The sequence below is a fragment of the Bacteroidales bacterium genome (assembly GCA_031275285.1).
Taxonomy (GTDB): domain Bacteria; phylum Bacteroidota; class Bacteroidia; order Bacteroidales; family UBA4181; genus JAIRLS01.
Genome location: JAISOY010000074.1, coordinates 1 through 52,590 on the forward strand (window position 1 = coordinate 1; position 52,590 = coordinate 52,590).

Annotated in this window: 53 protein-coding genes and 1 pseudogene; 38 read left to right on the forward strand and 16 right to left on the reverse strand. The window is 39.8% G+C overall.

What is annotated here, in order from left to right; genetic code table 11:
• A partial coding sequence (locus LBQ60_07590; protein ID MDR2037769.1) for a hypothetical protein occupies positions 1 to 1,508 on the reverse strand: 1,508 nt, incomplete at its 3' end.
• 178 nt (positions 1,509 to 1,686) lie between these two features.
• Here LBQ60_07590 and LBQ60_07595 point away from each other — a divergent pair.
• The 6 genes from LBQ60_07595 (at position 1,687) to LBQ60_07620 (ending at position 6,120) form a co-directional block, all read left to right on the forward strand.
• Entirely contained in the window at positions 1,687 to 2,637 is a 951-nt protein-coding gene (locus LBQ60_07595; protein ID MDR2037770.1) for a hypothetical protein, read from the forward strand.
• A 15-nt stretch (positions 2,638 to 2,652) separates the two neighbouring features.
• A complete protein-coding gene (locus LBQ60_07600) occupies positions 2,653 to 3,192 on the forward strand; it encodes a hypothetical protein (GenBank protein ID MDR2037771.1) in 540 nt (179 codons plus the stop codon).
• A gap of 85 nt (positions 3,193 to 3,277) precedes the next feature.
• Positions 3,278 to 3,784 (forward strand): GNAT family N-acetyltransferase, encoded by a 507-nt coding sequence (locus LBQ60_07605; GenBank protein ID MDR2037772.1) that lies wholly within the window; start codon positions 3,278 to 3,280, stop codon positions 3,782 to 3,784.
• A gap of 3 nt (positions 3,785 to 3,787) precedes the next feature.
• Positions 3,788 to 4,651 carry a hypothetical protein gene (locus LBQ60_07610; protein MDR2037773.1) on the forward strand — a complete coding sequence of 288 codons (864 nt, stop codon included), beginning with the start codon at positions 3,788 to 3,790 and terminating at the stop codon, positions 4,649 to 4,651.
• 14 nt (positions 4,652 to 4,665) lie between these two features.
• The gene (locus LBQ60_07615; protein MDR2037774.1) at positions 4,666 to 5,322 is read left to right on the forward strand and encodes a hypothetical protein; all 657 of its coding nucleotides are present in this window, start codon (positions 4,666 to 4,668) and stop codon (positions 5,320 to 5,322) included.
• A 9-nt stretch (positions 5,323 to 5,331) separates the two neighbouring features.
• Positions 5,332 to 6,120 carry a YdcF family protein gene (locus tag LBQ60_07620; GenBank protein MDR2037775.1) on the forward strand — a complete coding sequence of 263 codons (789 nt, stop codon included), beginning with the start codon at positions 5,332 to 5,334 and terminating at the stop codon, positions 6,118 to 6,120.
• A 39-nt stretch (positions 6,121 to 6,159) separates the two neighbouring features.
• On the opposite strand, the gene LBQ60_07625 is transcribed toward LBQ60_07620, so the two are convergent.
• The 3 genes from LBQ60_07625 to LBQ60_07635 form a co-directional block, all read right to left on the reverse strand.
• Positions 6,160 to 6,663: a hypothetical protein gene (locus LBQ60_07625; GenBank protein ID MDR2037776.1), complete on the reverse strand. Its 504-nt coding sequence runs from the start codon at positions 6,661 to 6,663 to the stop codon at positions 6,160 to 6,162.
• Positions 6,664 to 6,840: 177 nt separating this feature from the next.
• Positions 6,841 to 7,509: a LytTR family DNA-binding domain-containing protein gene (locus tag LBQ60_07630; protein ID MDR2037777.1), complete on the reverse strand. Its 669-nt coding sequence runs from the start codon at positions 7,507 to 7,509 to the stop codon at positions 6,841 to 6,843.
• Complete coding sequence (locus LBQ60_07635) at positions 7,506 to 8,300, reverse strand: histidine kinase (protein ID MDR2037778.1); 795 nt, start codon at positions 8,298 to 8,300, stop codon at positions 7,506 to 7,508. Before LBQ60_07635 ends, LBQ60_07630 begins: the two co-directional genes overlap by 4 nt.
• 588 nt (positions 8,301 to 8,888) lie before the next feature.
• Here LBQ60_07635 and LBQ60_07640 point away from each other — a divergent pair.
• The 16 genes and pseudogenes from LBQ60_07640 (at position 8,889) to LBQ60_07715 (ending at position 19,523) form a co-directional block, all read left to right on the forward strand.
• Positions 8,889 to 9,299, forward strand: a complete 411-nt coding sequence (locus tag LBQ60_07640; protein ID MDR2037779.1) for a hypothetical protein — start codon at positions 8,889 to 8,891, stop codon at positions 9,297 to 9,299.
• A gap of 63 nt (positions 9,300 to 9,362) precedes the next feature.
• Positions 9,363 to 9,695: a hypothetical protein gene (locus LBQ60_07645; GenBank protein MDR2037780.1), complete on the forward strand. Its 333-nt coding sequence runs from the start codon at positions 9,363 to 9,365 to the stop codon at positions 9,693 to 9,695.
• 30 nt (positions 9,696 to 9,725) lie between these two features.
• A pseudogene (locus tag LBQ60_07650) lies at positions 9,726 to 9,911 on the forward strand (hypothetical protein).
• Positions 9,912 to 10,149: 238 nt separating this feature from the next.
• Complete coding sequence (locus tag LBQ60_07655) at positions 10,150 to 10,647, forward strand: DUF1648 domain-containing protein (protein ID MDR2037781.1); 498 nt, start codon at positions 10,150 to 10,152, stop codon at positions 10,645 to 10,647.
• 131 nt (positions 10,648 to 10,778) lie between these two features.
• On the forward strand, positions 10,779 to 11,180 hold the full coding sequence (locus tag LBQ60_07660; protein MDR2037782.1) for a VOC family protein: 402 nt from the start codon (positions 10,779 to 10,781) through the stop codon (positions 11,178 to 11,180).
• Between the two features lie 13 nt (positions 11,181 to 11,193).
• On the forward strand, positions 11,194 to 11,712 hold the full coding sequence (locus LBQ60_07665) for an AAA family ATPase (GenBank protein MDR2037783.1): 519 nt from the start codon (positions 11,194 to 11,196) through the stop codon (positions 11,710 to 11,712).
• A 301-nt stretch (positions 11,713 to 12,013) separates the two neighbouring features.
• Positions 12,014 to 12,406: a GNAT family N-acetyltransferase gene (locus LBQ60_07670; protein ID MDR2037784.1), complete on the forward strand. Its 393-nt coding sequence runs from the start codon at positions 12,014 to 12,016 to the stop codon at positions 12,404 to 12,406.
• 184 nt (positions 12,407 to 12,590) lie between these two features.
• Entirely contained in the window at positions 12,591 to 13,169 is a 579-nt protein-coding gene (locus tag LBQ60_07675) for a glutamine amidotransferase (GenBank protein ID MDR2037785.1), read from the forward strand.
• A gap of 17 nt (positions 13,170 to 13,186) precedes the next feature.
• On the forward strand, positions 13,187 to 13,561 hold the full coding sequence (locus LBQ60_07680; protein ID MDR2037786.1) for a DUF1801 domain-containing protein: 375 nt from the start codon (positions 13,187 to 13,189) through the stop codon (positions 13,559 to 13,561).
• Positions 13,562 to 13,806: 245 nt separating this feature from the next.
• Positions 13,807 to 14,343, forward strand: coding sequence for a hypothetical protein (locus LBQ60_07685; GenBank protein ID MDR2037787.1), 537 nt, complete (start codon positions 13,807 to 13,809; stop codon positions 14,341 to 14,343).
• Between the two features lie 11 nt (positions 14,344 to 14,354).
• Positions 14,355 to 14,888, forward strand: a complete 534-nt coding sequence (locus LBQ60_07690; protein ID MDR2037788.1) for a hypothetical protein — start codon at positions 14,355 to 14,357, stop codon at positions 14,886 to 14,888.
• Between the two features lie 5 nt (positions 14,889 to 14,893).
• A complete protein-coding gene (locus tag LBQ60_07695) occupies positions 14,894 to 15,925 on the forward strand; it encodes a hypothetical protein (GenBank protein ID MDR2037789.1) in 1,032 nt (343 codons plus the stop codon).
• 124 nt (positions 15,926 to 16,049) lie between these two features.
• Positions 16,050 to 16,280 (forward strand): hypothetical protein, encoded by a 231-nt coding sequence (locus LBQ60_07700; protein MDR2037790.1) that lies wholly within the window; start codon positions 16,050 to 16,052, stop codon positions 16,278 to 16,280.
• A 522-nt stretch (positions 16,281 to 16,802) separates the two neighbouring features.
• Entirely contained in the window at positions 16,803 to 17,489 is a 687-nt protein-coding gene (locus LBQ60_07705; protein ID MDR2037791.1) for a hypothetical protein, read from the forward strand.
• A 96-nt stretch (positions 17,490 to 17,585) separates the two neighbouring features.
• Positions 17,586 to 18,095 carry a ClbS/DfsB family four-helix bundle protein gene (locus LBQ60_07710; protein ID MDR2037792.1) on the forward strand — a complete coding sequence of 170 codons (510 nt, stop codon included), beginning with the start codon at positions 17,586 to 17,588 and terminating at the stop codon, positions 18,093 to 18,095.
• 210 nt (positions 18,096 to 18,305) lie between these two features.
• Positions 18,306 to 19,523: a hypothetical protein gene (locus LBQ60_07715; protein ID MDR2037793.1), complete on the forward strand. Its 1,218-nt coding sequence runs from the start codon at positions 18,306 to 18,308 to the stop codon at positions 19,521 to 19,523.
• A gap of 153 nt (positions 19,524 to 19,676) precedes the next feature.
• On the opposite strand, the gene groL is transcribed toward LBQ60_07715, so the two are convergent.
• The 5 genes from groL to recQ form a co-directional block, all read right to left on the reverse strand.
• Complete coding sequence (groL, locus tag LBQ60_07720) at positions 19,677 to 21,311, reverse strand: chaperonin GroEL (protein ID MDR2037794.1); 1,635 nt, start codon at positions 21,309 to 21,311, stop codon at positions 19,677 to 19,679.
• Positions 21,312 to 21,353: 42 nt separating this feature from the next.
• Positions 21,354 to 21,632, reverse strand: a complete 279-nt coding sequence (locus LBQ60_07725; GenBank protein ID MDR2037795.1) for a co-chaperone GroES — start codon at positions 21,630 to 21,632, stop codon at positions 21,354 to 21,356.
• Positions 21,633 to 21,865: 233 nt separating this feature from the next.
• Positions 21,866 to 22,228, reverse strand: coding sequence for a preprotein translocase subunit SecG (gene secG / locus LBQ60_07730; protein MDR2037796.1), 363 nt, complete (start codon positions 22,226 to 22,228; stop codon positions 21,866 to 21,868).
• 17 nt (positions 22,229 to 22,245) lie between these two features.
• Entirely contained in the window at positions 22,246 to 23,076 is an 831-nt protein-coding gene (locus LBQ60_07735; GenBank protein MDR2037797.1) for a hypothetical protein, read from the reverse strand.
• A 12-nt stretch (positions 23,077 to 23,088) separates the two neighbouring features.
• Positions 23,089 to 25,281 carry a DNA helicase RecQ gene (gene recQ, locus LBQ60_07740; protein MDR2037798.1) on the reverse strand — a complete coding sequence of 731 codons (2,193 nt, stop codon included), beginning with the start codon at positions 25,279 to 25,281 and terminating at the stop codon, positions 23,089 to 23,091.
• A gap of 373 nt (positions 25,282 to 25,654) precedes the next feature.
• Between recQ and tatC the strand changes: the two genes are divergently transcribed.
• Genes tatC through LBQ60_07755 form a run of 3 tightly spaced genes read left to right on the forward strand, consistent with a single transcriptional unit; the run spans position 25,655 to position 28,499 of the window.
• The gene (tatC, locus tag LBQ60_07745) at positions 25,655 to 26,491 is read left to right on the forward strand and encodes a twin-arginine translocase subunit TatC (GenBank protein ID MDR2037799.1); all 837 of its coding nucleotides are present in this window, start codon (positions 25,655 to 25,657) and stop codon (positions 26,489 to 26,491) included.
• 15 nt (positions 26,492 to 26,506) lie between these two features.
• Positions 26,507 to 27,247, forward strand: coding sequence for a methylenetetrahydrofolate reductase (locus LBQ60_07750; GenBank protein MDR2037800.1), 741 nt, complete (start codon positions 26,507 to 26,509; stop codon positions 27,245 to 27,247).
• A gap of 10 nt (positions 27,248 to 27,257) precedes the next feature.
• Positions 27,258 to 28,499, forward strand: a complete 1,242-nt coding sequence (locus LBQ60_07755) for a U32 family peptidase (GenBank protein MDR2037801.1) — start codon at positions 27,258 to 27,260, stop codon at positions 28,497 to 28,499.
• A 310-nt stretch (positions 28,500 to 28,809) separates the two neighbouring features.
• Here the strand turns inward: LBQ60_07755 and LBQ60_07760 are convergent, their stop codons facing one another.
• Positions 28,810 to 30,075 carry a retroviral-like aspartic protease family protein gene (locus LBQ60_07760; GenBank protein MDR2037802.1) on the reverse strand — a complete coding sequence of 422 codons (1,266 nt, stop codon included), beginning with the start codon at positions 30,073 to 30,075 and terminating at the stop codon, positions 28,810 to 28,812.
• A 241-nt stretch (positions 30,076 to 30,316) separates the two neighbouring features.
• Here LBQ60_07760 and LBQ60_07765 point away from each other — a divergent pair, with 241 nt between their 5' ends.
• Both LBQ60_07765 and LBQ60_07770 read left to right on the forward strand, forming a co-directional pair.
• Positions 30,317 to 30,769, forward strand: coding sequence for a DUF5606 domain-containing protein (locus LBQ60_07765; GenBank protein MDR2037803.1), 453 nt, complete (start codon positions 30,317 to 30,319; stop codon positions 30,767 to 30,769).
• Between the two features lie 46 nt (positions 30,770 to 30,815).
• Positions 30,816 to 32,048 (forward strand): 6-phosphofructokinase, encoded by a 1,233-nt coding sequence (locus LBQ60_07770; protein ID MDR2037804.1) that lies wholly within the window; start codon positions 30,816 to 30,818, stop codon positions 32,046 to 32,048.
• Between the two features lie 383 nt (positions 32,049 to 32,431).
• On the opposite strand, the gene LBQ60_07775 is transcribed toward LBQ60_07770, so the two are convergent.
• Positions 32,432 to 34,414 (reverse strand): hypothetical protein, encoded by a 1,983-nt coding sequence (locus tag LBQ60_07775; protein MDR2037805.1) that lies wholly within the window; start codon positions 34,412 to 34,414, stop codon positions 32,432 to 32,434.
• A gap of 360 nt (positions 34,415 to 34,774) precedes the next feature.
• Between LBQ60_07775 and LBQ60_07780 the strand changes: the two genes are divergently transcribed.
• The 4 genes from LBQ60_07780 to LBQ60_07795 all read left to right on the forward strand — a co-directional run bounded on the left by LBQ60_07780 (position 34,775) and on the right by LBQ60_07795 (position 41,107).
• Entirely contained in the window at positions 34,775 to 37,255 is a 2,481-nt protein-coding gene (locus tag LBQ60_07780) for a DUF4982 domain-containing protein (GenBank protein ID MDR2037806.1), read from the forward strand.
• A 40-nt stretch (positions 37,256 to 37,295) separates the two neighbouring features.
• Positions 37,296 to 37,475: a hypothetical protein gene (locus LBQ60_07785; GenBank protein ID MDR2037807.1), complete on the forward strand. Its 180-nt coding sequence runs from the start codon at positions 37,296 to 37,298 to the stop codon at positions 37,473 to 37,475.
• Positions 37,476 to 37,499: 24 nt separating this feature from the next.
• A complete protein-coding gene (locus LBQ60_07790; GenBank protein MDR2037808.1) occupies positions 37,500 to 39,347 on the forward strand; it encodes a heparinase II/III family protein in 1,848 nt (615 codons plus the stop codon).
• Positions 39,348 to 39,667: 320 nt separating this feature from the next.
• Complete coding sequence (locus LBQ60_07795; GenBank protein MDR2037809.1) at positions 39,668 to 41,107, forward strand: glycoside hydrolase family 140 protein; 1,440 nt, start codon at positions 39,668 to 39,670, stop codon at positions 41,105 to 41,107.
• 8 nt (positions 41,108 to 41,115) lie between these two features.
• Here LBQ60_07795 and LBQ60_07800 read toward each other — a convergent pair whose 3' ends face one another.
• From LBQ60_07800 to mltG, 3 genes are read right to left on the reverse strand one after another with little or no spacing between them, the layout of a single operon-like run.
• Positions 41,116 to 41,730 carry a DUF502 domain-containing protein gene (locus LBQ60_07800; protein ID MDR2037810.1) on the reverse strand — a complete coding sequence of 205 codons (615 nt, stop codon included), beginning with the start codon at positions 41,728 to 41,730 and terminating at the stop codon, positions 41,116 to 41,118.
• A gap of 28 nt (positions 41,731 to 41,758) precedes the next feature.
• The gene (lpxK, locus tag LBQ60_07805) at positions 41,759 to 42,838 is read right to left on the reverse strand and encodes a tetraacyldisaccharide 4'-kinase (protein MDR2037811.1); all 1,080 of its coding nucleotides are present in this window, start codon (positions 42,836 to 42,838) and stop codon (positions 41,759 to 41,761) included.
• 52 nt (positions 42,839 to 42,890) lie between these two features.
• Entirely contained in the window at positions 42,891 to 43,937 is a 1,047-nt protein-coding gene (mltG, locus tag LBQ60_07810; protein MDR2037812.1) for an endolytic transglycosylase MltG, read from the reverse strand.
• A 140-nt stretch (positions 43,938 to 44,077) separates the two neighbouring features.
• Here mltG and LBQ60_07815 point away from each other — a divergent pair, with 140 nt between their 5' ends.
• From LBQ60_07815 to LBQ60_07845, 7 genes are all read left to right on the forward strand, one after another.
• Entirely contained in the window at positions 44,078 to 44,545 is a 468-nt protein-coding gene (locus tag LBQ60_07815) for a methylglyoxal synthase (GenBank protein ID MDR2037813.1), read from the forward strand.
• A 2-nt stretch (positions 44,546 to 44,547) separates the two neighbouring features.
• Positions 44,548 to 45,093, forward strand: a complete 546-nt coding sequence (locus tag LBQ60_07820) for a hypothetical protein (protein MDR2037814.1) — start codon at positions 44,548 to 44,550, stop codon at positions 45,091 to 45,093.
• 2 nt (positions 45,094 to 45,095) lie between these two features.
• Positions 45,096 to 45,767, forward strand: coding sequence for an outer membrane lipoprotein carrier protein LolA (locus tag LBQ60_07825; GenBank protein ID MDR2037815.1), 672 nt, complete (start codon positions 45,096 to 45,098; stop codon positions 45,765 to 45,767).
• Positions 45,768 to 46,191: 424 nt separating this feature from the next.
• A complete protein-coding gene (locus LBQ60_07830; GenBank protein MDR2037816.1) occupies positions 46,192 to 47,394 on the forward strand; it encodes an insulinase family protein in 1,203 nt (400 codons plus the stop codon).
• 2 nt (positions 47,395 to 47,396) lie between these two features.
• A complete protein-coding gene (locus tag LBQ60_07835; GenBank protein ID MDR2037817.1) occupies positions 47,397 to 48,026 on the forward strand; it encodes an O-methyltransferase in 630 nt (209 codons plus the stop codon).
• 115 nt (positions 48,027 to 48,141) lie between these two features.
• Positions 48,142 to 49,020 (forward strand): MerR family transcriptional regulator, encoded by an 879-nt coding sequence (locus LBQ60_07840; protein ID MDR2037818.1) that lies wholly within the window; start codon positions 48,142 to 48,144, stop codon positions 49,018 to 49,020.
• A 4-nt stretch (positions 49,021 to 49,024) separates the two neighbouring features.
• On the forward strand, positions 49,025 to 50,266 hold the full coding sequence (locus tag LBQ60_07845; protein MDR2037819.1) for a SpoIID/LytB domain-containing protein: 1,242 nt from the start codon (positions 49,025 to 49,027) through the stop codon (positions 50,264 to 50,266).
• A 68-nt stretch (positions 50,267 to 50,334) separates the two neighbouring features.
• Here the strand turns inward: LBQ60_07845 and LBQ60_07850 are convergent, their stop codons facing one another.
• The gene (locus LBQ60_07850; protein ID MDR2037820.1) at positions 50,335 to 51,594 is read right to left on the reverse strand and encodes a phosphoglycerate kinase; all 1,260 of its coding nucleotides are present in this window, start codon (positions 51,592 to 51,594) and stop codon (positions 50,335 to 50,337) included.
• Between the two features lie 93 nt (positions 51,595 to 51,687).
• Positions 51,688 to 52,590, reverse strand: a 903-nt coding sequence (gene thiL, locus LBQ60_07855; GenBank protein ID MDR2037821.1) for a thiamine-phosphate kinase, incomplete at its 5' end; no start/stop codon positions are given.

The window sequence follows — 52,590 nt, forward strand, 5'->3', positions numbered from 1 at the left end:
GAGATGATCTTTTTCCCGGTTCCGTCACGGTATACGAAATTACCGAAACCCATCTGATGGTTAATAAAGCTGCGGATCTCCTGCAATAAAGAATCAGAATCTTTGGCAATGAAAGTGGCTTTGATCTCAAACGCCTTATGGGCTATTTCCCGGTTTGCAGATTGCACTACAATAGGCAGGTCGGATACCACTTCCCGGACTTCATCGGCCAGGAGAAACCCTGCTTCATGAACCAATACCCCGTCTTTGGGGAATTCCACATCGGTAATCAGACACATCAGATTGTCTCCGTACTTGTGCACCATTTTCATAGCCTCTTCATAATCAGAAACCAATATTACTTTAGGTCTCAGCCGCGCCCGCAATACTTTTATCATGTTATCGGCATGGACCTCTTCTACCAGTTTACGTGTCTGCTCCTGTACACTACTGTATAACAACGGCAGATATCTGGAATAATAGATTTCGGAATCTTCTACCAGTAAGATCACTTTGATCAAACCGACCTGTGTGTCATTGTCCACATTCATCCGGTCTTCAAGGTATTTCACCATGACATAAAATATCTTGGTATTCCCGCTCCATATAAAGATCTTGTCGATGGTAGGATATTTAACTATCCTTTCCTTATAATAGGCAAGATCTGCCGAATGGTTGGTCAATAGGAAAATTGGCAATACCGGATTTTTTTCACGGATGATTTTACTGATTTGGAAAGGCATCTCGCGATCGGATCCTCCCATGATGATCACCATGTCGAAACGGATCAGCTGGAGTTGCCGTTTGGCTTCTTCTATCGAAGTAACCCCGGTGATGCGGGGCATGGAAATGATGTTGTTCTGGTAATGTTCACCTAAAATATGTTCGATGAATTTACCTTCGTTTTCGATGGAGAAAGTATCATAGAGGGTGGCCACCATCAGGATTTCATTTACCTTGAACGGCATCAGTTCGTGTAAGGTATTGATGGTCGTATTCTGGTTGGCTAAAAAACGCTGTAGCAACTGTCGGCTATCTATATGGGAAAGAGGAGCTTCTTCTGGTTCCTGGTCTTCTCCGGACTGCTCGTTTTCATCCCGTTTTAAAGCCATTTCATCTAACTCGATGTTATTAAGCCGGTTCGATATAATCATAGTGATATTATCGATCAGGTTTCGTTTTTCCTTTAAAAAAGGACCTTCATCGATGACCGGAAATTCCTGTGTATAGAATACTTCTACACTTCCCTGCCCGCCTTTAATTGTAGTAAAAGATTGGGTTTGCCGCCACCCGGTTTCTATAAATCCGGAAGAAACAAATTCCAGTTCTCCATAGCGGATACGTGCTACCGTATGTTCATTATACTGCCATCCTGCGGGAAGGATATCACATATTTGCTGTAACATCACATCCACCGGATACGTCGTATTCAATATCCTGATCGTTTGGTTGATGCAGGTAAGTTCTTTAATACGTTCACGGTTCTCGAACAATAAATGATCCATCTGTGTGTGATCGGGTGAATCCATTTTATTAATGATTGAATCATGAATCCCATACAGGGGTAAAATCAATGTGCTAAATTAAGGTTTTTTGGTGATGATGCCAAAATGAAATCATACGGGGTAAGTTTGGTATCGGACAATTCTTTTTCAGTATATTTATTACCTTTGTCGGTTTAAATCTGTGTATTAATATGATAACCATATGGACAAGACCATTCTGAATTTATTGTTCGACTACCGGGGGAAAATCAGTTACCGGGAGTTTATTGCCGGGATTATCCTGTTGTTCATCACACTGGGGTGTCATTTCAGCATCTATGCCAATCATGCACTCAATATGGTTTTTACATCACGATTCGGTTATGAATGGCTGAGTTCTTTTACTGTATATAACCAGATAATGTCTGGTTTTTCTCCTCAGTTGATACCCACAGGATTTATTCTTTCATATTCATCATTTGTATTGGCATTGAAACGGATGCGTATGATAAACGGAAACTGTACTTTATCCATAATCACAGGAGTATTGAATTTTTTCTTTTTCGCATCATTACAGGGTTTATCCATATCTGCTTCTTTTATTGAAAACAGTACGATGTTGGATATGGTACCAAAAGCGCTGCTCATCACGCTGGCGGTATTTCTGGTTTTGGGCATTATTATTCTATTGCTTTTGTCCCGTCGCGGTAATCAGGAAGAAGTCGATAGGCCTGAATACAAGGAAGGGAACAAGTTGGGAATTATCAGTTATATTATCAGGTTGGGCAAACTAATGGGGTTTGTGGCTATAGTAGTATTAGTTGCAGGAGTGATCATAGTTATAGAGCCATTTATTGTGATGTCCTTGCACGGATCTTTTTTCCGGATATTTATCATCGCTGCATGTCTTATACCGGTGATTTTTTATATCAGGTATACTGCTTTTCGACTTAATGATGCGGGTGTTTCCATTGGCTGGCTTGCCGGAATATTAATCGCCTATGTACTGATGGTAGCCCTTAAAATATGGATGGGATTCACGGCATGTGGTGGATATCACCTATATGAAACTTTCTTCAGTATTGCATTGGGTTTTTATTTACTGGCTCAGTTTATACCTTTCCTGCTGCCGTCGAAGGATGAGCAACCTGTTGAAAATGAACAATCTTATTAAATTCTGAAATATCACATGAAAAAAATAGTATTTATCATTCTTTTATCCATGAGTATGGGGCATTTTCTTTTGGCCAAAGAAAACGGGTTCAAGATATATTTTTTTAACCGCGCTTATACCGGTGATTTTGAACTGGCCATGTATGATTATGACACTACCTGGAACGCATTTTTGCAGGATGCTGATCTGAGCAGGGCGACCTTACTGATAGATGATCAAGATATCAGAGAATACAGGTGGAAAGACCAGATACTGAGAATATCAGATACGAAGATCGGGAAAATATATGAGAAAAAAGCCGGGTTGTATCAATATATCTTTATTGTAACCCTCAATGGAAAAAGAATGTATGCCGGTAGGGTGATTTCGAAAAAGTCTGCCATGGCAGTAAAATTCCCGGTGATATATTATGATGACATTTATGAAAATAATTCATTACAGATATATCCGGTACATACTACGATACAGCTTGAGGATATTCCCGGAGAAACCCGTGATATAACGGTCATCCCTGCTGTTAAAGAGCATTTTCAATCGGTGAAAAAAATAAAATGAAATACTTCAATTTGAGCTATTGAAGACCTATTGTATGATTTTCAAAGGTTTAATAAGTAGGATGTCTGATAGGTAACAGGGTTATATGGATGTTTTGGAAACAGATCGGCTGATCATACAACCCTTTGATGTTGTACACGTTCATGATTTTCTGGAATTCTACAATCAAGCAGAAACCATGAAATGGGTCGGAAACGGAAAATCGACGTGGACGGAAAACGAATTACTGGAAAAGATGGCCAGGTTTTCAGGACAGTATCCTTTTGGTATTTATTCGGTATTCCTCAAATCCGAATGTAAAGTGATCGGGGAAATATCGCTCTTTGATACATTTCAATCGTCGGTTAAAGCGGAAATCGGATACATCATCCATCAGGGATATTGGAATAAGGGTTATGCTTCTGAACTGTTGCATACATTTGTTCCATTCTGTAAAGAAGGATGGAAATTTGAGCAGATTATCGCCCGGATGTACAGCGATAATATAGTTTCAGCAAAGATTTGTGAAAAAATGGGCATGAGCCCGGTAGCCAGGGATGAAATAGCTGATGGTGTGGTCAGGCTTACTTATGAACTGAAATTCAATCATTAAACGATGAAAGAGAGGCTTTTGGAGTTACAGGAGAAAATATTTCAACATTATCACCAACAGGAGAATGGATTTCACCTGGTATACTCACCCCGGATTTATTTTTTTGAATCGGGTGATTTGTATGAGATCATTTTCTACGGGGAAGGATACGATGACGATCCGTCTGTAAAAGCTGATGACCTTGGAGAAGGATACAATTACGGATACTGTGCCTTGCTTGATTTCCTAACGGTACAGGAGAATGCCGAAAAAGTATCTGTCCTGCGTTTCGGAGGGCCTGATTCAGGAGCGAACGGAACGCGGAGCTGGGATTTTTCCCGTCTGGTGCATTCGGATGTCCGGTTTACCAATCTGTTGGAGTTTGAAGTGGCATTGACCGATCCCGGAGATCATAACACCAGTATTATCGATGAACAGAGCAGTTATGAAGAGAATGGGACCATCGCCAGATTGGTTTCCCGGATGCCCCGGTTGGAAACACTTATCGTACCTTCGGCACCTGACCGGTCTTTTTTCGATCTGGAAGACCTGCCGATCATTGAATTAAAAGTGCAGGCCGGCTATGACCATCAGAATTTTATCGGGAATCTGGCAGACTCTTCCAACCTGAAAGAATTACGTGCGCTGGATTATTCGGAAAAATTCGATCGTTTCAACGATTTTACCGACAAGGACCTTACTTCTTTTGAAAGCTATAAAAATTTGTTCCGATCAGATGCTTTTCGTCATTCTCCCAACAGCTTTCATTTTAAACTTCGTTATGCGCGCCTTACAAAAGAACAATTGTTCGAATTGCAGGAAATCAATCCGATACAGTTTCTGTACATCGATGTCCAGCCCGGGCATTATGTCAGTCATATAAGATAAGGATTGCTGATCACATGAAACGATTGATACCTCTTTTGATTTTATCTCTTGTCCTGATTTCCTATAAGCTGATCACCGATGTCCGGTATGTGAAAAATGATCATTCTGTCCTGATAGAATGGATGGACAGCCTGTCCGGTGATTTCTCATTCAAAGATAAATGGAGCTATCCGGAAGGTATTTATGTCAACAAATTCGGACAACTGAGCTGTGATGGGTTATGTCCGGACGGAATTGAAAGAATGAAAGATCCGGATGGGCGGATTTTTGAAGATTCGCTGGAAGTATTTTACTCTATCTTGGATACCGCCCATCTGTACCATACGATATCCTGTGATGCGGGATGTTACGAATTCGCAGGGACCAATTTCATTACGGTTCGTAAAAAGGGAAGAAAAACGGTGGAATGCTATACCCATACCAATGCTGCGACTCATTGCCACCTTCAGATGGAGATTTTCAGGGGCAGGTGTATGCCGGTTGTCGTGCTGAATAGTATTTCCGGAAAAGGTGAAGTAAGGTATACCTGTAACGGTGGACAGATAATGGTAGATAAAAAAATGTGGGATAAAGGAGTGATGAAAGCGGATTTTCATTTTACTTTTGATCATGAACCATATGAAGAAACTCCTGTGTACTGGAAAGGGAGAATATATGCTTTTATAGAATAGATGATACGTATGAAAAATATAATTAAAAAAGCAGCCATAATAACCGGTCTTCTTTTGATAGTCGGGGCTACAATCTTATCTATAGCTTATGGATTTACCATCGGAAATGCAATTGCATACGCCGCAGGGATCATATTGATAGCTGTCGGGTTATGGTTTCACGAGTTGCCGTTACGATTGCAGAAAACATTACTGGTACTGGCGGGCATCGGTATCATTTTCTTTTTAACAGTAACTACTATGATTATCATTTATGGGAACCGTGATACCGTGACATTTGATGAAGATTGTGTCCTGGTGTTCGGTTGTGGGATCAGGGGGGAGACCGTTTTACCTACCCTACAGTCAAGGCTGGACAAGTGCCTGGAGTATCTGGAGAAAAATCCGGATGCTATTGTGATCCTTAGTGGCGGACGGGGCCGAAACGAAGAGATCGCGGAAGCTGAAGCCATGAGACGTTACCTGATGCAGAATGGAATATACGGCGGACAAATTTATGTGGAAGACCGTTCGAGGAGTACTACAGGAAATGTGATGTTTTCAAAGTTATTACTTCATGTATTATTTTCCGGGCGTGACTTTACTGTAGCCTGTATCACCAGTGATTATCATGCATACAGGGCTGAGAACACCATGCGCCGCGCTAAGATCGATACCCGGCGTTTCAGCGCTGGTGTGAAATGGTATTTGCGTCCGTCAGCCTATTGCAGGGAAGTACTTTCCATCTGTAAATTCTGGATCAAAAGAGATCGTTTTCTGGCAGAGATCCCTTATTCTTCCCAACCTTATTCCGAATAGTCCGTCGTGAAAATTAAGATACGCTTCGGGCGAACTCAATTATTGAGCCAGCCTTTTCGCAATTTCTGTTTCAAGTTTTCCTTTGGATTGAAGCTTGATGTATTTTTCTATATTCTTATCTTTTCCTATGACATTTTTGTTTTTGTTGTAAACAAGAATAGCATTTTCCAACCCAGCCAGATTACCTTTTAGTTGATCAGAAACATCTTTCGTTTCAAGCGAATATTTTGCCCAACCACCCAGGAATGCCATTAGGATATCCGGGTTCGACATGAAAGTGACGATTTCCTGCCGAAGTTCTATTTTTACACTGGGACTTCCGGTTATCCATTTCATCAGGAAAGTATTGGCCGCTTTTCTTTTTTCAATATTTTGGTCAACCGGATTTTTAGCAAGCCAGTTAACGCAGTTTATTATGTCCTGTTCATACGTTGCATAATCCTCAACTTTTACCAGATTGTAGTTTGTGGGGACTTGAAATTCTTGAGCAAAAAGTAAAATTCCCTGAAACACAATAATGCTAACAAAAAATATTTTTTTCATGATTAAACTATATTATTAAGATTTTCGTTGATATTTCATTGGCTTTTTTTGGGACTCACTTCATTTTCATCACGCTTTGCTAGCACTTATACGACAGTATCTGTTGTGCGTCCGTTTTTTCTATCCGTTATCATTATCGTTATGTGCCATATTCGCTTTTTTTAATACTGCCGGAATTCATAACCGCCGGTAGAACTTATTTTGATAATTCTTTCCGACCGGTATCCGTATCCCTGCTATCTGAATGACGTTTCGTTCAATAGATTCGATCTTGTCCATCGCCACAATATACGATTTATGCACCCGCACAAAGTTGTCCGATGGCAGGATTTCTTCCATACTCTGAAAATTTTGGATCGTCATGATCTTTGTCTGTTGGGTAACTATTCGTAGATACGCCCCCTGACCTTCCACAAAAAGAATATCCGAGAAATCAACCCTTTCCATACGGTATTCCGTCTTCACAAACATGTAATTTTTAGCAGTTTTTACCTGCATTTCCGCCTGTACCCTATCAACCGCCTTCAGGAAACGCTCGAACGAATATGGTTTGAGCAGGTAATCCGTCACATTATAGTCGAAACCCTGCACCGCATATTGGTTATATGCCGACACGATCACGATCTTCGGACGATACTGTAAGGCTTCGATAAATTGCAGCCCGGTAAACTGTTCCATTTGAATATCGAGGAAAACCAGATCAACAGAATTCGTTTTCATGTACATAACCGCCTCTAATCCATTACTGAACGATTGCAGATGGTGTAACAGCGGAACCTGCACAATAAAAGCCTCTAACTTTTCAATAGCCAGAGGCGTATCGTCTATTACAATACAACGGATCATCGGGTGTCAACACTTAAAGACACACAAAATAAATCATTTTTTTCGTCAATCTGCAATTTATGCCTGCCGGGATAAAGAAGTTCCAGCCGGCGTTTGACGGTCTCCAAACCTATACCTCCGGTACTGTCTTTTTCTATATGCTGTGCCGGATTGGCAATATTCACCGATTCGAAATATATCTTGTTATCTTCCATCCTGAATGAAAATCGTATGGCATGTTTCACCGTTTTATCCGTACAATGTTTGAATGCATTCTCAATGAATGGGATAAACAACATGGGCGCCACTTCAATGTTTTCATAATTGCCTTTTACGGAGTAGTCCACTAAATCGTGATTCGCATACTGCATTTCCTGTAAATCAATATAACTCCTGATTTGTTGTAATTCCTGTGAAAGCGGCGAGATATTTGAGTTGGTGTCGTAAATCATATAGCGCATCATTCCCGATAATCCCACCAACATACTTGATGCCTTATCCGGGTTCGATGTAATTAGACTGTCTATATTGTTGAGCGTATTGAACAGGAAATGAGGGTTTATCTGATTTTTGAGCAATTTCAATTCCGATTGAAGATTTTGTCGTTCAAGATCCTTTTTCTGTTTCTTTTTTTGGAACCAGTCAATTCCTAAATAAAATAATGCGCCCCAAATGGAAGTTCGTATAGTCGCTATCAAAAAGACAACGTTTAGACCTACTGAATGGGGCCAGGAAACTTTTGAATTCTTAAAGAAAAGATCAATAAGCGGAGCAAACAGGGACTTCAATTCAGGAACGAAAAAAGCAATCAAATAAAACAATATGACATATATAATGTTTTTCTTATCCTTTAAATATAAGTACATTAGGCCGTAAGACACATAGAATATAACAGGCATGAATAAAGCATGCAGTATATTAGCTTGCATCATTTCTGCTGTAGTAATATGTCGAGCTAAAAGTAAACTGCCCAAGTATAAGAGTATATACATGCAGCAGAATCCAACATGCATCAAAATAATGGTCGATTTTTTCATGAATATTTAATTTAAAAAATGAAACATGTCGCAAAAGTCATGCTTTCTGCAATGTAGCGCAAAAATACTTAACGAACATGCGATTTTTATGAACCAAATCCAATATCTCATTAATTAATATGTGATACTACTTACTTCTGTCTGTTATCATAGTTGATAGTCGGACGAATTGATTGTCCATTTGTTGCACCCAACTGTAAGTTGGCCGTTGTTAAAAATGTAAGCTATTTTAGCTGCTTTTAGTTTGTTTTAACACATGGATTTATCATTGTTAAATTAATCGAGACAAGTAATTTTTCCTCGTTTTCTAATATATTTGTTCGATAGTAAGAGATAATTTTAAAAGCAAGCAGAAAAATAATTATGGAACGAAAAGATTACATCCTGACAGAAATTGAAAAAATAGGAGCAATAATAAGTACTATCAGACAGAAATTATTTGGTGGAAAAGGCAACACAGCAATCACCCTTGAGAAGCAGTTCGAAAATGAAAAAGGAATGTTGTTGGATGAGGTGAATTTTGATGTCGATAAGTTATTGCATCTAAACTTTGAGGAATTAAATGAGTATATATCCGGTTTCGAAGGATTTAATATTGAAAACATTGAACTTTTGGCAGAATGTTTTTTTCAGATTGGTATCAATGATGAAAGTGACAATTCGAAAAAATATCTTGAAAAAGCGCTACAGCTCTATGAACTCTGTAACTTGAAAAGCAAAACATATTCATTAGAACGCGAAACACATATAAAGGCTATAAGAAACGCCTTGTAATATACTGTGAAAGGAAAATCCGGATTTTGGGGATTGAAATTAAAAGAATGAATGATGCTAAGAATGAATTTGATATTTTTTATTTTATTATCTTTTATCACAGGCTGTGATTCGAAAAACTCATGGTCTTGTAGGGGTGACTGTGAAAATGGAGAAGGGATGAGGGTCTGGAAAGATAATGGAATAGAAAAAAGGACTTGGATCAATGGTAAATTGAATGGGCAGGGATTTCAATATTTTGGCCGGACTTCTGATTTTGCAGGAGATACATATGAAGGTGAATTTAAGGATGACCTATACTATGGTTATGGAATTTATTATGATAAAAGCGAAGACGCAAAATATAAAGGACAATGGAAAAATGGGAAATCAGAAGGTAAAGGTATTGTAATATGAGGAGACAAATCGAAATTTCCTGGTAGGTACTATGATGGAGAATGGAAAGATGGGTTAATGCACGGTTTTGGAACAAAATTTTGGGGTAAAGCTGAAACAGATGAATATACAAACAATAAATATATTGGTGAATGGAAAAATAACGAAATGGATGGAATGGGTAAATATGAATGGGCAGACGGAAGCTATTACGAAGGACCATGGAAAAAGGGATAACATCATGGAGAAGGTATTTATGTCTTTTCAGATGGAGAAGTTTTTAAAGGGATATGGGAAAACGGATATTGTGAAGAACTTGCTAAAAAACTCGGACTAGAATAATGTAAAATCCATATGAAACTTATACTAAAGAAGAAGTTAGCAATTCGGTTGTATTTGATTGTTGTTCCTGTCAGACGAACAGATTGTCACCCTATTGTGCTATGTAAATATATCTACTCAATAAGAAACAAATATGAAAAAAAGACCCAAAATTAAGTTAGCACTTACTACACCTGATAAAATGTTTGAGGCCGCAGGTTGGATCAGCGTATGGCTTATTTGGGTTTTGATACTGATACACTATTCCGGCTTGCCGGATACCATACCAATTCATTATAATGCAGCCGGACAGCCTGACGGATTCGGAGGAAAGGTAAATATTCTGATTTTACCGGTTATTTCAACAGTTCTCTTTATCGGATTAACCATTCTGAACCGGTATCCTCACATTTTTAATTTTCCTGTAAACATTACTGAAAATAATGCGTTACAGCAGTACACTAATGCAACACGGATTATCAGGTATCTGAAGCTGATTCTTGTTTTGATCTTTGGTTTTATCACCTTCCGGACAATTCAATATGCAAATGGGCAGGCGGACGGACTTGGAACCGGATTTTTACCTTTAATGTTAGGATTCATTTTTATTCCGTTGGTCTATTTTATCGTGCAGTCGTTCTTAAAAAAATAAAAATATGACTGTTGATATCTGTATGAAATAATCGATTATCTTCGTAAAACGGATGATAGGGGGCGAAACGGATGGTGTTATCGAAAACACACGGTCTACGTATCAGAAAAATATAATAAAACCATAAAATGATGAAATTTGCTGGTGTAAGATTATTGGTGAAGGACTTTAAAAAATGTTTTAAGTTTTATACCGAGCAGCTTGGCCTGGAACCTGTGTGGGGAGACGAAAATAGTGTATATGCCAGTTTTAAGGTAGCGGATGGTATCGAAGGCTTGGCCCTGTTTGTTTCCGATTTTATGGCTCCTGCTGTTGGTAATGAAGACAAGCTTCAACCATCGGGATACCGGGAAAAATTAATGGTATCTTTTGAGGTGGCTGATGTTGATGAAGCTTATCAATCATTCCTGGCAAAAGGGATCAATTTTATCAATCAGCCAATAGATATGCCAGATTGGGGAATGCGTGTGGTTTATTTACGTGATCCGGAAGAAAACCTGATAGAATTGTATACTCCCCTGGCAGCAAAATAATATGGACATAAATGTGAAACCTGTATTATTCATATTGTCAGGATTACCGGCTTCCGGAAAATCAACCTTATCAAAACTCATTGCAAAGGCATATAATGCGGTATATTTGAGGATTGATACTGTGGAACAGGCGTTGCGGGATCTATGCAATGTTGACGTGCAGGGCGAAGGTTACAGGTTATCATACAGAATTGCAGGTGATAATCTGAAACTGGGCCATAACGTGGTGGCGGATTCGTGTAATCCGATAACGCTTACACGCAGGGAATGGGTAGACGTGGCTGATAAAAATGGAGCAGGGTATATCCATATAGAGATCAGGTGTTCGGATAAAGAAGAACATAAAGAGCGGGTCCGGACAAGGAAATCCGAATTGGAAGGTTTGAAACTGCCGACATGGGAAGAGGTGGAAAGCCGGGAATATCATCAGTGGGAAAATGAGAGAATTATTATTGATACCGCCCACCAATCCGTTGAAGAGAGTTTTAACGAATTAAACGATAAGATAAAACGGTATTTGACGAAAGGATAATTTCACCTGAAAGAGGAGGAAAGTTGTTCTTCAAAAAACAAGAGTCAGGATTGAAACAGATAATATTGAATTCCTTTGTATAGAGTTGAAAAAGTAAGCATATCGGCCTGATCGGAAAAATCAGGAATGAACCATATGGAAAATAACCGACATTTGAAGATCCGGACGGTCATGGAATTTGTCGGGAACAGGAAAATATAGTAGATTGAAGATGTTTGAAAAATTATCATATAGGCCGGTTGAGGAATCTGATTTCGAGGAAATATGTAGGTTCCCGAAAAATTCAGAGGAATTATTTTTTATGTTTCCAAAGGCAGAATTCCCGTTGACCGTAGATCAGTTAAAAGTTACGGTTGGGAGTAGATTTGATTCCACCGTGATTTTATACAATGAAGAAATAACCGGATTTGCGAATTTTTATGAAGTGAAAGAAAAAGAATTCTGTTCGATAGGGAATGTAATTGTTCATCCGGATTTTCGCCATAAAGGAATCGGTGAATTTTTGATCACTACCATGGAGCACATTGGAGCGGAAAAATATCAGGTGCATGAATCTCATCTTTCCTGTTTCAATACAAATACCAAAGGGATTTTGTTGTATTCGAAATTAGGATACCAACCTTACGAAATAGAAAAATGGTTGAATAAAGAGAACGGATTATTAGCATTGATCAAATTGAAAAGAAAGGTATAGATACCGGTCGATTTTTGAAGTAATTATATCTGATTCAAATTTATAGGTTACCTGTTCAACCCAATATTTTATAGGAATCAATGAAGACGTGAACAGTATTAACCATAAGGATAGATTTATCAGCCTTTACAAAAAGGCATCAATTTTGTTTATGAGTATATCGAAATAAGAATAAAAGATAAATATGAAGAAGAAAATAATGATATTTCTTTTTGACGGATTTTCCGATTGGGAGATCGCCTATCTCACACCTGAAATCAGAAAAAATAAGACTTTTGACCTGGTTTACTTTTCTTATGATGGAAATCCGGTCTTTTCTATGGGAGGATTACGTGTCATGCCGGACATTTCGTTGAAGGATATTCATCCGGAAGAAGTGGAAATGTTGATTCTCCCGGGAGGAACAGCATGGGAAGAAGGGGAGAATGATTTTATGGACGCTCTTGTGAAAGATCTGTTGGCAGAAGGAAAAACAGTAGCAGCTATATGCGCAGCTACTGCTTATCTTGGAAAAAAAGGCTATTTAAATGACCGGAAACATACCAGTAATGATTTATACTACCTGAAAGGAATAGCTCCGGAATATTCAGGAGAAAAAGATTATGTAAATGACCTGGCTGTTACCGGTAGGAATATCATAACTGCCAAAGGTATTGCCCCGATTGAGTTCGCCAGGGAAATATTCGCAAAGTTAGAACTGTATCAAGATAATGATCTTGAAAAATGGTTCCAGCTTTTTAAGAATGGAATCTGGAGCGAATAAAAATTAAGAAAGGGAAAATGCTGGATAATTACAGAAATGTTGATGAGTACATTGCGGGAGAACGGCTGGAAGTTCAGGAGATATTGAGGCAAATCCGTGCAGTCATCAAAGAAATTGTACCTGAAGCGGAGGAAAGTATTACATATGGAATGCCTGCATATAAACTGAATAAAAAACCGTTGGTGTATTTTGCATCATTCAGGAATCATATCGGTTTTTATGCTACACCTAGCGGTCATTCCGAGTTTTCCAGGGAACTCTCCCGATACAAGCAGGGAAAAGGATCGGTTCAATTTCCGTTAAACGAGCCGGTACCATTGGATCTGATAAAGCGGATGGTGAAGTTCAGGAAAGATGAAATAGCCATGAACATTACTGTTCACTCGCCGTAATGATTATCTATGGCGTATTTAGCTCCGCTGAGCCCTTCGGGGTTCATCTGACCTTAAAAATTAAATTATAAACAGATGAAATTAAAATACATAAATAAAGACAATTATTATGTGAGGTTTTGCTATCTGAAAGTAAAAAAGACTTATATTTGAGCGTTTTCAACTGTTCTCTATGTTTTCCGACACAAGTTACAATCTGGTAGCTTGTTTCAGTTTATGGGTAATTTATTTAAACGGCATTTAGTATGAAAAAAATTAAATGTATTTTACTGCTTTTGGCCATCTTATCTGTAAGATCATATGGTGATATTATTTTGACAGAGCCGCAATCATTTGAAATTTGCATCAATATCAAAGGTCTGGATGATTATCCGGATATCGCATTAATAGGATTTCGCGATTGTATGGCTCTTTGGTCTAATTCGAAAAAAGCCTATGTCGTTGATCCGAATACATGTTTAGGGCTCAGTAAATCATGCCCTCTCACACTTTATGCAGTGAAAAAAAGCTATCTTGAGAAAAAGAAGGATGTTAACGATATAGATTTGAAGAAGGATAAAAATGTGATAAAATCCAGTATAACCATCGATATGAACGATTTTAACATCGATAGATCGAGTGTTAAGAGTATGGATGTAAATTTTAATATTGCCGGATTTGACAAAACATCTATGGTACTGTATAAGGCATCACAGGTCATCCAATACAAAGATGGACGCCCTGACTCCGTTGAATCTTTTGAATATGAAGGTGATTTATCGAAACTGAGAAAGAAATTCTGACATTGTACGGTATGAAAAAGATAGAATGTACCTTATTGATCATTTTAGCATTTTTGACTGCTAATTCATATGGTGATATTATTTTTACTGAATATCCACAAGCAAAAATACGTGTGAGGATTACCAATCTGAGTGATTTTCCTGATATTGTTTTAGTCGGTTGTAGTGATTGTATGGCAGTTTCCAAGTCTAAGAGGGCTTACGTCGTTCAGCCGGACTCATGTCTGGAGGTTCATAAAGCATGTCCGCTCACAATTTATGCCGTGAAAAAAGATTACTTTGAAAAAAAGAACCTGAAAAAAATAAAATGGGAAAAAGACCAACACGTGATCAGTTCCAACCTGACCGTGAGCGCAAAGACTTTTGATACTACATCACTGCCGATTCATACAGTGGAACTGGATTTTAACATAGCAGGATTTAATGATTCCATTATGATATTGTATCAAACGAAGCGTGTGAATAAATTCAATGATGGGAGAAATACGGTCAGACATTTTGATTACGAGGGTGATCTGTCGAAATTACGGAAAAATTTTGATTGATGCATTTGGGTAGGAATTTTCGGATTGCGCCTTTTATCACGTTGTACTCTTTTACCCATCTGGTGGTAGATGCTGCTTGTGCATATTTATTATTAGGAGTGTTGACATTAAATGATCACATCATTTTGAGTTTGTTGCTTTATAATGCCATCGCATTTGTTTTACAGGCTCCGTTCGGCTTGATGATCGATAAAGTATTAAGCCCTAAACTGTCGGCGATTTTGGGCGTAGTATTGATCGCTGCCTCATATTTGTTTTGGAATACCATTTTTATTGCATTGATCATGGTGAGTATCGGAAACGCTTTATACCATGTTGGTGGAGGAAGCCTGGTGCTGTCGCTAAAAGATAAAAAAGCCACATTTTCCGGAATATATATAGCTCCTGGAGGTATAGGACTGGCATTAGGATCTTTTTTATCCATCTCTCAATTAAATGTAGGGCTTTTGTTCTTTCCATCAATACTGGTCGTTCTCGGTTTATTGTTATGTTTTGTTGCTACGCCTGGGTTCATCCGTGTCAATAAGACGAAGGGTATTTCCAATGGTGGAATTTTGATGATCCTCCTGATCATGATGATTATTGCCATACGTTCATTGATCGGCCTGTCTGTTGAATTTCCATGGAAAGAAAACCAGTTCCTGTATATATGGCTTATTTCAGCAATAGCACTGGGTAAGGTATTTGGTGGAATTCTGTCCGATAAATATGGGTTGATGAAGACCGGGGTTGGAGGTTTGCTGATCTCAATGCCGCTTCTTGCTTTTTTCCCATCAATACCTGTTCTCGGGATTCTGGGAGCTTTTTTATTCAATTTTACCATGCCCGTTACATTAATAGCGATTTGGAATATACTTCCCCAATACAAGGGCTTATCGTTCGGATTGACCACAGTCGCCCTTTTTATCGGTTCGATACCGGTAATTATAGGCCGGGATTCGTGGTTAAATAATAACTGGGTGGTTTTCTTTTTTATCTTCCTGGCCTCTGTGATATTATTTACAGTATTGCGTTTCGTAAAAACATTAAATAGGTAAAATGGAGTATGAATGGTTGTTTTTGAAGAGTCTGTTATTGACTATACTAATCGAAATATTGGTCATTTCTATATATTTTCGATGTATAATTCATCTGAAAGAAACTGGGATTTCCAGATTACTGATGACAGGATTCATTGCCAGTTTTGCCACACTGCCTTATTTATGGTTCGTACTTCCTAACTATATAGACCAGAAAATATGGTATGTGGTCATTGGGGAATCTTTTGCCGTTCTGATGGAGGCAGTGATCATCGGCGTGATATTGAGGGTTAAATTGATCCACTCATTTTTGTGTTCTATAATTTGTAATGCCGCATCATTTTTAACCGGTTTACTGATAAGTTGGCCATGAAAAACAGTCCGGCTTGCGGGAAGAAATACATCAATTAAACAATCTGGATTTTTGATGACAAAATCAATGAAAATAAGTATGCACAGAAGGGATATACTATTTCCGGGAAAAGCTATTTCCTTTGAGATGTGCTGGATCAGATGACATTTATTAATGCTATACAGTCCTATACAATAGGATAAAAGATTTCATCAAATATAGTGAAAGGTGAGAGCAATTGTAGAAAGTTTACTTTCGAAAAATTGCCGAACCGCATCCTGTATTCTACAAATATAGAGAAAACCGAGGGCAGAGTGTCGAACTTGTTCGTAAACTTTGCCGAGGCGCGTCCTATATTATTCAAATATTAAGGATAAATACCTTATTTTTACAGATAGTTTAACATCGTAAAATTAGTACTGCCTTTTTATTTCCCTGAACATCAGGGATAACATGATTTCCTCTTTCCGGATAGACCTGGTCTGAGAGTGTTTGTGGCAGATCTATTAAAAATAATCAGTAATTATAACAAGTCAGGTAAATATGAAGCAAGGAGAGTTTACAGAGTATTTCAATGATGGTAAGACGGTGAAGCATATATCCAACTATCATCAGGGAAATAAACACGGGATGCAAAAATCTTTTTACACCGATGGCGGACTGGAGAAAGAGAAAGAATATGACAACGGCGTAGAGCATGGCATAGAACGTGGTTATGAATATAAAACGGGCTTACTGCTCAAGGAGCATAACTATGTGAATGGTAAACAACATGGCCCCCAGATGTGTTATATGAACAGCAACGTCGGTAATTTTATTGAGCGTAGCCATTATGATAACGGGATACTTCATGGCGCATTTTCACAGGTATTTGTCAATGGCGATGTGTTGCGGCGTAAAGGCATGTATGTCCACGGGAAAAAAGATGGACTTTGGATAGAAAATAATAAAGAGGGCAGGACCCTGAATGAGATCATATACAGTGACCATGAAACCCGTAGGGAAGTAAAGGTATTTTTCAATAATGGCAAATCGGTGGAATCGATAGATAATTATGTTGATGATAAAAAACATGGGTTGAGCAGGATCTTTTATTTTTCTACAGGTAACCTGAAGACCGAATATACCTATGTGAGCAATAAACGTCACGGGGAGTACCGCCATTATAATGAGGATGGAAGCCTGCGGGAAGAAGGGTTGTATGAAAATGACTCGATCGTGAGAAAATAGATACAGGTTTTTGTCCCTGTCTGGTCCGGTTCATTGATTATGTTCCGGATTTCAGTCAGTTGACAGGAATTAGTATTCATCATTAAAAGTTATATTATGGCAAGACCAAGAACAAAAGAACAGTTGATATCAGCAAGTGAAGAAAATTTCAGTAAATTATTTTCTCTGATTGATTCTATGACTGAAGAGGAACAGGAAAAAATCTTTTCTTTTGAAGACCGGGATAAAAACATCCGTGATGTCCTGGTGCATCTTTATGAATGGCACCGGTTATTATTGAACTGGATCCGATCCAATCAGGCCGGAATTAAAGTTAATTTTTTACCGGATCCATACAATTGGAAAACATATCCCCAGATGAATGTTGAATTTTGGAAGAAACACCAGAAAACATCTTTAGCGGATGCTTTGGCGCTACTGAAAGAAAGCCATGCTGAGACAATGAAAATCCTAGGGTCTTTTTCCGATGAACAACTATTTACCAGCAAATATTACCCCTGGACAGGAACTACAAGCTTAGGTAGTTATGGCGTTTCGGCAACTTCAAGTCATTATGATTGGGCTATGAAGAAGATTAAAGCCCATAAGAAAAGCCTGGTTAAATAATCAGTAGGTATTTTTGTTGATTTATTAGCCTGCAATCATAACGATAAAAGATGAAAATCCGTGAGATCATGAATTTTCATCTTTTATCGTTATGACTTTACAAACAATTTTATGCTATATTTGCTAACGGGTGAGAGATAACTTCCGCAATTTTCACTGTAAATTACAATGACTTTTGATCAGAAAAAATATTGAGTGCGTATTATAAAAATGACGGGAATCCGATTTAGGAAAGAAAAAATATCTATTCAAAAAATAGGTAAACAGAGGTTTTGGATAGGGGTTATTGCCGGTTTTTTTTCTGCCGTTCTGATATCTTTGTTTTCCAGCTATGTCAGGGAAGCTTTTCGGGTAATGACAGGTACATCACCTGATTTATTGATATTAGAAGGACACGAGCTAAATTTTTTTAATTTCTTTTTTTCAGTATTATCTACAGTATTGGGGCTTTCCATTGCTATCTGGATATGGATGAGCCATCGGGCAAGTGGAAAGAAAACGAACCATATTTATCAGTTACTTTCACAAACAAATGCATTCGTAATTTTTTGGGTAATTATCATGTTGGTCGCCCGTGTAGGTTCCATTATATCATTACTTTTATTCAGTTCGGCAGGTTATGATGATCATTTAAATTTATATGAAGAATACCGGATCATTTTCATTCTTATTCCGGTGGTGGTTTTTATGCAGAACTGGCTATCTGTCAGGCATGTCTACCGTGCCGGGAAATGGATATTCCTTTCGTTCCTTTTCTGTGTTTTGACCGCATGTATACTTCGGTTAACTACAACAGTTGACCAGGAAATTGTTAATAAAGCTTACCATGGAAGATATAAATCCGATTATCAATATATTGAAGAAGTAATCAGTGATGCTGGAATCAATTACGGAATAAAGTTTGACACAAAAACAACGGAAACATTGAAAAAATGGAATTCTGAAAGTTCCGTTAAACAGGTGATGAACGTAAAATCGGCTTTTTCAAATAATAAACAGGTATCCCTGGATACAATCATCCTTCAGAAGATCATCATCAAGAATTATAAGCAAGGCCGTTATATTTTCAATAAAAGGAATTCAATGGAGAATTGGTATTATGCATTACCAACAGATATTTTAAAACAATTGGCCTTTTTTGATATTGAATCTGATCAAACAAAGGAACTTTTTGCCGTTTTAAAAGAACAGATCGATTTAGTGAATACACAAGTACCTAATTGGGAAGAGAAAAAATATACATATACGGAAGTGAGAAGATATTTCGGAGCAAGGCATGATATCCCGGAAATAGCGATAAGGCAATTAAGATCAGTAAGAGACAGCCTGGTGAAAAATGAGGAATATTTCCACTTCACGAAAGATTTACCTGAGATAAAAAATGAAAGAATAAGTGGGGATAAAAACATACTTGACGACGGACAATAAAGGTTTTATTTTATACCCATCTGGAAGATGATGATATTTTAGACTGATTGATCTCAGTCCCCGTTTTTCATGGCTTTGACAAGGAGTAAAATAATGAAAGGCCATCGGAACACCCGATGGCCTTTGTTATCTGTATTAGGAAAATTTTGAATGCTACATCATTCCACCCATTCCGCCCATTCCCGGGTTAGGCATGGCGGGTGCTTTTTCCTCTTCTTTTTCGGCCAGTACGCATTCGGTAGTCAGGAACATACCTGCAATAGATGCAGCATTTTCCAAAGCTACGCGTGCAACTTTAGTCGGGTCGATAACACCGGCAGCATGCATGTTTTCATAAACATCCGTGCGGGCATTATAACCGAAATCACCTTTGCCTTCACGTACTTTTTGTACGATAACAGCACCGTCCAGACCGGCATTTTCAACGATTTGACGCAACGGCTCTTCCAATGCACGACGTACAATAGCGATACCGGTTGTCTCATCATCATTATCGCCTTTCATTTTTTCTAAAGACTGGATGGCGCGGATATAAGCTACACCACCACCAGGGATGATACCTTCTTCAACTGCAGCGCGGGTAGCACTTAAAGCATCATTTACACGGTCTTTCTTTTCTTTCATTTCAACTTCGGTAGCAGCTCCGATATAAAGAACTGCAACACCACCGGCTAATTTTGCCAGACGTTCCTGAAGTTTTTCTTTATCATAGTCAGATGTGGTATTCTCCATCTGAGCTTTGATTTGTGCGATACGGGCATCGATCTGTGCTTTTTCACCAGCACCGTTTACAATAGTGGTATTGTCTTTGTTGATGCTGATTTTTTCTGCACTACCCAACATATCAATGGTCGCGTTTTCCAGCTTCAATCCTTTTTCTTCGGTAATTACGGTACCACCGGTAAGGATAGCGATGTCCTCAAGCATTTCTTTACGACGGTCGCCAAATCCAGGAGCTTTAACAGCAGCAATACGTAATGATCCCCTTAACTTGTTGACAACCAAAGTAGCGATGGCTTCTCCATCAACATCTTCAGCGATGATCAACAAAGGTTTACCTGTTTGTACGGCAGCTTCCAGAATAGGAAGGAACTCCTTCATAGTAGAGATCTTCTTATCATGGATCAATATCAGGGGATTTTCCAGCGTACATTCCATTTTTTCAGTATCGGTTACAAAATACGGGGAAATATATCCGCGATCGAATTGCATACCTTCTACTACGTCTACGTATGTATCTGATACTTTGGCTTCTTCAACAGTGATTACTCCTTCTTTTTTTACTTTACCCATTGCTTCGGCTATCAGTTTGCCGATTTCAGGATCGTTATTAGCAGAAATGCTGGCTACCTGTTCTACTTTTTTCAGGTCATCACCTACTTCCTGGGATTGTGATTTCAGGTTTTCAGTTACCTTGATAACGGCTTTATCGATACCGCGTTTCAGATCCATGGGATTAGCACCTGCAGTTACATTTTTTAATCCTACTGTAACCAGGGATTGAGCAAGCACTGTGGCTGTAGTGGTTCCATCTCCTGCATCATCATTGGTTTTGGAAGCAACTTCCTTTACCATTTGTGCACCGAGGTTTTCAATTTTGTTGGATAACTCGATTTCTTTGGCAACAGTAACACCGTCTTTAGTAACCTGCGGAGCACCGAATTTTTTATCGATAACAACATTACGGCCTTTAGGACCTAAGGTTACTTTTACAGCATTTGCCAATTGATCAACGCCTTTTTTTAAAGCGTCACGGGCTTCAATATTGAATTTAATTTCTTTTGCCATGTTATTATTTAATTATTAGTTGATTACGTTGATTAAATAAAATTAGATTACCGCTAAAATGTCCGATTGTCTCATCATAAGATAATCAACACCATCTACGTTTAATTCGCTTCCGGCGTATTTTCCATAGAGAACAACATCACCTACTTTTACTTGCATTTCTTCATCTTTTGTTCCGGGACCGACTGCAACTACAGTACCTTTTTGTGGTTTTTCTTTTGCAGTGTCGGGAATAATAAGTCCGCTTGCAGTTTTTGACTCAGCTTCCATCGGCTGTACAAGTACTCTGTCCGATAATGGTTTGATTTTAACACTTGTCATGTTTTTTATGGTTTTTTAAGTTAAACAATCGAATTTTTTGAACAAAATGTAACACATACTGTGCCAAATCCAATTTGACACTTATTCAGATTTTTTTTCTGCCATTTTTTCACCGGATAATGGCAATATGGCATAAGCAATGTGGATATAATCACCATTTGTAAAATCTTAATAGGACAAGATAAAAAAACCGGCAGATTACTATCTGCCGGTTTTTTATTTATATGTTAATCTTAAGGTTGATCTTGAGTCTCTGCTCCTTCTACAGGAGGTGTTGTCACCGGCATAGTAGTCGGAAAAGATGGTATGGTGGCAGGGTCTACTGCATTTTCAATTTGTGAATCCAAAATAGACCTTTCTACGTTTTCCTGATTAGAAGGAATTAAAAATGCTGCAAACAAGCATAAGACAACAAGCGCACTGGCCAGGGTCCATGTGGCTTTTTCCAGGAAATCAGCTGTTTTACGTACTCCCATGATTTGATTGGACGACGAAAAGTTGGCTGCAAGGCCACCTCCTTTCGAATTTTGAACCAATACGATCAATGACAGGAAAACACAAACAATTAAAATTAAAATGGAAATAAGGGTATACATAGAATATTTTTATAATATTAAGTTCTCGTTTTTAACCGATCAATTTGGGCTGCAAAGTAAATATGTTTTTCCGGATATTTCAAAATTAATTGCTCATAAATTTTAATAGCCTTCTGGATATGCCCTTGACTGACGTATATATCGGCCAGGGTTTCAGTGGCAATATCCGGAGTATCTTCTATGCTGTCAGACAGATTTACCTTATAATCCGTATCGGAAGGTATAATTTTAGGATTTTTTTTCAGGAATTGATCAATCAGGTCATTACTTTCATTATCCATACTACTTTCGCAGGATACCTCGGCAATAGTGTCTTTTTCTTTTTGCTCCTGTAGGTCTTTCAGGATTTTGTCGGCAAGGTTGATTTTCTCATTTGACTCTCCCACACCGGAAACATTAATAGTATCTTTTGTTTGTTTTTTTTGTTTATCTGTTCGTACCATACCGATTTCTTCCATCTGCTGTTGAATAATGGCCAGTAACTCGGCGTTACTCATGGTCACTTCTTCAGCCGGAGTAGGAATATGGTCATCCTTTTGTTCCTTAGTTTCAGGCAATGCGGAAGTTTCAGCCAGGTCTTTGGTGCCATTGTCGGATAATAATAATGTCGCCTGATCAGCTGATCCGTTGAGATAATAATACAATATTCTACGGTCACGGACATTCATAGATGACTGGTGCAACTGGCCGGAGAAACGGTCATCATTGCTCTTTTTCAATCCCTGTAAATACAACAGATGTACAGTGTGGAAGTAAGGATATTGATCCGTTAATTGACGGAGATCCTCAACTGATGATACAGTTTTGTCCGGATTACGAACCAGAAACATTAATTCATCTTTTGTCATCGGTCTTATCTGTTAGTTTCCTAATTCAGAAATAAATTTCACTCTCATCAACCGTATATCCTCTTCGGAATAATCATCTTCACCCAATGCTTTTAAAGCATCTTCGATTGATTCCGTTTCGGCCTCTTCTTTAAAATATTGGTATATTTCGTCTCTGCGGTCTTCATCCAATACCTGGTTGATGTAATAATCCAGGTTCAGTTTGGTGCCCGAATTAACAATAGCTTCTATTTCAGTCAACAATTCAGGTATATCCAGGTTTTTGGCTTCACAGATATCTTCAAGTGCAATTTTCCTGTCAATGGCTTGGATGATATATACTTTCAAGCCGGATTTATTGACAACGGATTTCACCACCATATCCTGGGGACGAATGATCTCTTTCTCTTCAACGTAAGCTTTGATGACATCCACGAATTCTTTTCCGTAGCGCTGGGCTTTTCCGGCACCTACGCCTGAAATGTTTTGCATTTCATTCATGTTGATCGGATACTGGATACACATATCTTCAAGTGAAGTATCCTGGAAAATCACAAAAGGAGGCAGATTTTTTTGCTTGGATATTTTCTTCCGGAGATCTTTTAATATTTTGAACAACTCATCGTCGACCGTACTGCTTTTCCCTGCCAAATTGACAGCGATATCGTCATCGTCTTCATTATATTCATGGTCCTGGGATAACATGATGGAATAGGGCTCCTCAAGAAAATCACGTCCTTTGGCTGTTAATTTCAGCAAACCATAATTTTCGATTTCCTTTTGTATCAGGCCTGCTACCAATGCCTGCCGCAATACCATATTCCAGAAACGGGCATCTTTTTCATCACCGGAGCCGAACATTTCCAGCTTATGGTGCTTATAACTCTTCATAGCACTGTCAGCATGTCCGCTCAGAAAATTAGCCACATGTTCCGCCTTGAATTTTTCCTGTAATTCGATAATTGCATTCAAGGCCATGACCACATATTGTTCTCCCTCGAACTGGGATTTCGGGTGGCGGCAATTATCACAGGTTTCACAGTTTTCTTCCATATAAGTTTCACCGAAATAATGTAACAACAATTTACGACGACATAAAGCAGATTCAGCATAAGCTACGGTTTCAAGCAGGAGTTGTTTGCCAATTTCCTGTTCGGCAACTGGTTTTCCCTGCATGAATTTTTCCAGCTTCTGGATGTCTTTGTAACTATAGAACGCCACACAATTCCCTTCTCCACCGTCTCTTCCGGCACGACCGGTTTCCTGGTAATATCCTTCAAGGCTTTTGGGAATATCATAGTGGATAACATAGCGGACATCCGGTTTGTCAATGCCCATTCCGAAAGCAATGGTAGCAACAATAACATCCACTTCTTCCATCAGGAATTTGTCTTGATTACCCGAACGGGTAGCTGCGTCCATGCCTGCATGATAAGGTAGTGCTTTGATGCCGTTGACCTGCAATTGCTCTGCCAATTCTTCCACTTTCTTCCGGCTCAGGCAATAAATAATTCCTGATTTACCCGAATTATTTTTAATGTATTTAATGATTTCTTTTTCCGTATTGACTTTCGGACGAACTTCATAATATAAATTAGGACGGTTAAATGATGCTTTAAATATTTGAGCATCCAACATTCCCAGATTCTTTTGGATATCATGCTGTACTTTGGGGGTTGCTGTAGCCGTAAGCGCCATAATCGGAGCTTCTCCTATTTCAGAAATAATAGGACGTATACGGCGGTATTCGGGACGAAAATCATGCCCCCATTCAGAGATGCAATGCGCTTCATCTATAGCATAGAAAGAGATGGTCAATTGCTTTAAAAATTGTATGTTCTCTTCTTTGGTAAGGGATTCGGGTGCTACATATAATAATTTGGTTTTACCACTTAATATATCTTCTTTTACCTTGGTAATCTGTGCTTTATTTAGCGATGAGTTCATGAAATGAGCTACACCGTCTTCCGACATGAAGTTCCGCATGGTATCCACCTGATTTTTCATCAGGGCGATGAGCGGAGATATAATGATGGCTGTCCCCTCCAACATCAATGCCGGCAATTGATAACAAAGTGATTTTCCTCCCCCCGTAGGCATTAAAACAAAAGTATTCTTACCGTCAAGTACATGACGGATAATTGCTTCCTGATTGCCCTTAAAAGTAGAGAATCCAAAATACTTTTTTAAATTTTCACTAATGGGGCTTTTTACTTCTTTTGCCATTTATAACCTTGATCTATTGGTATTAATTGTCTTTATTACTATGATTCGATAAACATTCCTTTCCAAAGATAGTACCACCATTACCCTGATGCAATTTTGTCCGTAGAATAAAAGCTGATACCACTTTGTTTCTATTCAATAAATTTGAATTACTTTTGCAAGCTAAAGTTACAAAAAAAATCAATGCCGCAAAAAAAAAAATAACTTGTTGTATTGCAACAAAATATTTATATTTCTATTTCGGGTCGCAAATCTAGAATATTTTAGTGATTCTTAATATGGGTTTTTGATAATCTGAGACATTTTTTTTCAAAAGTAACTTTTTATTGGAAGTAAAAAATAGGTAATTAACTGTAATTCTGCATTTTGATATATGGCGAAAAATTCATCCGGTGAAATGTCGTTTTTGGAGCATCTGGAAGAACTCCGTTGGCATATTGTCCGTTCCGCAATTGCAATTGTCGTATTTGCTATTATCGCATTCATTTTCAGTCGTTTTCTTTTTGATCACATTCTACTGGCACCAAAACACAGTGATTTTATCACTAATCGGTTAATGTGTCAATTGGGTGAATATATGAATATAGCGTCTTTATGTATCAATTCTAAAAACCTGATCATACAGAACATCAATATGGCCGGACAGTTTTCAGCCACCATTATGGTGTCATTGATTGCAGGTATTATTGTTTCCGTGCCTTACATTGTATGGGAGATGTGGCGGTTTATTTCCCCGGCATTGTATGACAAAGAACGTCAGCATGCTCAGGGATCGGTCTGGGCAGTATCATTCTTATTCTTGGTAGGGGCCGCTTTCGGTTATTTTATTATTGTCCCGCTTTCGGTTCATTTTCTGGGCGGATGGGAAACCAGTGAGGAAATCATCAATCAGATAGCGCTAAATTCTTATTTTTCTACGGTAGCGTATATTCCCTTATCTACAGGTGTGATATTCGAACTACCTATACTCATGATTTTTCTGACCAGAGTCGGAGTGATAACTCCCGATTTTTTAAAGAAATACCGGAGGCATGCCTATGTAGTGTTATTGATCATTTCAGCAGTAATTACTCCTCCGGATGTTTTCAGTCAGATATTAGTGGTACTTCCCTTAGTATTATTGTATGAGATGAGTATTGTCATGACCAAACGGACATACCGGAAACACCAGCAAACACTTAAAGATATAGAATCAGAATCTCAACAATAATTTGCTTGGATCTTTATGAAAATATCTTTGGAACTGGTTCCCCGGGATAAACAGTACATACAGGAGCATGCTGCATTTGTGGAAAAAGAAATCCCGCAAGTTTCAGCCGTTAACTTTCCCGATTTATTGCGTTTTGATATCCGTTCATGGGATGCTTGTTGCATGTTGGCTGATTCTTCACTGGAGAAGATCGCGCATATCCGGGCCATCGATTTTAACAAGCATCATCCTTTTCCGTTGGCCGATTTTCTTAATGAAAATCAGATTCAGAAAGTATTAGTGATAGAAGGTGATAAACCTCAGGATATGAAGCACAAAATACATCCGACTTCCAGCCTTGAACTAATCAGGAAGTTGCGTAAAGAAACCAACGGAATAAAAATATATGCTGCCTTCGATCCATACAGGAACAATATCCGTTACGAAATGGAATACTTAATGCAAAAGGCAGATGCCGGTGCAGAGGGTTTTTTTTCACAACCTTTCTTTGATTTGCGCTTACTGGAGATCTATTCCGAATACATGACCGGAATGGATGTGTTCTGGGGGATCAGTCCGGTAGTTACCGAAAAGTCAAGGTTGTACTGGGAAACGCGTAACAGTGCCGTATTTCCGAAGTCTTTTGAACCAACCATGGAATGGAATGTCGGCTTTGGAAAAAAAGTGATTGAATTCTGTAAGAAACATGATTTCAATTTATATTTAATGCCCATTAAGATAGATTTGATCGATTATCTGAAACGTTTGTTTGATTAATTTCACGGAAATGGACAGGAAAGACTTGGAGCTGATGTTACCAGTGGGTTCTTGGGAGTCCCTGGCTGCAGCATTGCAAACCGGTTGCGACGCGATATATTTCGGTGTAGCCGGATTGAATATGCGCGCTCAGTCATCAGCCAATTTTTCACTGGAGGATCTGGCAAAGATTGTGGAAACCTGTCGTACTCATTCCATAAAAACATACCTGACACTTAATACGGTTGTTTACGATGAAGATATTCCGGCGATGCAGGATACTATTCATGCTGCTAAACTCCACGGAATCGATGCCGTCATAGCATCCGACTTGTCGGTGATTTTGTATGCCAGGCAAGTAGGAGTGGAGGTACATGCTTCGACACAGCTGAATATCAGTAACCGGCAGGCATTACGATTTTTTGCACAATATTGTGATGTAATGGTGTTGGCCCGAGAATTAAACCTGGAACAGGTATCTGAAATCAGTAGGTATATCGAAAAAGAAAAAATAACAGGACCTTCCGGAAAGCTTGTGGAGATTGAGATGTTTTGTCATGGCGCATTGTGTATGGCCGTATCCGGAAAATGTTACCTGAGCCTTCATGAATACAATCGTTCGGCCAACCGTGGTAGTTGCGTGCAGGTATGCCGACGTTCCTATTCGGCATTGGATAATGAAACCGGGCATCAACTGGCGGTGGATAATCCTTATATTATGTCCCCCAAAGACCTGTGTACGATTTCTTTCCTTGATCAAATGATCGAGGCCGGAGTCCGGGTTTTTAAAGTGGAGGGGCGTGCACGTGGACCGGAATATGTGAAAATTGTCGGACAATGTTATAGTGAAGCATTGAAAGCATATACCGAAGGGAATTTTCAGGATGTCGATAAAAAACAATGGCTGGAAAAGCTTGGGACAGTGTTCAACCGCGGTTTCTGGGATGGTTATTATCTGGGAAAGAGTATGGGCGAACTGACCGATGCGCATGGATCTAAAGCCACCAGAAGAAAGGAGTATATCGCATTATGCAACAATTACTTTTCAAAAATCGGTGTAGGTGAATTCCTGATGCAATCAGGGACACTTTCCGTGGGAGATCATATTCTGATCATTGGCAATACTACCGGGGTGGTTGAGATGGAAGTGCAGGAGATCAGGGTAGATATGAAACCGGTGAAGCAAACAGTAAAAGGTGAGGTATTCTCAATGCCGGTAACACAGCCCATCCGACGTTCAGACAAAATTTATATCTGGAAAGAAGAAAGATAGCCTGTTCATATAGCTTAATTATGAATCAAGGGGTAAAATACTTGTTTTTATTTTTACTAATTGTCCCGAAGGGACTGAATGTAAATAACCGTGAGTAAAACTCACGGAAAACGCAGAACTCAACCGACCTGTCCCTAAAAGGGGCGAATTTTGTGTTCATATTATTCGCCCCTTTTAGGGACGCCGTAACATATTGTCCGTTTTTCCACGGGTTGCACCCGTGGTTATTCATATTGAAGTCTTTCAGACCTCCTTGATTCATATTAATTACATAACAGAATCATCATAGGAAAAATATCTGATCCGGGACTCATTCGGCCTCTACAAACATATCTTCAAAGTTGATCGTTATTTTTTTAAATTTGGAAATGAAGATCATTCCTAATGCTCCATCTTCATCTTGTTGTACACTATGTGCACTTTCCGTAGCCACAAAGATATCCGGCCAGTCAAATGCCGTATTCCCTATTTTCAGGGATATAGAGGGTATCCGGTATCCGGAAATATTTCTGTAGCCGCAGAATCCGCCTCTCCGGACTTCTTCTTTGGTTCCTTTCCCTTCTACCTCTTCCTGGTGTTTCAGGAAATAAGGCTGGTATAATTCTCCGTCAGCATCTCCTGTATCAAAATGGAACATAAGTCTTTCATCGCCCGAAAAGGCTTTGAGGTAGGGCTGGTTGTTTTCGATCAACAAATTTCTTCCTGTTTTGGGCAGAGGAGTCCGGCTCTTCGGAAACAGTATTTTTCCCTGATCAGGAAAAATCTGCACTTCTCCCACTCTTTTAATAAAGTCAAGCCCTAATATGGCATCTATTTGATAAATGGAATCTATATCAGGAGTATTATCTGATACGAATATCATCGGATTTTTGAAAATGATGTCCCCGACCATCAGGCTGTCAATGGTGCCGGTTTTCCCGGTACAGACCTCTACGCCTGTAATGGGAATAGAATCACGGACGATACGTACTCCTGCTTCCCGGGCAAAGCGTTCTGAAATAAAAGTGCTGCTGGCGCCGGTATCGAAGATGAATGAGCGTGTTTTTCCGTTGATGGTAACAGGTACAAACATCAACCGCCCTTTGCCTGCTTCTTTAATTGTAAGAGGTATTTCCGTGTCTTTATCGGGCCGGACAATTTCAGGTTTTTGTTCATTACGCAATTCTCCATACATCTCGGCCAAGGCAATATGATTCGAAAATATAGGAACCGTTTTAAGAAAATGATTGATATAATCCGCACTTTGGGAATAATATCCGGAATCCCCTATTATTTTTCCTTTCATTAACACCAGATTGGAAATATTCTCGAAACTAAGGTCGTGCTGATAATACATAAGTAATGAATCCAGCAATTGTGAAGCTCTTTCCTGTTGATTAAAGGATAGGCTCAACAGTGTCTCTGCCAGTAAACTGAGCGTTAGGGACTGGATATTGTTTTTTTCTTTCACAAATATTTCTTCCAGAGTAAACCAGTCATTTTTGTTGATCAAATCACCTATTTTTTGGTCTGCTTCCTGTGCGGTTAGACAGTCAACAGCCAATAACAGGGATATTCCTAAAAAAAGTTGTTTCAATTCCATGTTGTTTGATACGGTTAATGGATCAAAAATAAACAAAATATCTTTTTCGATGATGATTGTTATTTGGATTCAGTCATGCGTTTATTGAGGTTTTCTGAGTATTCGGATAATATTAGGATTGAGATGCATTGGAAAAATAGGCTTCCGGATAAATGATTAAAACCTGTAATAAGCATCTTCCTGCTTTTTTATTTTCTGCAAAAAATGTACTTTTACGGCTTCAAAAATTTAAATTATGGCTTTAAAAGACATTTTGGTTATTTCCGGGCAAGGCGGCTTGTTCAAATATATTTCGCAAAGCAGGAATAATGTAATCGTAGAAAATATAGCAGATAAGAAACGTTCAAATGTTCCGTCAACAGCTAAGATCAGCATGTTGGACGATATTGCCGTTTTTACCGAATCCGAAGATTTACCTTTACGTACCGTATTCGGAAAAATTCAGGCAAAAGAGAGTGGAGGTACTGCCATTTCCCATAAATCGACCGATCAGGAATTAAAAAAGTATTTTGGAGAGATACTCCCTGATTATGATAGGGATAGGGTTTATCTATCGGATATCCGGAAAATATTGATGTGGTACAATATTTTACAGGAAAACGGGTATACTGATTTTGAAAAAGCCGAAGAGACACAGGAAACCGATCTACCCGTAAATGAAGATAATGCCGTTGAAGAAAACGGTTGATCCATCTATAAGAGTTTAAATAAAACCATAATACCTAATCAATAAAATGAAAGAGTCAATAGCCATATTAACAGGAGGCGGCCCGGCACCAGGGATGAATACAGTTGTCGGTAGCGTGGCCAAAGTATTTTTGCAAAAAGGATACCGTGTTATCGGTCTTCATGGGGGATACAGCGGGTTATTCAATCCTCAGCCGCGTACTGTTGAAATCGATTTTACCTATGCGGATAATATTTTTAACCGTGGAGGTTCATCAGTGATCATGAGCCGTTTCAAACCAACGGACAAAAATTTTGCCGAAGATTTTAACCTGAAATTCTTTAAGGATAACAATATCAAACTTCTGGTAACTGTAGGCGGAGACGATACCGCATCCACGGCTAATCGTGTAGCCAAGTTCCTGGAAGAAAAGAACTATCCGATTTCCAATATCCATGTTCCCAAGACCATTGATAATGATCTTCCGTTGCCTGACTGCAGGCCTACTTTCGGATACCATTCTGCCAAAGCACAGGGTACTGTTACCGGATCTATCATTTATGAAGATGCCCGTACCAGTGAAAACTGGTTTGTCGTTTCTGCCATGGGACGTTCGGCCGGACACCTCGCTTTCGGTATCGGGGCTGCCTGTCATTATCCGATGATCATTATCCCGGAAATGTTCAATAAAGCTGAGATCACGGTTGAAAAGATATGTAACCTGATCATTTCTTCTATCGTTAAACGTAAGATCATGGGTATAAAATACGGATGTGCCATGGTTTCGGAAGGAGTATTCCATGCATTGAGTGATGAAGAAATAAAAAATTCAGGGATCAATTTCACCTATGATGACCATGGGCATCCTGAATTAGGGAAGATCTCCAAAGCTGCTATTTTCAGCCAGTTGGTCGATGCTAAATTAGCTAAATTAGGCATCAAGGTAAAAACCCGTCCGGTGGAAATCGGATACGATGTCCGGTGTTTCGATCCGATCGCATACGACCGTATGTATTGTTCTTTATTGGGATTTGGCGTACATAAATTGTTTAGCGAAAATGTTACCGGATGTATGGTATATGTAGACGGTGCTGGTGATGTATATCCTTTGTTCCTGAAAGATCTTCAGGATCCGACTACCGGAAAAATCCCGCCACGGCTGGTAGATATTGAAAGTCAGCGGGTACATTCTGTAATTGAGAATGTATTGCATTATATCACCCCGGAAGATTATGAAGCAGCTAAAGCTTACCTGAAAAAACCGGAGGACTACGATTTTTATAAAATCCTGAACTGGTAAATCCCGGTGATTGAAATAAATGCTTATGAGTGGTCGGAAGAAATTCTGATCACTCTTTTTTGTTTTGGAAAAGACTTTCCGGTCACGGACTGTTTACGGTAATCTACAGGAATAGTTCAAATGAAGTGTCGGCAGAAGATGGCCGGATCATAGGCCTGTCCAAAAAGCTATTTTTAGAGCGGAACGGCGAAGCCCTCACAGAAGTAATTACAAATTACTTTCAGTGAACTCGTAAACTCGGTTCCGCTTAATGCTATCTAATTATATTACAGATATTAGCGTTCGGCTTAATTTGCAATTAACTTCGTTGAGAAGGGCTGCGCTAAGTTGACTTCGTCGAGCTAAAGGTTAAGCCGTTGTTTTGTACTTTTAAGCCCTATCTATCATAATTTTACCGTCAAAATTTCTCCCTGTTTGATCGTTTTTTTCAGGATATTCCCTTTGGTGTTGGTCACCAATACTTCCAATTTATTTCCTTTACGGTTGATCTGGATATCAAAAACACTTCCAAAAGCCTGTACGGATTTTAAATTCATATATTCCCATTGGTCAGGCATGTGTGGTGTCATTTCAAAGGAACGAAGTCCGGTAGGACGTATCCCGAACAGGCCTTCAGTATAAATACGGCAGTATAATCCGCTTTCGGCTGATAAATGCCGCTGTGAACCCTCCGGCCAGGCTTCGATGGCGTAAGGGACATGCTCACCCAGTAAGCGTCGGTTAGAGTATTTGTCCAGATAGTCAAGGCCTTTTTCCGTAGCTCCGGCGGCGAAAACACCCCGTAAGGCATATAATGTTGACCTGTCCCAGAATGTTTCGGTTCCGGCCTGCGTCAATAGCCCGTCATCAGTCCAGAGGCGCGGGGAAAAAAGCGCATCGATGGTGCCTTTTGAACGGTCGTAAATGCCGACGGTCAGCGGGATGCATATCCATGAACGAAGAATATCGTTTCCGTCATAATAACGGTAAGTCTGGAACCCTTCCACCTCGTATCCGAAATACTTTTCAATAGCTTTCCGCATGGCAGCAGCTTCAGCTTTGTACTGATTCAGTTGCTTGGCCGGTTTTCCGATGTCTTTTCCAAGGCAGGCGGCAGAGACCAGGGCATCATAATACAAACTCGATGTACATAAATTAGCCTTTCCGGAAGGAAACCGGTTTTCCAGTTCATCGGAATCGGAAGCCACTACTCCTTCAGGGGTCAGTTTTCTTTTACAAAACTCCAGGCACCATTCGATCAGCGGCCATAATTCCTCGGCTTCGGTTTTGCTTCCACGTGCCAGCGCATAACGGGCGGCTCCGTATGCAATCATAGCCCCGTCACCACGGTCTCCGGCACCGTGCCAGGTACCAACTCCCTCAGAAATGATCGAACTGGGAATCGGCTTGTATGCATCATTCATAAAACGGGCGAAATGCTTGAAAGAATTCAACGCCGATTCATTGCCTGTGGTATAACCTAAAAATGGGAAAAACGGATTGATATATTCCGCCTGGTCATTGGCCCATAGCGCAGCATAATAGGATTCACCGCCGGGCCCATGCATCAATCCTCCTTTGGTGGCATAGATGCTTTCCGATCCGCGAAGTTTAGCAAAAGCAAACATCCTGTTCAGCACCGGATCAGGAGTTTCCAGAACCAGCTTGGACCAGAGTTCGTTTACAAGGGACTTACGGCTGGCAAGTTCCCGGTCAAAATTGAATGAAGGCAACGGCTCATTTGACTTTCTCGCAGAAAAAGAGACCGTAAATTCCAATTCTTTCCCCGGGCCCAATATCTGGAATCCTTTATGCGAACTACTGACCTCTATGGTATACTCACCATAAATACCGGTTGCTTTGTTGGTAGAATATGCAATGTCCACATCGGGAAGTTCGAAATTCAGATCCCTGTTTCCGGTATTCCGGAAAATATACTTTTCAAAATACGCGGCTTGGGAGGTCGATGGATAAAGTATCCGGGTCAGTTGCAATTGATTATTCAACCGGCTTTCGACCGTCATTACTCCATCCAGGGATATCTTTTCTACCTTTTCATTACGGAGAGTTGTGTTATTCACCAGAATCAGGTCCAGCATATCTACCGCGAACCTACGGTTCAGATGGCTTCTTGTCTCATTGGGTTCAAATCTCAACATAGGCCAGAGAATGCTGCGATTCAGTGTGAATGCCCCTTGCTCATCCACACCATACCTTAGTACCACCGAGAGTTGTTTTCCACTCATTTCAATATGGTCACTGTGGGGTATACGCTGGTCGATGATCCATGTAATGCTCCCGTAATCGGTAAGTTTCCAACGATTTTGTTCCTGGGCATGGACACCCAGGCTCATGATGATCCCTAAAGCAAATAATAATTTTTTCATATCACAATCAATTAGTCAATATTGAATATAGTATCATATTTCAGTTTCTGTAAGTAAGAAACCCTGTTGTTGCACAAATGTTCAAAATATAAAAACGAAGGGTAAAGATATGATATTTATTGAATCGTTATAAAATTCGATTAGTGTTTTCTTCTATTGCTTTACAGGGTTATTGTAATAATTACGAATTAATTGAGGATCTATTCTTTGTTTTATGAATTGATATTTTAATGGTTTATTTATTCGTGCTATATGTATGCTTAATAAATATATTCATTGGAAGATTCTATGGGAATACGTTAATTTTCCGCAATGAAAATAAAATGTTATTTTTACCTCATACTTATTAATACAAATTAGATGAATCGGCTAAATACTTTTTTTATTATTTTTCTACTATTGGGTTGTATAACCATAGATGCCAAGGTACCGGCCACCCGGAAAATACAGTTGAATGAAGATTGGTGGTTTCTGCGTGGTGATATCGGTAATATTTGGGAAGCTGTACGACCGGCAGCGGCAGGTTCGCCTGAAAAGGTGCCTTTGTGGACCAAAGTAACTTTACCACACTGCTTTAACGCAGAAGATGCTGTTGATCCGGATGTGAATTATTATCAGGGGCCGGGTTGGTATAAGACCCATCTTGAGATCAGTAATCCATATCCTAAAGGAAGGATACTGCTAGAATTTGAAGGGGCCGGACAAAAAACTGAAGTGTACGTCTATATGACCAAAGTCGGGAGCCATGTCGGAGGATATGACGAATGGAGTGTGGATATTACCGAAGCGGTAGAGAAATTCATGCAGGATGAAGCTGCTGTAAAACGCTTCAAGGGAAAAATCCCTCTTTCTATACGTTGCGACAATTCCCGTGATGCCGAGATGATCCCTTCCGACTTATCGGATTTTAATTTATACGGGGGGATTTATCGTTACCTGAATCTGGTTTATCTGCCTGCCATCTCCTTTGAAGATGTGTTCATTGATGCATCTGTCGATAATAAAGGAAAACAGGGGACAGTGGCAGTGAATATCAAGCTTTATGATCCTACCGGGATCAGGAATGCCACGGCCGATGTAAGTATCCTTGATCCTAAAAACCGGGAAATCGCCAGGGCTACCGTTACTGTTGACGGGAAGGAAGATATGATTAATTTATTGAATAAATCCGTAAAGAAACCGGATGTCTGGTCTCCGGAAGTTCCTGATTTATATACCTGCCATTTGACATTAAAGTCGGATGCAGGAGAGGTAACAGTCATTGAAAAATTCGGTTTCCGGCATTTTGAGTTTATTGAACACGGACCTTTTATGCTGAACGGAAAAAGGTGCTTGTTGCGTGGAACCCATCGTCATGAAGATCATGCCGGGGTAGCAGCTGCTATGACAGCTCCGATGATCCGTCAGGAGATGAAAATGATGAAAGATATGGGGGTAAATTTTATCCGCCTGGGACATTACCAGCAGTCACGGATCGTATTGGAACAATGTGATAGCCTGGGCATACTCGTATGGGAAGAAATACCCTGGTGTCGCGGAGGGTTGGGTGGTCCGGAATACCAGGCACAGGCCAAAAGGATGTTGACCAATATGATCCTGCAACACCGGAATCATCCGTCAGTGCTTATCTGGGGGATAGGGAATGAAAACGACTGGCCCAATGATTTTCCGGAATTCAGCAAGGAAAAAATACGTGTTTTCATGAAAGAATTGCATGATCTTTCCCATCAGTTGGATGATACACGATTCACAGCTATCCGTCGTTGTGATTTCTGCAAGGATATTGTCGATGTATATTCGCCTTCTATCTGGGCCGGATGGTACCGGGGGCAGATCACGGATTATAAACGGGTATCATATAGTGAAATGCAAAATGTCAAACATTTCCTACATGTTGAATGGGGTGGTGACAGCCATGCCAGGCGTCATGCTGAGGATCCGTACCGTAACCTCGATGCAATACAGACAGGTGAAGGAGCCGATGAACGTGCCGGGGATGCTTCCTTATACGGGGGGAGTGCCCGAGCTTCAAAAGACGGCGAATGGAGCGAATCCTATATATGCAATATGATCGACTGGCATTTGAAAGAACAGGAGAATATGCCCTGGCTCACAGGTGCGGCTTATTGGCCGTTCAAGGATTTTTCCACGCCGGTACGCCCTGAGAACCCTGTGCCCTACATGAACCAGAAAGGAGTTGTGGAACGGGATCTCACACCTAAGGAAAGCTATTATGTGTTTCAGTCTTATTGGACAAGCAAGCCTATGATCCATATTTATGGGCATACATGGCCGGTTCGCTGGGGTAGTAGCGGTGATACTAAAGATATCAAGGTATATTCTAACTGTCAGGAAGTTGAGTTGTTTGTGAATGGAAAAAGCTACGGCAGGAAAAAACGTAATAGCCAGGATTTTCCGGCAGCCGGTCTTTGCTGGGATATCCCGTTTGTTGCAGGAGAAAATCAAATACGTGCGGTCGGCCATAAAGGTAAGGAAACTGTAACGGATGAGATCAGTTTCGTCTATCAGACAGAGAAATGGGGCACTCCTTCCCAATTGAAGGTCTCTACTACCCCGGCGGATAACGACGATATTTGGGTAGAAGCAGAACTGATCGATGAACAAGGGGTATTATGTCTCGATAATCGCAATTATATTGAGTTTCAATTGGCCGGTGACGGAAAATTGATAGATAATATGGGAACTTCGACAGGATCCCGAAAAGTGCAGGCATATAACGGACGTGCAAAGATCCGGGTGAAACAAAATGGCAGCAAGGAAAATGTAGTTGCAATTAAGTCAGAAGGGGTTCAAACACAACTGGTCCGTTTGGGTAAGTAATGGGATACATTTGGTGGATCTTTTTGAAATATTGGTGAAGATGAAAACAAAAGTCTTGATTTTTTGGATATTTTTTCTTTTTCCGGGGCTTATTCAGGCACAGGTTGACTGGCGATCCATCACTACCGTGAATGATGTCTGTACAGCGTTCCCCGAACAGGTCAAATCACTTTTTGAAGCCATTGACCTGGACCATTCCGGACTGAAAGATGTGAAATAGGCATATCATTCCGGAAATCTGGTACTGGCCTCTGACCGGTTGATGATGTACTATTCAAAATCTGACCGTGTGATTCCCGGAAAGGATTTGCCGCCGGCTTCTGATCAACCCCATCCTGTTGCTGATACAATTTTACAGGATATCTATTCATTTCAGGGGGTAAAAGGAAAGGTTCCCCGGCTTCCGGACGGACATCTGGATTGGGATCATCGTGGACCTCAAAATGATGTAGAGTGGGCATGGGCAATGAACCGTCATTATCCCGTTCAGGATCTTGTTGACGCCTATTTTAAAACGGGGTATGTGAAATATATCCCATATATCGATGAATTTGTCAGAAGCTGGATCATCAAGAGCTGGCCTTACCCTGCAAAATCAAGTCGAACAGCCATGTGGCGGGGACTGGAAGTCAGTTTTCGTGTAAAAACATGGGCGAAAGTATTTTATGATCTGTGGAATACGGAAATGATCACTCCGGCTACCCGTTTGCTCATACTTATCAGTTTGCCCCAGCATGCCCATTATGCGCGTAATTTTCATGCCGGAGGAAACTGGTTGACGATGGAGATCTCCGGATTGGCGACAGTAGCCAGTGCCTGGCCTGAGTTCAGGGATGCACCCGGATGGATGGAATATTCGATGAACACCATGGTTGCCAGTATGAAAGAACAGGTTTATCCGGATGGCGTCCAGAACGAATTATCATCTTCATACCATAATGTGGCATTATCGAATTTCAGCCAGTTTGCTGATATCTGTAAAAGAGCAGGTGTTCCTATGCCTGAATATTATACCCGTACACTGGTGGATATGTGGAACTACCTGGGATGGACCATTCGTCCCAATGGGACCGGATTGTTAAATAATGATTCGGATCTGAACTTCAACCGAGAAAAAGTACTTCGTGCAGCCGAGAAATATAATAGTCTGGAGTGGAAGTATATTGCATCAAACGGAAAAGAGGGTACAATGCCGCTCAGTGGCGCTTCCTGCGTTTTTCCATGGGCAGGCCACCTGATTTCCCGAAGTGGCTTCGATCCTGATGCACATTGGCTGTTCTTTGATATGGGGCCATGGGGTACCGGGCACCAGCATAATGATAAATTACATATTTCCGTATCGGCCTACGGTCGCGATTTATTGGTAGACGCAGGACGATTTGCCTATAATGGCACTGTTGCGGATAAATTCAGAAAGTATGCATTAGGCTCACAGGGACATAATGTAGTTCTGGTGGATGGTAAAGGGCAAGCTCCGGGGCCTAGGAAAACAGAAACGCCGCTCAATGAAGATCATTATTTTACCGGGCCGGATTTTGACTATGGTAGCGAATCCATGAATACTTTTGCAGGACTGGAAGGCAGATTTTCCCACACCCGTTCGGTACTTTATGTCAAAGGAAAATTCTGGGTGGTAGCTGATTATCTGAAAACAAACCGCCCGAGAGATATTGATGTACTTTGGCATTGGCACCCGGAATGTAAGGTCGGCACAGGAAAAGACGGTTCTGTATATACCATGAATGGATATGGAAACCTGAAAATAATACCAGTAGGTGTGGAAAACTGGAACCCGGAACAGGTGAAAGGGCAGGAAATACCGGATATACAAGGATGGTACAGTCGTACTTACAATACCTATGAACCTAATTTTACAACGGTTTATTCGAAAGAAATCGATAGGGATGCTGTCTTTGTATGGATCTTATGGCCGTTTGAGAAAGAAATACCCGAACTGAAAACATCCGTCTTTTCAAAAAATGCTGATGGGGTTACAGTTAAGATAGCAAATCCTGCAGAAAAAGATGCTTGGGATGTGTATATCCCATTTCTGAACAAACGAGGAGTAAAAATTACTCATGCAAAAAAGTAAGAGAAAATTATAGCGTTATAAAAAAGAGTTTAATCTATAAGTATATGTCGGAAACTCGTTTGTATTATTTCACTCTTCTTTGCCTTGATGCAAAGAAGCAAAAATCAAGGCTTACGGCAGTCTTGGCTAAAAATCCTCTGTTCCGGGCAAAACAAAATAATTATCTGCGATGAGATCGCTGACGCTAAGTTCGCTGTCGCTCAAACAGATTTTGTTTTTGATGCCCTTCACTTCGGATTTTCTTAACGCCGACTGCCGTGGGCCAATCCCGGTATACTTGAGATATCATTTTAATATAGACTAATTTATATCTAGTACTCATGAGGAATATTCTATCTTTATCTTTGGTGATATGTCTGATATGCCTGGTTCCTTGCCGGGCACAATGGAAGGGAAAACCGGTTGATTTCATCAATGGGAAATTACAGGTATCTCCCAATAAACGTTTTATACAGCATAAAAACGGAGTCCCTTTCTTTTACCTTGGCGATACAGCGTGGGAGTTATTCCACAGGCTGGACAGGGAAGAAGTTGATATATATATGACAGACAGGGCAAATAAAGGATATACTGTGATACAGGCGGTTGCCATAGCGGAACTGGACGGTCATAAAGTGCCTAATGCTTATGGGCATCTGCCGTTTGAACAGGATCCGGCGAAACCACTTGTCAAGGAAGGGCCGGACAATGATTACTGGGATCATGTAGATTATGTCGTTGATAAAGCCAATCAAATGGGAATGTACATTGGTTTACTTCCCACCTGGGGGCGTTACTGGCATGATGAAAAACCTTTGTTCCGGCCGGAAAATGCCTTTGTATATGGTGAATTTTTAGGGAAAAGGTATAAAGACAAACAAGTGATCTGGATATTGGGAGGTGACCGTACTGTGGACAATGACCGTCATCGTGAAACGATCAGATCCATGGCTCGTGGTATCAAAAAAGGAGACGGGGGGACACACCTGGTTACTTTTCATCCCCGGGGAAGCCGGGGATCTGCAGAATCTTTCCACAATGAAGAATGGCTTGATTTTAACATGCGGCAGAATGGCCACAATACCGAATATTCCAATAACTACAGTAAAACATTGGATGATTATAACAGGAAGCCGGAAAAACCAGTGTTGGATGGAGAACCTCTGTACGAAGACCATCCGTTGTCTTTCAATGCACCCCGTTTAGGTCATTCTGTAGCTGTAGATGTCCGGAGGGCCCTTTATTGGAATTTATTCGACGGTACTTTCGGACATACTTACGGCCATCATTCCGTTTGGCAGATGTATGACCCCGGGAAAAAACGAGCTCCTGTGAACCAGCCGTTGATGCCATGGAAAGAAGCCATACAGCAACCCGGTGCGGAACAGATGATGTATGGCCGGTTATTGATGGAATCAAGGCCGTTTTTGACAAGGATACCTGATCCTTCTATCATTGTTACCGGTGAAGTAGCTACTTCTATCCCCGGAGAAGGACGTTATCGTTTCGTCGCTACCAGGGATGTTTCGGGAACCTATGCGATGGTATATGTTCCGGTAGGCCGTGAATTTAAAGTCCGAACAGATGTAATCAAAGGTAAGGAAATAAAGGCCTGGTGGTTTAATCCCCGTAACGGAAAGTCTACTAAAATTGCAACTTTCAATAATGATGGCCGGCCACGTACCTTTATTTCTCCTGATAAAGGAGAATTAACAGACTGGGTGCTGGTACTGGATGATACTGCTTATAAATATCCGGCACCAGGGAGTCCGAAGAAATAAAAGGGATGTTATTCCTTATTCGGGGTAATCTTGGCAATACCTCCTGTTACAATAAATTTCATGGCATCTTTTGGAGGAATATCCAGCGGGGTGATATTTTCGGCGGGAACGATGAATAGTTCTCCTGAAAAGTTGTATGAATGAGGGAAATATACCGCGACTTTTCCTTTCAGGTTCAGTTCGGAAAGATCATCCTGGGTAATAAAGCCCATTTTTTCCATATCGGCAGATCTGTTAACCTTCACGAGAACCGGATGGGTGAATTTTCTTTCTTTTCCTACGAAGGCAGAGAAAAAATCCTTGATACTAGTATAAATCGTCTGTAAAAGAGGAGCCTGGTTCAGCAAACGTGTCATCTGTTTTTTGATAGGCTGGGCAATTACAGTTTGTCCGACAAACCCCAATAGGGTAATGATCAATAAAATGGCTACCAATCCAAGTCCCGGGATATAGATGCCAAAAAGGTTTTGTATGGTGGTATGTAATAACCCGTCAATAAAACCAAATAAAGTATAAATAATAAACAGGGTAATCCCTAATGGAGCAATGTACAGCAAACCCTGGAGAAAATAGTTGATCAACTGGCGTAGTACTTTGCGTTGTTTTGTTTTTGTCTCTGTCATTTTTGTAAATTTAAAGTTGATGGGTTGGTCAATCTGTTTTTTGATCGGAGGAGTGCAACAAATGTTTTTTTATTCTTTGCATTACATCTCCTTCAAATATTTCTTTCGAATTTCTCGGAAAACCAATGGTTATCGGAATATAATACATATGTGCTTTTATCGGTTCCGGAATATCCATGGTACGCAAACGCACAGCATCTTTTTCTGTGGTCAGCAATAATTTTTCCGGAACATTTAAACCCTGCCATTTTTCAGTAATATCCCGGATATCTTTTTCTGTATAGGAGTGATGGTCCGGATATGTCATCACATGCATATTTCCCGTATAAGAACTGATGTGGATTTCCAAAGGTTTTGGCGCTGCGATACCGGTAACCAATAATACAGCATATTTTCCGGAAGTAGTAATTCGATTACCGGGATATATTGGTTGAGGAAGTCCGTATGTGATATTTGTGAAATAAATTTCTTTGGGGCTTATTTGAGAATAATGATGCTTGATGACAAATTGTTCTTCCTCCGAAATTTTCGGCGGGGATTTGGTAACGATCATTATATCCGCCCTCTTGGCAGAACTAGCCCATTCCCGCATTCGTCCTCCGGGAAGCATGTCGTCCCGGTATAACGGACGGTGATAATCGGTCAATAAAAAAGACAGTGTAGGGATTATTTTCCTGTATTGAAAAGCGTCATCCAACAGGATGATCTGTAATCCGGGGTGTATTTCCTTCAATTTTTTTATTCCTTCAACCCTGTTTGCGTCAACAGCTACAGGTATATGAGGATATTTTCGCTTTATCTGGCAAGGTTCGTCCCCTATATCAAGAGAAGTAGAGTTGATGTCGGCCAGAACAAATCCTTTTGTTTTTCGCTTATACCCGCGACTAAGTACAGCTACCTTATATTCTTCCGATAACAGTTGGATCAGGTATTCTACATGTGGAGTTTTCCCGGTTCCGCCGACAGTAATATTTCCGACACTGATCACACAAATATCCGTGTAACATGTTGCCGGTATCAGTTTCCAGTCATATAGCTTATTACGCAAATAAGTAATTCCCCCATAGAGCAAGGAAAACGGAAAAAGTAATATACGTAGAAATATCATTGTTATCTGGTATAATAAAGGATCACATTAACAACCATTATTCGCTTTTCGCCTATTTATAAATTTTTAATTTATTCAAAGCCCGTTGATATGCCTGGGCATTACGGTTGTGTTGTTCAAGAGTTCGGGCAAAACTATGGTAACCGGATAAGTCATCTTTGGCACAGAAATACAGGTAATCGCTTTTTTGATAATCCAGTACGGCATCCAGTGATGCGATAGACGGGATGCAAATCGGTCCCGGGGGCAATCCTTTATACTTATAAGTATTATAAGGAGAATCGATTTCTTTATGCTTGTTCAATACCCGTTTGATCATGAAATCTCCGGCGGCAAACTTTACAGTAGGGTCGGCTTGTAGTAACATCCCCTTTTGTATACGGTTGATATATACTCCTGCCATGGTCGGTTTTTCACTGTTCATCTGTGTTTCCTCCTCGATGATGGAGGCAAGGATACTCACTTCTGTCGGGGTCATGTTTATCTCACGCGCTTTTTTCTTCCGGCTGTCATTCCAGAAACGGGTATGTTCTTTTTCCATGCGTTCCATAAAACCCTGTGCAGAAGTATTCCAAAAGAATTCGTATGTATTCGGAATAAAGAGACTCAATACCGTTTGAGGGTTGAGTTTGTACTTAAGCAGGTAAACACTGTCGGAAAGCAATGTAACAATATCCGTTGAATCAGCTTCGATATTTTCAGATACCACTCCCGCTAACTGAGTTCCTAGACGGATATTATTGAATGTCACTTTTACGGGAATTTGCCTTCCTGAGCGAAGCATCCTTACCAGGTTGATGTTATTCATACCATCCGTTAACCGGTAACGACCGGCTTTTAACGTGTTCGGGTAATTCATTTTTTCTGCGACGCAGCGAAATGACCTCATATCCTGGAGACCGGTCTCAGAAAGCAGGATACATACATCATCATAAGTGGATCCGGTAGGGATAAAGAAAAAAGGTGAGTCTTCATTAACGGTCAGGTTCGGTTTATAGACACGCTGGTATACGGTATATCCGAAAATTCCTACAGTGATCAGTAAAACTAATAATGCAGTAAAAAGTATTTTTGAAGAACGTTTTTTTAAAAAAGCCATATTCTTAACAATTATTTTATGACAAAATTATACAGAATTACCAAAAAAAACAGATTTTTGCATGAGTTTTGTTCTATATAATAAAATAGGATGAGGCTGGAGCTATAATATGTGTAATAAAAAATGATAATCATTGTTAAATGGATAAAATAAAAAGGATTGCTTTGGTAGCTCATGATAACAGAAAATTGGATCTGATAGAGTGGGTGAATTGGAATTGGGAGATATTGGTGAAGCACCGGCTGATTTGTACCGGAACAACGGGAAGATTAGTTGAAGAGGCCTTGTCTGAGAAAAAACAACAAAATAACAATACGCGTACTACTCACATCGTTAAACTAAAATCTGGTCCCTTAGGAGGCGATCAGCAAATGGGGGCGATGATTTCCGACGGCGATATTGATATTCTCATTTTTTTCTGGGATCCGATGCAACCTCAACCGCATGATGTAGATGTAAAGGCGTTGTCGCGTATTGCCGTATTATATAATGTGGTTACGGCGGATAACCGTGCTACAGCGGATTTTGTCATATCTTCACCTTTGTTTGAAGGCCATTATAAGCCCATTATCAAAGATTATGGCAGTTACATTAACCGGGAGCTGTAAATATGATCTTACCATCCAGGATATATGTTTTATGTGCGCTCGTATTCTTTTCCTGTGCGGGGGTATCAAACAGTGAGTTGACCCGTGCTAAGACCATTGCGCAGAGTAAAGAACAATTCGCGGCGAATCCGTTCGGTTTTGAAATAACAGTCGATAATTTTCAACATCACTATGGAAATATACTTAAACAGGAATATTATCTGATTACTAATCAGGAAAATGAACTTGCTGTTAAAATATACTGGTTCCATAAAGGAAAGACAGAAATACGTATTACTCAAACAGACAGATTGATGTCTGCAGATATTTATGATACTAAAATAAAACTTAAAAATGACATACATGTCGGATTGAGCAGGAAAGAATTTTTCTGGAAATTTACAGACTGGATGTATGACAGCGCTGATTCTTTGACCTTATTTTCCGCAGATGCCGGTTGCACTTTTACCTTTGTTTTTTCGAAAGATAAGCTTAAATCAATACATATTGAGAACAGGCAATCGCAATTGGACCGGCTTCGGCGAAACCTTATTTCAACAATTATATAAACATGGTACATTTTATTCAGGTCGGTTTTCTTTTGATTTGTTCTGTCTTTTCCTTATACGGACAAACAGATGCTCGTTCACAAAAAATTATGGATGAGGTGGTTGACAAATTTAAATCTTATGCTGGCGTACAAGTCGATTTTTCTTTAACCATAACAAATTTACAGGACAATTCCGAAGAGGAACAAAAAGGTAAAATTTGGCTTAAAAATGAAAAATATAAACTGGAGCTTCCTGACAATATCTTGTTTTTTGACGGAACAAAGCTTTATCAATATTATCCGGATGTTAATGAAGTAAATATTAACCAGCCTGACCTGGAAGAGGTTAATGATGACGAAGATATTCAGTTGCTTCATCCCCAAACGATTTTTAACTTGTCTTCAAAAAAGTTTAAAAGTAATTTGGTAAAAGAAAGTACACAATACAACCGGCCCGTTTATGAAATTGACCTGTATCCGGTACAGCTGAAAACTACCAAATATTCCCGCATCCGTTTATACATCGAAAGAAATAAATTACAAATTGTTTATTTAAAGGCATTTTTGAAGGATGGTACACAGTATACAATCACTTTTTCTCCATATAATGTGACGAATGCCTTACCCGATACTTTTTTTACTTTTGATAAATCAAAACATCCGGGGGTGGAAATCATAGATCTGACCCTTTAATCAGCTTGTTTGTGGAATGAGATGCCTTTTTGCCGAAACAAATATTTATTTAAGAAACGAATAGAAGTTGACTAAAAAAGATAAACAAAAATATATTTTATTTATTTTGTAATGAGAATGATTGAAATATATCGTTAATATCGAATAAAACATATAACTTTGCAGCGAAGAAATAAAAAAGTTCATCTGGAAATATACTGATTTGTATCGTATTTGTTGTTTTTTGAAATTAGACGTCAGTTTTTTTGTTTTATATTTGAAAAAAACGCTTTTACACCAGTTGGCATATAAAATGGTTTTTGTAGTTGGATGATAAACGAAGATCATATTTTGATGGTCAGTAAAAAGAAAATGCTAGATGTGCCTTGAAACAAAACTTTCAAAATTATCGAATCGAATTCTTTTTTCGGAAGTCTTATTTGAAATGCATGAGCTAAAGAATGGTATCCGTTTGATACATCAGCATACAGATTCGCCGGTAGCATATAGTGCATTAATGATCAATGCGGGGTCACGCGATGAATTGAATCATGAAATCGGAGCAGCTCATCTGGCGGAGCATTTAATTTTTAAGGAGACGCATAAGCGTAAAGCATATCATATCCTCAATCGACTTGAAAATGTGGGTGGGGATCTGAATGCTTATACGACCAAGGAAGATACATGTATTCATGCTGCTTTTCTCAATGAACATTATGCCCGGGCCCTTGAGTTATTCAGCGATATTGTGTTCGGCCATAAAATAACGAAAGATGCTTTCGACATAGAAAAGAAAGTAGTCTCGGATGAAATCAAGTCATATATGGATAACCCTTCCGAGATGATTTTTGATCATTTTGACGAACTTTTATTTTCCGGACATCCATTGGGTAATAGTACGTTAGGAACTATTCAGCAAATCAAAAAGATAAATATCCCATCAGTTGAACAATTCATATCCAGAAATTATATTCCCGGACAAATTGTTATATCATCGGTGGGTAATATACCTTTTAAACGGCTGGTGTATTTTGTTGAGAAATATATGTCTCATTATCCACCCGGTACAAAGGAGGTATCCCGTCAAGTTCCGGCCGTTGCACCTTCTTTTTCCGTATCCTGTAACAAGAAAAATCACCAGGTACATTGTATAATGGGAAGGACATGTGAAAGTTCCGACCGGAAGTTCCGGATAGCTATGACCATGTTGACCAACCTGTTGGGTGGCCCGGGAATGAATACCCGATTAAATATGTCGATGAGAGAGCGTAATGGCTGGGTTTATCATGTAGAGGCTTCCTACACACCTTATTCGGATGTGGGGGTATTCAACATTTATTTTGGAACCGACAAGATCTATCTGGATCAATGCTTATCGCAGGTCAAACGGGAGTTGGCCAAACTTAAGAATACATTGTTAAAGGATAGTCAGTTAAAAAAGTTGCAGCAACAGATCATCGGACAACTGGCGATCGGTTCGGATAACAGCGACGCTAGGATGTTGTCCAATGGGAAAAGCCTGCTCATGTATCATCATGTAGATAACCTGCAGGATATATGCAAGCAGATTATCGATATTGATGCCCGCTATCTGAATGATGTGGCTAACAGGGTATTCGATCACCTAAATATCTTGGTATATCAATAATTATGAAAGAAGCATTACAGGAATATATATATCACCATTTAGGGCCGGAAAGTGAATTATTGTCTGAACTTTATCGCCAAACGCACCTTCGTGTACTGTATCCGGAAATGGTATCCGGTCATGAGCAAGGACGTTTACTTAGTATGATCAGTCATATGGTACGACCTGAACGAATACTGGAAATCGGTACATTTACCGGTTATTCGGCCATTTGTTTGGCGGAAGGATTGCCACCTCAGGGACGTTTGTATACCATAGATAAGAATGACGAATTAAAAGAAATGTCGGATACTTTTTTTAGAAAAGCCGGGTTACAAGAGAAAATTGTTTCTTATATCGGAGATGCCCTTGAGATCATTCCCAGGATAGATGATTTATTTGACCTTGTTTTCATCGATGCTGCAAAAAAAGAATATCTGGAATATTATCATGCTGTATTCGATAAGGTCAAACAGGGTGGATATATCCTTGTAGATAATATATTGTGGTATAATAAAATATATGACCATCAGATTCAGGATGCCACTACGGAAAAACTGAGAATATTCAATGATTTTGTGCGTAAAGACGAGCGGGTAGAAAAAGCAATCATTGAAAACAGGGATGGGCTATTTATTTTACGTAAAAAATGAACAATTTACCTGTAATTATTGTTTTATGATAAATCTACCACATTAAACATCAATGATATAATATAGTGTAATCTTAGAATAAACCTAATCAATAACCTCTAAATAAATTAAGATCATGCCTAATTATTCCATTAAAGACCTTGAAAACCTTACGGGAATTCAAGCACATACAATAAGGATCTGGGAACAGAGATATAAACTTCTTTCTCCGGAACGGACGCCTACAAACATCCGGATATATTCTGATAAAGATTTACGGAAGTTACTCAGTGTGGCTTTATTGAACAATAATGGTTTGAAAATTTCCAAAATCGCTAAATTATCTGATACAGACGTCGCGGAAGCAGTGCTTCGGCTGGCTGAAAGTACCGATAGCAATCTCGAAAATCATATCAATACATTAAAGTTGATTATGATTGAAATGAATGAAGCCAAATTCGAAAAATTATTCAGCCATTTGGTGTTACAGATGGGCTTTGAAGAAACCATCATGCGGGTTTTTGTCCCATTTTTCAAAAGATTGGCCTATTTATGGCAAACCGAATCCGTATCCCTTATACAGATATATTTTATTTCTTCGTTGTTCAAGCAAAAACTATATGTTGCCATCGACGGGTTAACTACGGCAGAAGCTGTCGATAAAAAGACATTTATATTGTTTCTCCCTAAGACGGAATTTCTGGATAATAATTTGATTTTCTGTAATTATCTTTCGAGGAAAGCAGGTCACAAAGTATATTATTTTGGAGTCTCTTCTCCAGCAGATGAAATCATAGACTTGTTACAGAAAAATCCGGGATGTTACCTGATTTCAGTAGTCAGTATGGCACAGATCGATGTAACGGCCTATTATAATAAAATACTGGCAGCTTGTAACGATGGTCAGCAATTAGTTGTTTCAGGAAACCAGGCTAATATTATCAAAATTTCTGATCCCCGGTTCACTTATTTCGAAGATTTAGCCGATTACAAGAAAATGTTGGATAACCTGTAATTTGGTGATCTGGTATCGTTCTGGTATATTTGTAAAAAATCAGGATGAGGAATTGTTGATGTTTATGGGCTGGAAAAAATATATTTGGATCACAGCACTACTAGGTATGCTTACTGTCTGTGGCTATGTTTCAGCTCGTCCGATCAGTGTCAGTTTATATAACAATTCACAAATCCAGACAGTAGTAATAAGCGCCTATAACACTCCTCTGACGGTTTCCCAGAATAATGTCGATCAATATATCATTGCTGGTGGACAGGCTGTTTATGCTGCTTTATACGGGCAGAAAATAATCCTCAGTAATGAAAAAGGGGTCATTGGTTCTTATGATCGTTTAACTATCCGGGGAGATGATTCGTTATCTGTAGTTCGGCTGAAACCGGTGTCTCCTATGTCGGAATCACGTAATTTTGAGGATGTTATATGTCTTTATCCGGATAACGGGCGGCTCAGGTTGATCAACAGGGTGGAGGAGAACAGGTATATTTCCGGGGTAATTGAAGCAGAAACAGGTGCAGGACGTACGGAAGAGTTTTATAAAGCCAAAGCTGTTATTTGCCGTACATATCTGTATGGCCATATCCAGCGCCACGGATCTGAGAATTTCCACTTATGCGACGAAACACATTGCCAGGCCTATAAAGGGCAATGCCGTCATAGCGACCTGATACGTTCGGCAGTAAATGCAACCGGGGATATTATCCTTACAGATAAGGAAAATGCGAAACCCATACTGGCCACTTATCATTCCAATTGCGGGGGAGAAACGGAGTCTGCAAAGAATGCATGGCAAACCAATATGCCCTATTTGATCCCTGTTACTGATCCGCATTGTACGGAACTACCCAATGCCCGATGGCAAAAGACGATCTCCCTGGATGATTGGATCGCTTACTTAATAAAAAACGGTTTCAACCCGGATCCAAATGTAGTAACCGATTTTAGTTTTCAACAGGTACACCGGGTTCCGGACTATTCGGTAAATAATTTTTCATTGCCTGTAAAGCAGATACGGAATGATTGGCAGTTACGTTCTACTTTTTTTAATGTGTCGTTGCTGGATGGACAGGTTGTGCTTGACGGAAGAGGTTACGGGCACGGAGTGGGATTATGTCAGGAAGGGGCTATGGAGATGGGTAAAAAAGGGTATAAATATGACGAGATCATCAGTTTTTACTATAAGTATGTAAATCTGGTCCCGGTTTCAACCATACAGATTGAAATTCCCGATTTCTCTATGAGATAAACAGGATATTGTCATAAAACAATAAAAGCTGCCGATCGGCAGCTTTTATTGTTTTATTTATGGAGAGATTATCCGCGTATCGCTTTAATACCCGGTAATTCCTTTCCTTCCATATATTCAAGCATGGCACCACCACCGGTAGATACATAACTCACTTTATCAGCCAGTTTGTTTTTATTAATGGCTGCAACAGAATCCCCGCCGCCGATCAAAGAGAACGCACCGTTGGCAGTTGCTTTAGCGACAGCCTGTGCAATGGCGGATGTTCCTTTTGAGAATTTCTCAAATTCGAAAACACCCATCGGACCATTCCAGAGAACTGTTTTGGAATTGGCGATCACATCACTGAATGTTTTGATGGTTTCTTCTCCGATGTCTAATCCCATCCATCCGTCAGGTGTTTCATTTACCTTCGAAATTTTCGTATTGGCATTAGCATCAAAAGCATCAGCATTTAAAGCATCGGTAGGCAAATAAACATTGACACCTTTTTCCTTTGCTTTTTTCAGGATATCCAACGCCAGATCCAGCTTATCTTCTTCACACAATGACTTACCGATCTTTCCGCCTTGCGCCTTGATAAAGGTATAAGTCATACCTCCGCCAATGATCAGGTTTTGAACACGGTTCAACAGGTTTTCAATGATCAGTATTTTGTCGGAAACTTTAGCGCCACCCATAATAGCGGTAAATGGTTCTTCGCTGGAATTCAATACCGTATCCATAGCCTTTAATTCGCTATTGATCAAATATCCGAACATTTTATTTTCCGTAGAAAAACTATCGGCAATAATGGCTGTTGAAGCATGGGCGCGATGTGCAGTACCGAATGCATCATTCACATATACATCGGCATAACCGGCAAGCTGTTTCGCAAAAGCTTTCTGTTTTTCTTTCAATTCAGCCTTTGCCGCCTTCTTTTCTTCATCGGTGGCTGTATCAGGGAGACGTGGCTTCCCTTCTTCTTCAGCGTAAAAACGAAGGTTTTCGAGCAATAATACTTCACCCGGTTTTAAAGCCGCAGCTTTTGTTTTGGCACTTTCTCCCATACAATCGTCGGCGAATTCGACATTTTTGCCCAACAATTCAGACAAGCGTCCGATCACATGTTTAAGGGAATATTTTTCTTCCACACCTTTAGGACGTCCCAGGTGTGACATTAAGATCACAGAACCGCCATCGGATAAAATTTTATTGATGGTAGGTAATGCTCCACGGATACGGGTATCGTCGGTTACCACAAATGTCTGTTTGTCTAACGGTACATTGAAATCAACCCTGACAATGGCCTTTTTACCTTTGAAATTGTATTTGTCAATTGTTTGCATGATATGTATTGTTTTTAGAAATGCAAATTTAGATTTTTTTCAGGATAATCAGAAATAATCCCTTTTCCTGGTCTAAAATATTTCCGGCAAGCTTTATTTCCAACCTTGCGCCTGGATCGTTATCTTGTTGCCGGTTTCTGTTATCAGGTTACATCCATCCTCTTCATCGACAATGTATCCGATAATAGATATGTCATCTTGCCCGATCACTTTTTCATAATCGGAGACAGCTACTGTAAATAATAATTCATAATCTTCACCGCCATTCAAGGCGACAATCAGTGGTTCCAGGTAAAATTCCTCTGCAGCTCCAACGGTTTCATCTGCAATAGGAATTTTATGGTGATGGATTTCACAACCAACACCTGATGCGGAACAGATATGCAATAGATCGGAGGATAAGCCGTCGGTGATGTCGATCATGGCTGTAGGTGTGATCTTTGAAGCGGCCATGAATTCTATGATGTCTTTGCGGGCATGTGGTCTTAACTGGCGTCCCACCAAATATTCATATTCATCCAGGTTTGGTTGTATTGAGGGATCATCTGAAAATATCTTCTTTTCCCGTTCCAGTATCTGCAGACCCATATAGGCAGCTCCCAGGTTTCCGGATACACAGATCAGGTCTCCTTTTCCGGCGGTATTTCGGTAAGTTATTTTCGGAAGTTCGGCTTTTCCTATAGCCGTTATATTAATTGAAAGCCCGGTAAGGGAAGGGTTGGTATCGCCACCAACCAGATCTACCTGATAATGTTCGCATGCGTGCTGTAATCCGGAATAAAAAAGTTCAAGCGATTCAACGGAGAATTTGGAAGAAATGCCTATAGACACCAACAATTGTTGTGGAATAGCATTCATGGCATAGATGTCGGATATTCCGGCCACTGCAGCTTTGTATCCCAGATGTTGCATCGGAGTATATGTGAGGTCGAAGTCCGTGCCTTCCAGTAACATATCGGTGCTTACGGCCAAAGCCGTTTCCTGATAACGGAGAAT

Excerpts from the sequence above, each read along its gene's own strand:
- LBQ60_07595 (MDR2037770.1), top strand. The coding sequence starts at position 1,687 with ATGGACAAGACCATTCTGAATTTATTGTTCGACTACCGGGGGAAAATC.
- LBQ60_07600 (MDR2037771.1), top strand. The coding sequence starts at position 2,653 with ATGAAAAAAATAGTATTTATCATTCTTTTATCCATGAGTATGGGGCAT.
- LBQ60_07605 (MDR2037772.1), top strand. The coding sequence starts at position 3,278 with ATGGATGTTTTGGAAACAGATCGGCTGATCATACAACCCTTTGATGTT.
- LBQ60_07610 (MDR2037773.1), top strand. The coding sequence starts at position 3,788 with ATGAAAGAGAGGCTTTTGGAGTTACAGGAGAAAATATTTCAACATTAT.
- LBQ60_07615 (MDR2037774.1), top strand. The coding sequence starts at position 4,666 with ATGAAACGATTGATACCTCTTTTGATTTTATCTCTTGTCCTGATTTCC.
- LBQ60_07620 (MDR2037775.1), top strand. The coding sequence starts at position 5,332 with ATGAAAAATATAATTAAAAAAGCAGCCATAATAACCGGTCTTCTTTTG.
- LBQ60_07625 (MDR2037776.1), bottom strand. The coding sequence starts at position 6,663 with ATGAAAAAAATATTTTTTGTTAGCATTATTGTGTTTCAGGGAATTTTA.
- LBQ60_07630 (MDR2037777.1), bottom strand. The coding sequence starts at position 7,509 with ATGATCCGTTGTATTGTAATAGACGATACGCCTCTGGCTATTGAAAAG.
- LBQ60_07640 (MDR2037779.1), top strand. The coding sequence starts at position 8,889 with ATGGAACGAAAAGATTACATCCTGACAGAAATTGAAAAAATAGGAGCA.
- LBQ60_07645 (MDR2037780.1), top strand. The coding sequence starts at position 9,363 with ATGAATTTGATATTTTTTATTTTATTATCTTTTATCACAGGCTGTGAT.
- LBQ60_07655 (MDR2037781.1), top strand. The coding sequence starts at position 10,150 with ATGAAAAAAAGACCCAAAATTAAGTTAGCACTTACTACACCTGATAAA.
- LBQ60_07660 (MDR2037782.1), top strand. The coding sequence starts at position 10,779 with ATGAAATTTGCTGGTGTAAGATTATTGGTGAAGGACTTTAAAAAATGT.
- LBQ60_07670 (MDR2037784.1), top strand. The coding sequence starts at position 12,014 with ATGTTTCCAAAGGCAGAATTCCCGTTGACCGTAGATCAGTTAAAAGTT.
- LBQ60_07675 (MDR2037785.1), top strand. The coding sequence starts at position 12,591 with ATGAAGAAGAAAATAATGATATTTCTTTTTGACGGATTTTCCGATTGG.
- LBQ60_07680 (MDR2037786.1), top strand. The coding sequence starts at position 13,187 with ATGCTGGATAATTACAGAAATGTTGATGAGTACATTGCGGGAGAACGG.
- LBQ60_07685 (MDR2037787.1), top strand. The coding sequence starts at position 13,807 with ATGAAAAAAATTAAATGTATTTTACTGCTTTTGGCCATCTTATCTGTA.
- LBQ60_07690 (MDR2037788.1), top strand. The coding sequence starts at position 14,355 with ATGAAAAAGATAGAATGTACCTTATTGATCATTTTAGCATTTTTGACT.
- LBQ60_07700 (MDR2037790.1), top strand. The coding sequence starts at position 16,050 with ATGACAGGATTCATTGCCAGTTTTGCCACACTGCCTTATTTATGGTTC.
- LBQ60_07705 (MDR2037791.1), top strand. The coding sequence starts at position 16,803 with ATGAAGCAAGGAGAGTTTACAGAGTATTTCAATGATGGTAAGACGGTG.
- LBQ60_07710 (MDR2037792.1), top strand. The coding sequence starts at position 17,586 with ATGGCAAGACCAAGAACAAAAGAACAGTTGATATCAGCAAGTGAAGAA.
- LBQ60_07715 (MDR2037793.1), top strand. The coding sequence starts at position 18,306 with ATGACGGGAATCCGATTTAGGAAAGAAAAAATATCTATTCAAAAAATA.
- groL (MDR2037794.1), bottom strand. The coding sequence starts at position 21,311 with ATGGCAAAAGAAATTAAATTCAATATTGAAGCCCGTGACGCTTTAAAA.
- LBQ60_07725 (MDR2037795.1), bottom strand. The coding sequence starts at position 21,632 with ATGACAAGTGTTAAAATCAAACCATTATCGGACAGAGTACTTGTACAG.
- secG (MDR2037796.1), bottom strand. The coding sequence starts at position 22,228 with ATGTATACCCTTATTTCCATTTTAATTTTAATTGTTTGTGTTTTCCTG.
- LBQ60_07735 (MDR2037797.1), bottom strand. The coding sequence starts at position 23,076 with ATGACAAAAGATGAATTAATGTTTCTGGTTCGTAATCCGGACAAAACT.
- recQ (MDR2037798.1), bottom strand. The coding sequence starts at position 25,281 with ATGGCAAAAGAAGTAAAAAGCCCCATTAGTGAAAATTTAAAAAAGTAT.
- tatC (MDR2037799.1), top strand. The coding sequence starts at position 25,655 with ATGGCGAAAAATTCATCCGGTGAAATGTCGTTTTTGGAGCATCTGGAA.
- LBQ60_07750 (MDR2037800.1), top strand. The coding sequence starts at position 26,507 with ATGAAAATATCTTTGGAACTGGTTCCCCGGGATAAACAGTACATACAG.
- LBQ60_07755 (MDR2037801.1), top strand. The coding sequence starts at position 27,258 with ATGGACAGGAAAGACTTGGAGCTGATGTTACCAGTGGGTTCTTGGGAG.
- LBQ60_07765 (MDR2037803.1), top strand. The coding sequence starts at position 30,317 with ATGGCTTTAAAAGACATTTTGGTTATTTCCGGGCAAGGCGGCTTGTTC.
- LBQ60_07770 (MDR2037804.1), top strand. The coding sequence starts at position 30,816 with ATGAAAGAGTCAATAGCCATATTAACAGGAGGCGGCCCGGCACCAGGG.
- LBQ60_07775 (MDR2037805.1), bottom strand. The coding sequence starts at position 34,414 with ATGAAAAAATTATTATTTGCTTTAGGGATCATCATGAGCCTGGGTGTC.
- LBQ60_07780 (MDR2037806.1), top strand. The coding sequence starts at position 34,775 with ATGAATCGGCTAAATACTTTTTTTATTATTTTTCTACTATTGGGTTGT.
- LBQ60_07785 (MDR2037807.1), top strand. The coding sequence starts at position 37,296 with ATGAAAACAAAAGTCTTGATTTTTTGGATATTTTTTCTTTTTCCGGGG.
- LBQ60_07795 (MDR2037809.1), top strand. The coding sequence starts at position 39,668 with ATGAGGAATATTCTATCTTTATCTTTGGTGATATGTCTGATATGCCTG.
- LBQ60_07800 (MDR2037810.1), bottom strand. The coding sequence starts at position 41,730 with ATGACAGAGACAAAAACAAAACAACGCAAAGTACTACGCCAGTTGATC.
- lpxK (MDR2037811.1), bottom strand. The coding sequence starts at position 42,838 with ATGATATTTCTACGTATATTACTTTTTCCGTTTTCCTTGCTCTATGGG.
- mltG (MDR2037812.1), bottom strand. The coding sequence starts at position 43,937 with ATGGCTTTTTTAAAAAAACGTTCTTCAAAAATACTTTTTACTGCATTA.
- LBQ60_07815 (MDR2037813.1), top strand. The coding sequence starts at position 44,078 with ATGGATAAAATAAAAAGGATTGCTTTGGTAGCTCATGATAACAGAAAA.
- LBQ60_07820 (MDR2037814.1), top strand. The coding sequence starts at position 44,548 with ATGATCTTACCATCCAGGATATATGTTTTATGTGCGCTCGTATTCTTT.
- LBQ60_07825 (MDR2037815.1), top strand. The coding sequence starts at position 45,096 with ATGGTACATTTTATTCAGGTCGGTTTTCTTTTGATTTGTTCTGTCTTT.
- LBQ60_07830 (MDR2037816.1), top strand. The coding sequence starts at position 46,192 with ATGCATGAGCTAAAGAATGGTATCCGTTTGATACATCAGCATACAGAT.
- LBQ60_07835 (MDR2037817.1), top strand. The coding sequence starts at position 47,397 with ATGAAAGAAGCATTACAGGAATATATATATCACCATTTAGGGCCGGAA.
- LBQ60_07840 (MDR2037818.1), top strand. The coding sequence starts at position 48,142 with ATGCCTAATTATTCCATTAAAGACCTTGAAAACCTTACGGGAATTCAA.
- LBQ60_07850 (MDR2037820.1), bottom strand. The coding sequence starts at position 51,594 with ATGCAAACAATTGACAAATACAATTTCAAAGGTAAAAAGGCCATTGTC.